This window comes from Micromonospora sp. SYSU B005 (assembly GCF_055362685.1).
On record NZ_JAXCFU010000003.1, the window covers coordinates 225,786 to 283,456 of the forward strand.

Sequence of the window (57,671 nt, forward strand, 5' to 3'; positions counted from 1 at the left end):
CACTTGGTGCCCCCGCGCCGAGGCTTTCGCACCTTTCGCCGGGGCCGAAAGTGCAAGATCAACGAGGCGGCGAGGCGGGGAGCGGGGGCGGGGGGCGGGGTTACAGGGGCTCTACGCCTGGGGGGAGGGCGGCGGTGGCGGTGGCGTCGTGGACGTACTCCAGGAGGATGCGGCGCAGCTCGCGCCCGGCGTGGGTGGGCACCACGTCGCGGCGGCGGGCCACCGCGATGGTCCGGCGGACGCCGGGCGGGACGAGCCGGGTGACCCGGATGCCGGCGCGGCGGGCCACCACGATGCCGGGCACCAGCGCGACGCCGAGCCCGGCCTCGACGAAGCTGAGCACGGCGTCCATCTCCCCGCCGTCGACGGACAGGGTCGGCTCGAACCCGGCCGCCCGGCACGCCTGCAGCGTGGCGTCGCGCAGGTCGTAGCCCTCGCGGAACATGACGAGCGGCTGGTCGCGCAGGTCGGTGATGCGCAGCTCCCCGGCTTCCGAGGCGCCGGGCAGCGGGTCGACCGAGGCGACCACCAGGCTCTCCCGCAGGATCGGGTCGGCGCGCAGCCCCGGGTCGGTGCCGGCCGACGGCATGATGATCAGGGCGAGGTCGAGGTCGCCGCGGAGCAGGTCGCGGACGAGGTCCTGCGAGCCGCCCTCCTCCACGCGCAGGTCGATCGTGGGGTGCGCGTCGCGGAACCGGCGCAGCACCGGCGGGGCGAGCGAGGTGGCCAGGCTGGGCGTGGCGCCGAGCCGGACCCGCCCCCGGCGCAGCCCCACCAGCTCCTGCACCTCGCGGGTGGCGGTCTCCACGTCGGCGAGGATCCGCTTGGCCAGCGGCAGCAGCACCTCACCTGCCGCGGTCAGGGTGATGTTGCCCCTTACCCGTTCGAACAGCGGGGCCCCCAGGTCGGTCTCCAGTGCGTGAATTTGCTTACTCAACGAGGGCTGGGTTATGCCGACAAGATCGGCTGCCTGGGTGAAATGTCGTACTTCGGCGACCGCCACGAAGTACCGAAGCTGATGGAGCTGCATCTACATAGCCTACGGCTATCAACGCTGCGATTTCGATGCATTGGACGCCTGATCGAAGTGCTCCTAGCGTCGACCGCGTGGTAATCACGAAAACTCGGTCGCCCATCCGCTCGAACGTCGGCCTCAAGGCCGTCATGGCGGTGACGGGCATCATCCTCGTGCTGTTCCTGATCGCGCACATGCTCGGCAACCTGAAGATCTTCACGGGCGAGACGTCGTTCGACCACTACGCGCACTGGCTGCGGGACATCGGCACGCCGCTGCTGCCGACGACGTGGTTCCTGTGGATCCAGCGCACCGTGCTCACCGTCGCCGTCCTCGGGCACATCGGCGCGGCCACCGTGCTCGCGATGCGCTCCCGGGCCGCCCGCCCGGTCCGGTACGCGCACCGTCGCAAGATCCACTTGAACTACGCGGCCCGCACGATGCGCTGGGGTGGTGTGATCATCCTGCTCTTCGTGATCTACCACATCCTCGACCTGACCACGGGTCACCTGAACCCGCAGGGCGACCCGTCGAACCCGTACGGCAACGTGGTCGCGGACTTCGCGCCGGAGCGCTGGTACGTCACGCTCTTCTACACCCTCGCGCTGGTGGCCCTCGGCTTCCACCTGCGCCACGGCGCCTTCAGCGCGTTCCGCAGTCTCGGCCAGCAGACGCCGAAGGGCGAGCGCCGGGCCCGGATCGCCGCGCTGGTCTTCGCCGTCGCGCTCGTCGGCGGCTACCTGCTGGTTCCGTTCGCCGTGATCACCGGATTGGTGTCCTGACATGGATCTGTACCGCGAAGGCGACCCGATCGCCGACACCCGGGCCCCGGACGGCCCGATCGAGACGCGGTGGGAGCGCCACCGCTTCGAGATGAAGCTGGTCAACCCGGCCAACCGCCGGAAGATGACGGTGATCGTGGTCGGCACCGGCCTGGCCGGCGGTTCCGCCGCCGCCACGCTGGCCGAGCAGGGCTACCAGGTGCGGTCCTACTGCTACCAGGACAGCCCGCGCCGGGCCCACTCGATCGCCGCGCAGGGCGGCATCAACGCCGCCAAGAACTACCGCAACGACGGCGACTCGGTGCACCGCCTCTTCTACGACACGGTCAAGGGCGGCGACTTCCGCTCCCGCGAGTCGAACGTGCACCGGCTGGCCGAGGTGTCGGTGAACATCATCGACCAGTGCGTGGCGCAGGGCGTGCCGTTCGCCCGCGAGTACGGCGGCCTGCTGGACACCCGCTCCTTCGGCGGCGCGCAGGTGCAGCGCACCTTCTACGCCCGGGGCCAGACGGGCCAGCAGCTGCTGCTCGGCGCGTACCAGGCGCTGGAGCGGCAGATCGGCCTGGGCAACGTGGAGATGAACGCCCGCCACGAGATGCTCGAGCTGGTGATCGTCGACGGCCGGGCGCGCGGCATCGTGGTCCGCGACATGGTCACCGGTGAGATCAGCACCGAGATGGCCGACGCGGTCGTGCTCGCCTCCGGCGGCTACGGCAACGTCTTCTACCTCTCCACGAACGCCAAGGGCTGCAACGTCACCGCCTCCTGGCGGGCGCACCGCAAGGGCGCGTACTTCGCGAACCCCTGCTACACGCAGATCCACCCGACCTGCATCCCGGTCTCCGGCGACCACCAGTCGAAGCTGACCCTGATGAGCGAGTCGCTGCGTAACGACGGCCGGGTGTGGGTGCCGAAGGCCAAGGGCGACCAGCGCAGCCCGCGGGAGATCCCCGAGGACGAGCGGGACTACTACCTGGAGCGGATCTACCCGTCCTTCGGCAACCTGGTCCCCCGGGACATCGCCTCCCGCGCCGCGAAGAACGTGTGCGACGAGGGACGCGGCGTCGGCCCGACCGGCCTCGGCGTCTACCTGGACTTCGCCGACGCGATCAACCGGCTGGGCCGCAAGGCCATCGAGGCCAAGTACGGCAACCTCTTCGAGATGTACGAGCGGATCACCGGCGAGGACCCGTACGAGGTGCCGATGCGGATCTACCCCGCCGTGCACTACACGATGGGCGGCCTCTGGGTCGACTACGACCTCCAGTCGACGATCCCCGGCCTGTTCGTGATCGGTGAGGCCAACTTCTCCGACCACGGCGCGAACCGGCTCGGCGCCTCGGCGCTGATGCAGGGCCTGGCCGACGGCTACTTCGTGCTGCCGAACACGCTCGCCAACTACCTGGCCTCCAGCTCGCTGGACAAGGTCGACGCCAGTCACCCCGAGGCGGTCGCGGCGCGGACCGAGGTCGAGGACCGGATCAAGCGGCTGCTGGCGATCAACGGCGACCGCACGGTGGACTCGTTCCACCGCGAGCTGGGCCAGATCATGTGGGAGCACTGCGGCATGGAGCGCTCCGAGGCCGGGCTGCGCAAGGCGATCGACGAGATCCGCGCGCTGCGCGAGCAGTTCTGGCAGCGGGTGCGCGTGCCGGGTGACGGCGAGGGCCTCAACCAGTCGCTGGAGAAGGCCGGCCGGGTGGCCGACTTCTTCGAGCTGGCCGAGCTGATGTGCATCGACGCCCTGCACCGCGAGGAGTCCTGCGGCGGCCACTTCCGGGCCGAGCACCAGACGCCCGACGGCGAGGCGCAGCGCGACGACGACCGGTTCGCCTACGTGGCGGCCTGGGAGTTCACCGGCACCGGTGAGCCCGTGCTGCACAAGGAAGACCTGACCTTCGAATACGTCCACCCCACGCAGCGGAGCTACAAGTGAACCTGACCCTGCGCATCTGGCGCCAGACCGGCCCCGAGGACAAGGGTCGGATGGTGACCTACCCGGTGCAGGACGTGTCCCCGGACATGTCCTTCCTGGAGATGCTCGACGTACTCAACGAGCGGCTCATCCTCGACGGCGAGGAGCCGGTGGCGTTCGACCACGACTGCCGCGAGGGCATCTGCGGCATGTGCAGCCTCATGATCAACGGCGAGGCGCACGGCCCGCAGCGCGGCACCACCGCCTGCCAGCTGCACATGCGGCAGTTCTCCGACGGCGACACGATCGACATCGAGCCGTGGCGGGCCCGGGCGTTCCCGGTCGTCAAGGATCTGGTGGTCAACCGCAACGCGTTCGACCAGATCATCGCCGCCGGCGGCTACGTCACCGCGCCGACCGGCAGCGCCCCGGAGGCGCACTCGGTGCCGGTGCCGAAGGCCGACGCGGACGCGGCGTTCGAGTCGGCTGCGTGCATCGGCTGCGGCGCCTGCGTGGCGGCCTGCCCGAACGGCTCCGGCATGCTGTTCACCGCCGCGAAGATCACCCAGCTCTCGCTGCTGCCGCAGGGCCAGCCGGAGCGCTACACCCGGGTGATCGGCATGGTGGACGCGCACGACGAGGCCGGCTTCGGCGGCTGCACCAACATCGGCGAGTGCGCGGCGGCCTGCCCGAAGGGCATCCCGCTGAACACCATCGGCCGCCTCAACCGGGACTACCTCAAGGCGACCGCCAAGCGCTCCGGTTCCTGACCGGACACCGCACCACAGACGCGACCGCCGCGTCCCGCATCCGGGACGCGGCGGTCGCGCTTGTCCAGGGGTACGCCCCGGCGATTGGTACGGTGAAGCGCCGGCCGCGTCACGGTCTCTCCGGGCCGGACGGGTTCATCCCGGCCCGGCCGGTGGGCGAGTCCCGCACCGGCCGGGCCACTTCGTCGTCTACTCGAACCGCTCGCCCCGCTCGGCCATGGCGACCAGCAGCGGCGGCGGGTCGAACCGCTCGCCGTAGCGCTCGGCCAGCACCCGGGTCCGGGCCACGAAGCCCGGCAGCCCGCCGTCGTACTGGTTGACGTACTGCAGGACGCCACCGGTCCAGCTCGGATAGCCGATGCCCAGGATCGAGCCGACGTTGGCGTCGGCCACCGAGGTCAGCACGCCGGAGTCCAGGCACCGCACCGACTCGATCGCTTCGATGAAGAGCATCCGCTCCTTGAGGTCCTCGAAGGGCGTGTCGAGGTTCGTGCCGCCGAACTGCTCCCGCAGCCCCGGCCAGAGCCCGGCCCGCTTCCCGTCGCGGTAGTCGTAGAAGCCGGCGCCGCCGGAGCGTCCGGTCCGGCCGCACTCGTCGATCATCCGGTCGATCACCGCGTCGGCGGCGTGCGGCTGCCAGGTGCCCCCGGCGGCCACCGTCGCGGCGGCCGTCTCCAGGCGGATTCTCCGGGGCAGGGTGAGGGTCAGCTCGTCCATCAGCGCGAGGACCGGCGCGGGATAGCCGGCCTGGCTGCTGGCCTGCTCGATGGTCGCCGCCGGGATGCCCTCGGCCAGCATCGCCACGCCCTCGTTGGTGAACGTGCCGATGACCCGGCTGGTGAAGAAGCCCCGGCTGTCGTTCACGACGATCGGCGTCTTGCGCAACTGGCGGACGACACCCAGCGCGCGGCCCAGCGTGGCCTCGTCGGTCCGCTCTCCGCGGATCACCTCGACCAGCGGCATCTTGTCCACCGGGGAGAAGAAGTGCAGCCCGACGAACTCCTCCGGCCGGCTGACGCCCTCGGCCAGCAGCGTGATGGGCAGCGTGGAGGTGTTGGAGGCGATGAGCGCGTCCGGCGCCACCTGCTCGATCTCCGCGTACACCTTGTGCTTGAGCGCCGGATCCTCGAAGACCGCCTCGATCGCGAGGTCGATGCCGGCCAGGTCGGCGAGGTCGCCGGTGGCGTGGATGCGGCCCAGGATCTCGTCCCGCCTCTCCGGCGTGGACCGGCCTCGGGCTACCGCCTTGTCGAGCAGGCCCGCCGAGTACGCCTTGCCGCGCGCCGCACCCTCGGCGGTGACGTCCTTGAGCACCACCCGCATCCCGGCGCGGGCGCAGACGTACGCGATGGCGGCGCCCATCATGCCCGCGCCGACGACCGCGACGCTGCGCACCGGCTCGTGGTCGCCTCCGGCGGTGCGGGACCGGGCGGTCTGGAGGTCGAAGAAGAGCGCCTTGATCATGTTCTTGGCGATCTGGCCGGTGGCCAGCTCGGTGAAGTACCGCCCCTCGATGACGAACGCGGTGTCCAGGTCGACCTGGGCGCCCTCGACGGCGGCGGCGAGGATGTTGCGCGGCGCCGGGTAGGGCGCGCCCTTGAGCTGCTTGCGCAGCAGCGCCGGCATGGCCGGCAACTGCATCGCTAGCCCAGGGCTGGACGGGGTGCCGCCGGGCATCCGGTAGCCCTTGCGGTCGTACGGCTGGGTCGCGTCCGGGTTCGCGGCGATCCACTCCCGGGCGGCGGCCATCAGGGCGTCCCGGTCGGCGGCGAGTTCGTCGACCAGCCCGTGCGCGAGCGCGTCCTGCGGCCGGCGGCGCTGGCCGCGCAGCAGCCAGTCGGTCAGCGCGGCGGTGACGCCGAGCAGCCGGACGGTACGCACCACGCCGCCGCAGCCGGGCAGCAGACCGAGCGTGACCTCCGGAAAGCCGATCTCGACGGCCGGGTCGTCGAGCACGATGCGGTGGTGGCAGCCCAGGGCCAGTTCCAGCCCGCCGCCGAGCGCCGAGCCGTTGATCGCGGCGACGACGGGCCGCCCGAGCGTCTCCAGCCGGCGTACGGTCTGTTTGAGCGCGGCCGCTTCGGCCGCCGACGCCTCGGCGTCGGCGGGCGTGAGCCGTACCAGGGTCTCCAGGTCGCCGCCGGCGAAGAACGTCTTCTTGGCCGAGGTGACGATGACGCCGGTGATCCGGTCACGCTCGGCTTCGAGCCGGTCCACGGTGGCCGCCAGGCTCTCGCCGAACTCCGCGTTCATCACGTTCGCCGAGCGGCCGGGGTGGTCGAGGGTGAGCAGCACGATGCCGTCGTCGCCGTGCTCCCACCGGATGGTGTTCGCCATTCGTGCTCCTCAGATTCGTTCGATCACGGTCGCGATGCCCATGCCGCCGCCCGCGCAGAGCGTGGCCAGGCCGTAGCGGCCGCCGCGTCGTTCCAGTTCGTCGACGAGCGTGCCGAGGATCATGGCGCCGGTCGCGCCGAGCGGGTGGCCCATCGCGATCGCCCCGCCGTTGGCGTTGACGATGTCCGGGTTCAGGCCGAGGTCGGCGACGAACCGCAGGACCACGGCGGCGAACGCCTCGTTGATCTCCACCAGGTCGAGGTCGTCGACGCCGAGACCGGCCTTCGCGAGCGCCTTGCGGGCGGCCGGCGCCGGACCGGTGAGCATGATGGTGGGGTCGGCGCCGCTGAGCGCGGTGGCCACGACGCGGGCGCGCGGCGTGAGACCGGCGGCGGCGCCTGCCGCCTCGCTGCCGATCGCGACGAGCGCGGCGCCGTCCACGATGCCGGAGGAGTTACCCGCCGTGTGGACGTGCTCGATGCGCTCGACCCAGTGGTACTTCTGCAACGCGACCGCGTCGAAGCCCGCCTGCTCGCCGATCTCGGCGAACGAGGGGCGCAGCGCGCCGAGGCTCTCCGCCGTCGAGTCGGCCCGGATGTGCTCGTCCCGGTCCAGCACGGTCAGCCCGTTGCGGTCGCGGACCGGCACCACGGACCGGGCGAAGTAGCCGTTCGCCCACGCCTTCGCGGCCCGCGCCTGCGACTGGAGCGCGTACGCGTCGACCGTCTCCCGGTCGAAGCCGGCGACGGTGGCGATGAGGTCGGCGCTGATGCCCTGCGGCACGAAGCCGGTGGTGTAGTTGGTCTCCGGGTCCAGCGCCCACGCTCCCCCGTCGGAGCCCATCGGCACCCGGGACATCGACTCGACGCCACCGGCCAGGACGAGGTCCTCCCAGCCGGAGCGCACCTTCTGCGCGGCGATGTTCACCGCCTCCAGGCCGGAGGCGCAGAAGCGGTTGAGCTGCACGCCCGCCACCGTGTCGGGCAGGCCGGCGGCGACGGCGGCGGTCCGGGCGATGTCGCCGCCCTGGTCGCCGACCGGGGAGACCACCCCGAGCACGATGTCGTCGATCAGCGCCGGGTCGAGGCCGGGCATCCGCCGCAGGGTCTCCTCGATCAGGCCGGTGATCAGCGAGACCGGCTTCACCCCGTACAGCGATCCGGTCGGCTTGCCCCGCCCGCGCGGCGTGCGCAACGCGTCGTAGATGAACGCATCGGTCGTCATGCCAAGCTCCTCATTGCTCACCCGCATGCGAATTTCGGCTAACTTTTCTGGAGCCCACAGCACCTTGTCAAGAAGCGGCGATGGCCGCAGAGCGCTGGCTGACGTCTGCCTGTCCCTCGCCCAGGGGCCGCGGCGACGCCGGGGTGACGCGGTTACACCGCGAGTTGGCGCTAACGTGTAGCGGTGCGACAAGCAGTGGGCGACACCGCCGGGGCACCTGCCAGACGGCCGAAGGACCGCAAGGCCCGTATCGCGCTGGCGGGTGCCGAGTTGTTCTGCGAGCGGGGCTACCACGGGGTCTCCGTCGACGAGATCGCCGCCGCCGTCGGCATCAGCGGGCCGGCCGTCTACCGGCACTTCCCGAACAAGTACGCGATCCTCGTGCACGCCACCCGGGAGGTCGTCGGCACGCTGCTCGCCGCGTCCGAGCAGCCGTCCGCCGACGACGCGCGGGGGCGGCTCGACGAACTGCTGCGCGCGCTCGTCAGGGTCGCCGTGAACAGGCGGCGGGTGGCCGGGCTGTACCAGTGGGAGGGCCGGTATCTCACCGCCGAGCACCGGCAGGAGTTCGCCGCGCGCATGGCCACGCTCGTCGGCCGCCTGGCCGGGCCGCTGCGCGACCTGCGCCCGGAGCTGACCGCCGGGCAGGCGGACCTGCTGACGAGGGCGGCCCTGAGCGCCTTCGCCAGCGTCACCACCTACCGGGCCGCCGCCACCGGCACCGACACCGAACGCCTGCTCATCCGCGTCGCCTGGACCCTGTTGCGGACCGACGCCCCCGCGGCGCCGCCCCGCCCGCACGCCACGGCGGACCCGGCGCCGGTCGCCGCGCCGGTCCGTCCGGCGTCGCGCCGCGAGCTGCTGCTCGTCGAGGCGATCCGCCTGTTCCACCGCCACGGCTACCACGCCGTCGCCGTCGAGGACATCGGGCGTGCGGCAGGCATGCAGGCGTCGAGCGTGTACCGGTACTTCCCCGGCAAGGCCGACCTGCTCGCGGCCGCCTACTACCGCGCCACCGACCGCCTGACCGGGGCCACGACCGCCGCGATCGCCGAGGCGAGCGACCCGGCCGACGCGCTGCGCCGGGTGGTACGGGCCTACGTCGCCTTCGCGTTCGCCCAGAGCGACCTCGTCGCGGTCTATCTGGCGGAGAACAACAACCTGCCCGACCGGGACCGGCACCAGTTGCGCGGCGCGCAGCGCCTGCACGTCGAGGAGTGGGTGCGCCTGCTCCGCGCCGTACGCCCGGAACTCACGGCCGGGGACGCCCGCGTCCTCGTGCACGCCGCGCTGAACGTCGTCACCGACGTCGGCCGGATCGGCCGCTTCGACCACACCGAGGGCTACGACGCCCGGATCGCCCGGCTGGTGCTCGCGGTCCTGCACGCCTGACCGGCGCCGCCGATTCAACGGCCCGCTGCCGGGTAGCAGTCCGATGGACGGCACCGGAGAGGGGACATACAGGCATGAAGGCACTGACCTGGCACGGCAAGCGGGACGTCCGCGTGGAGGACGTCCCGGACCCCCGGATCGAGGAGCCGACCGACGCGATCGTCCGGATCACCTCGACCGCCATCTGCGGTTCCGACCTGCACCTGTACGAGGTGCTCGGGCCGTACCTGAAGCCCGGCGACATCCTCGGGCACGAGCCGATGGGCGTCGTCGAGGAGGTCGGGCCCGGCGTGACCCGGCTCAAGAAGGGCGACCGGGTGGTCGTCCCGTTCAACATCTCCTGCGGCTCGTGCTGGATGTGCGAGCGGCAGCTCTACGCGCAGTGCGAGACCACGCAGGTGACCAGCCAGGGCAAGGGCGCGTCCCTGTTCGGCTACACCTCGCTGTACGGCTCGATCCCCGGCGGCCAGGCCGAGTACCTGCGCGTCCCGCAGGCCCAGTTCGGCCCGATCAAGATCCCGGACAGCGGCCCGGACGAGCGCTGGCTCTACCTCTCCGACATCCTGCCCACCGCCTGGCAGGCGGTGAAGTACGCGGACACCCCGCCCGGCGGCACGCTCGCCGTGTTCGGGCTCGGCCCGGTCGGGCAGTTCAGCGCCCGGATCGGCCGCCACCTCGGCGCTGGCCGGGTGATCGGGCTCGACCTGGTGCCGGAGCGGCTGGAGATGGCCCGCCGCCACGGCATCGAGGTGCTCGACGTCAGCCAGCTCGACGACGTACCCGGCACGCTCATCGACCTGGTCGACGGGCGCGGCCCGGACGCGGTGATCGACGCGGTCGGCATGGAGGCGCACGGCGCGCCGCTGGGCAAGATGGCCCAGACCGCCGCCGGGCTGCTGCCGGACAAGCTGGCCCAGGCCATGACCGACAAGGCCGGCGTGGACCGGCTCGTGGTGCTGCACGCCGCGCTCAAGGCCGTGCGGCGCGGCGGCACCGTGTCGATCTCCGGCGTGTACGGCGGCGAGCAGGACCCGATGCCGCTGATGGAGATGTTCGACAGGGGCATCCAGCTACGCATGGGCCAGTGCCACGTGCGGCGCTGGGTCGACGAGATCATCCCGCTGCTGGAGCGCGACGACGACCCGCTGGGCGTCGAGGACCTGCGGACCCACCGGCTGCCGCTGACCGACGCGCCGCGGGCGTACGAGATGTTCCAGAAGAAGGAGGACGGCTGCGTCAAGGTCGTGCTCGCGCCGTGACCCGGACGGTGGTCGTCACCGGCGCGACCAGCGGGATCGGCCGGGCGACCGCCAGGGAGCTGGCGGGCCGCGGGGACCGGCTGGTCCTCGCGGCCCGCTCCCCCGCCACGCTCGACGAGGTGCGCGACGAGTGCCGGGCGGCGGGCGCGCGGGCGATCGCCGTACCGATGGACGTGACCGAGCCCGGCGCGGTGGCCGCGCTCGCCGACGCGGCGCAGGCCGAGTACGGCCGCGTCGACGCCTGGGTGCACACCGCCGCGGTGATGTCCTACGGCCGCTTCGACGAGACCCCGGCCGAGGTGTTCGAGCAGGTGATCCGCACCGACCTGCTGGCCGCCGCGGCGGTGGCCCGGGAGGCGCTGCGCCGGTTCCGGGCCGCCGGTGGCGGCACGCTCGTGCTCACCGGCTCGGTGCTCGGGCACATCACCGCGCCCTACATGAGCGGCTACGTGGCCGCCAAGTGGGGCCTGCAGGGACTGGCGCGCACGCTCCAGCAGGAGGCGCGGGAGACGCCGGGCGTCGCGATCTGCCTGGTCAACCCGGGCAGCGTCGACACTCCCGTCTACCGGCAGGCGGCCAACTACCTGGGCCGGATCGGCCGGCCGCCACCCCCGATCGCCTCGCCCGAACGGGTGGCCCGGGCCATCGTCGGATGCCTCGACCGGCCGCGCCGGGAGGTGTCGGTGGGCCGCCTCAACGTGGTCATGCGCTTCGGGTTCACCGTCCTGCCCGGCGTGTACGACCTGCTGGTCGGGCCGCTGATGCGCCGGGCCGGGCTGACCCGGCAGCCGGTCGCCGCGCACCAGGGCATCGTGTTCACGCCCAACCCGGCCGGTGAGGCGGTCCGGGGTGGGTGGCTGCCCGACGTGTCCCAGGTGGTCCGGGCCGTGGGCGGGCGCGCGGCGGCGGTGGCGTCCGCGGTACGCCGCCGGGTGCCCTGACCCTCGCGGCGAGTCGTCGCGCGGTCCGACCGTCGCCGCGGGCGGGCTGTCGCGTGGGCGGGCCGGGACGACTGTGGTTACCGTGTACGGCGGGACACGGCGGAGGGATGAGCATGGGGCAGGCAACGGGGCGGGAACCGGACCGGACGCGCGGCGGGCGGGTGTGGAAGCTCGCCGGGCTGGCCGCCGTCGCCGGGCTGGCCTGGGCGGCGCGGGACGTACCGGCGCAGCTCGGCGGCCGGCTCACCGGCACTCGGGCGGAACGGGCGGCCCGGTCACCGCGCTTCCGCGACGGCACGTTCCACAACCCGGCCGGCGCCAGCGCCACGATGGTCGCCGACCCGGGCCGCAACCTGCTCCGGGAGCTGGTCTTCGGCAAGCAGAAGCGGCGGCCGGGCAGCCCGGTGCCGCTGCTGCGCCCCGGCGCCGCGCCGGCCACCGACCCGGCCCGCGAGCTGAACGTCGTCTGGTACGGCCACGCCTCCACGCTCGTCGAGATCGAGGGACACCGGGTGCTGCTCGACCCGGTGTGGAGCGACAGGTGCTCCCCGTCCGGGCTGGTCGGCCCCCGGCGCATCCACGAGCCGCCGGTCCGCCTGACCGACCTGCCCCCGCTCGACGCGGTGCTGATCTCGCACGACCACTACGACCACCTCGACATGGAGACCGTCCGCACGCTGGCCGACCTCCAGTCCGCGCCGTTCGTGGTGCCGCTGGGCGTCGGCGCCCACCTGGCCCGCTGGGGCGTACCCGAGCACCGCATCGTCGAGCTGGACTGGTCGGAGAGCCACCGGGCGGGCGGGCTGACGCTCACCGCGACCGCCGCGCAGCACTTCTCCGGGCGCGGCCTGCGCCGCGACGGCACGCTCTGGAGTTCCTGGACGATCACCGGGGCGCACCGGAAGGTCTTCTACACCGGCGACTCCGGCTACTTCGACGGCTACGCCGCGATCGGCGCCGAGCACGGCCCGTTCGACCTGACGCTCATGCAGATCGGCGCGTACGACAGGGCGTGGCCGCACATCCACATGTTCCCGGAGGAGGCGGTCGCCGCCCACCTCGACGTACGCGGCGGACTGCTGGTGCCGGTGCACTGGGGCACGTTCAACCTGGCCCTGCACGACTGGTCCGAGCCGGTGGACCGGCTCTGGGCCGAGGCGAAGGCGCGCGACGTCCGGCTCGCAGTGCCGCGTCCCGGCGAGCGGGTGGTAGTGGACGAGCCGCCGGCGGTGGACGGGTGGTGGCAGTCGGTCGCCTGAGACGCGCCGAAAAAACCGGACAAGGCATTCTTCTGCGCATATTTGCGTACTCTGTTCGCTGACGAGTCAGCGGCCGGAGGACAGCATGCAGGTTCGCCTCTCCCCAGGCGTGGAAGATCTCCGTACACCCACCCCGCCGGCGAGTGGCGCCGCGGCCGTCAAGCGGGGCGTCGACGTTGTCGTGTCGGCCACGGCCCTGCTGGTGGCGGCGCCGGTCCTCGCCGTGGTCGCGGTCGCGGTGCTGCTCGGGATGGGCCGTCCGATCATCTTCCGGCAGCGGCGGATCGGCCGGCACGGCCGGGAGTTCACCATCCTGAAGTTCCGGTCCATGGCGGGCGGGGGCGACGGCTTCTCCCCGGGCGACGACCAGGCGCGGCTGACGCCCCTGGGGCGGTGGCTGCGGGCCACGAGCCTGGACGAGCTGCCCAGCCTCTGGAACATCCTGCGCGGCGACATGAGCCTGGTGGGCCCGCGCCCGTTCCCGACCAGCTACCGCGACCTCTACACACCGGAGGAGTTCCGCCGGCACGACGTCCGGCCCGGCCTCACCGGACTCGCGCAGGTCAACGGGCGCAACGCCCTGGGCTGGGCGGAGCGCTTCGCCTACGACCTGCACTACGTGGAGCACTGGAGCCTCCGGCTGGACGCCCGCATCCTGGCGCGGACCGCGGTGGCCGTACTCCGCCGGCAGGGCATCAGCGCGCCCGGCGCCGCCACCGCCCACGAGTTCCGCGGTACCGCCTCGGAGGAGGCGGTGGCGGCGACCGTGGGAAGCGGGTCCCGATGACCCTCGACCTCGTCGTCGTCGGGTGCGGTGGCCACGGGCGGGAGATCGCCCAGATCGTGGCGGCGGTCAACGACTCCTCGGCCCGGCCACCCTGGCGGCTGGTCGGCTTCGTCGACGACAACCCGTCCGAGCCGAACCGCAAACGCGCCGAGTCGTGCGGCGCCCCGTACCTCGGTACCGTGGCGGCGCTCGGGCAACTGTCGCCGGGTACCCACGTCGTCCTCGGCCTGGGCGACCCGAGGGTCCGGCAGAAGGTGGCAGCGCGGGTCGACACGTACGGTAGGCCGACGGCGAGCGTCGTCCACCCGGACGCCACTGTCGGCCCGGACCTGGTGTCGGCCGAGGGCCTCGTGGTGTTCGCCGGTGGCCGGATCACCACGAACGTCACCGCCGGACGGCACCTGCACGTCAACCAGAACGCCACGCTCGCGCACGACTGCGTGGTCGGCGACTACGTCTCCCTGCATCCGCTCGCGGCCGTGTCGGGCGACTGCCGCCTCGACACCGCCGCGTTGATCGGAGCGGGCGCCGTGGTGCTCCCTGGCCTGCGGGTCGGTACCGGTGCGACGGTCGGCGCCGGCGCGTGCGTGGTGCGCGACGTACCACCGCAGATCGTGGTCAAGGGAGTGCCGGCCCGCTGAGTGGTCCTCAGAGCACGAAGGCGTCCGTCCACAGCGCGCCGGAGCGGCCCGACAACGCGTCCAGCATGGCCACCGCCTGACCGTCGGTGAGCTGCGCGACGAAGTCGATGATCGCCCGGCCCCGGGCCCGGCCGATCCGGTCCGGGGTGCGCGGGTGAAGCTCCGCCTCGGCCAGCTCCACCAGGTCGTGCAGGCGGCGCGGCAGCCGGGACTCCTCGTCCGGGTCCAGCAGCCACTCCCAGAGCGCCTCCACCAGCGTGCCCAGCAGCCGGGCCTGGCCGCGCTGGTGCAGGGCCAGGTCCGGACGGGCCAGCACGAACCGGTGGTGCACGAACTTGAGCACCTGCACCTCGTGCCACTGCGCCTTGTCCAGCAGCACGTACCCGGAGCGGACGTGCGGCTCCGGGGTGACGGTGATGGCGTCCACGAAGCGGGTGGTCCAGCGGGCGGAGAACCGGGCGACGTACTGCTCCGCCTCGATCGAGCCGTCGAACGGCAGCGCGAGCAGCCCTTCCACCAGTTCCTCGCGGACGTGCTCGACAGCGGCGGCGAACGCCTCGTCGTCGGCGATCCAGCCGTCCTTGCGGTGCAGTTGCCGTCGCAGCCGCTCGATCGCGGCTCCCGGCCGCCGGCCCGCCGCCTCCAACGCGGGCGCGGTGATCGACCGCAGGTGCCCGCACTCGCGCTGCCAGGCCATCAGCTCGGCCGCCACCGCGCCCTGCTGGAGCACTCCGACGCGGTAGAAGTCCTCCACGTCGTGGATCGCGTACGCGATGTCGTCGGCGGTGTCCATCACCGACGCCTCGGGGGTCTGCTGCCAGTCCGGGATCCGCCCGGCGAACGGCTCCCGCGCCTGGCGCAGGTCGTCCAGCTCGGTGCGGTACGCGCCGAACTTCACCGAACCGCTCTCCGGGTCCTCCGGCGGGGCCGCCGCGCCCCGGGGCGCCGGTTCGAGGTGGCGCGGGTGCGGGTCGGGATGGTCGAGCCGGGTCCACGGATACTTCAGCATGGCCGCCCGGACCGCGGCGGTCAGGTCCAGCCCGGTGGTCGCCGCGCCGCGAATCTCGGTGCTGGTGACGATCCGGTACGACTGGGCGTTGCCCTCGAATCCGTCGGCCAGCCCGAGCCGCTGCCGGGCCAGCCGGTCGAGCACCCGCTCCCCCAGGTGCCCGAACGGCGGGTGCCCGAGGTCGTGCGCGAGCGCGGCGGCCTCCACCACCTCCGGATCGCAGCCGCCGAGCTTGTCCAGCAGGGCCCGGTGCGCCGGATCGGCGGTCAGCCGCTCGGCGATCGCGCGGGCCACCTGGGCCACCTTCAGGCTGTGGGTGAGCCGATTGTGCACGAGCAGCCCGGACCCGCCCGGGCTGATCACCTGGGTCACCCCGCCCAGCCGGGTGAAGAACGGCGAGCCGACGATCCGGTCCCGGTCGGCCCGGAACGGGCCGGCCGCCAGGTCGCCGAGCGCCCGGGCGCTGCCCCCGAAGAGCCGCCGGGCCCGCGGATCCGCAGGTGCCTCCATGATCGCCACGCTAGCGCAGCCGGCCCGGCCGGCGGGGCGCGACCTGTGCCTAGGCCAGCGGGGGCGCGTCCCCCAGCACCAGACCGGGGGCCGCCGGCAGCCAGTAGCCGAGGTAGGTACCGGCGGTGACCTGGTAGCTCAGGCGCCCGTTCACCCAGGCGCTGGCGCTGAGGAACGCGCCCGAGGCGCGCGGGAAGGTGACGGTCTTGGAACCGACGACCTGCCACCTGCTGTCGTACGCGTAGCCGGTGTAGGTGCCGGGCTCGACGGTCAGCAGCCGGGTGGGCGCGTACGTGTGCTCGACGAACTTCCCGGCGAGCCACCGGTTCTGCGCGTCCTCCGCCACGAACATGCCGGCGAACACCCCGTTCGCCATGCGGTAGTGCACGCCCCGGCCGGTCACCCGGACGCGCTGGTCGGCGGTGGCGGTGGAGAACCGGATCAGGTTTATCGACTTCTGCGCGACGACCCGGCCGGCGGCGTCGAACTGGTAGGCGACGTGGGAGCCGGGACCGAACCACACGATGCCGTCGACAGGCGGGTACGGGTAGTCGGCGCGCAGCACGTCGGCGTACGCGGCGAACACGCCGGCGTGGGTGAGCTGGTGCAGCGCGAGCATCTGCTGGGTGTGCACCTGGTGGTAGCTCGGGTAGGACCGGGCGCAGCCCACCGAGTACCGGCTGGCCCACTGCGGGACGCGCAGCGTGGCCGGCACGTAGCGCCGCACCGTCGTGGCCGTCCCGTCCATCAGGCTCACCGCCCGGCTGTCCCGGGTGATCCGCCAGTAGTCGTACACGCCGTAGAACGCGTAGATCATGCCGTTGAGGACCCGTTCCCCGCGCACCCCCGGGCTGTCCGGATACTCCTCCAGCCACAGGTAGCCGTCCGCGTCGGTCCAGCTCACCCAGGGCACCCCGAGCTGCGGTCCGAGGGTGAGGCTGAGGAACGTACGGTCCGCCGCCGTACGCCAGGTGGCGTCGCCGGTCACCTCGTACAGCCGGACGAACAGGCTGAGCAGCTCCCCCTGGGCCATGGCGCTGTACCAGGGCGCCTGGAGCACCAGCCCGGTGACCGGGGCAGGTCGAAGGGGTACGAGTACCACCACGCGCCGCGGGACTCCACCTTGCGGTCCAGGTTCCGCCGCGCCTGCGCGATCGCCCGGTCGAGGAAGAACCGGTCGCCCGTGACCTGGTAGGCGTTGAGGTTGTCCAGTCCCCAGTCGGCCTGCACCACCGGGTGGTCGTACAGCGCACCCTGCCAGGTGAACAGCCGCACACCGGAGGCGTCGTGCGGCAACGGGTCGGTACGGGGAACGGTGGTCCGCCGCGAGGTCGGTGAGACGGAGCCGGGCAGCAGGCGCGGCAGGTAGCCGTCCCGGGCGTACGCGGTGAGCGTCGCGCTCCGCCCGGGGAGTGCGGTGGCGGCCGCCGCGCCGGTCACCGGCGTCCCCGTCAGGCCGACGGCGAGCACCGCAGCCACCCACGCGCGCCAGGACAGCCGGATCCTCATGGGACCTCCAAGGTCGGGAGTGTCCTCCCATCCCAGCAACCGCCTGTCGCTTTTGCCAGCCTCCTTTCATCATGCGTGGAATAGAGGCACATAACATGAGTATTCGTGACTGTTACCTACCGTCCGGCGAGGCGGGCGGGCGCGCACGCCGGTCGCGGGCCGGGACGGCAGAATGCACGGGAACCCACCCGAGAAGGCGGATCAGATCGTGACCCAGTCAGTGCACCAGCGCATCGCCGAGGAACTCGGCGTCGCCGAACGGCAGGTCCGGGCGGCAGTCGAGCTGCTCGACGGCGGCGCCACAGTGCCGTTCATCGCCCGCTACCGCAAGGAGGCCACCGGCCTGCTCGACGACGCGCAGCTGCGCACGCTGGAGGAGCGGCTGCGCTACCTGCGCGAGCTGGACGAGCGGCGCGCGGCGGTGCTGGAGTCGATCCGGAGCCAGGGCAAGCTCGACGAGGCGCTGGAGGCGCAGATCCTCGCCGCCGACTCCAAGTCCCGCCTGGAGGACATCTACCTGCCCTACAAGCCGAAGCGGCGCACCCGCGCGCAGATCGCCCGCGAGGCGGGGCTGGAGCCGCTCGCGGACACGCTCCTGGCCGACCCGGCGCAGGACCCGAAGACGGTCGCCGCCGGGTTCGCCGACCCGGACAAGGGCGTCGCGGACGCCGCTGCCGCCCTGGACGGGGCGCGGGCCATCCTGATCGAGCGCTTCGCCGAGGACGCCGACCTGATCGGCACGCTGCGCGAGCAGATGTGGTCGCGGGGCCGGCTGGTCTCCCGGGTACGCGACGGCCAGGAGACCGCCGGCGCGAAGTTCGCCGACTACTTCGACTTCGCCGAGCCGTACCCGAAGCTGCCCTCGCACCGCATCCTCGCCATGTTCCGGGGCGAGAAGGAGGGCGTGCTGGAGCTGACCATGGACCCGGAGGCCGAGGGCGACGCCGACGCGGCGACCGGACCGAGCCGCTACGAGGCCGCCGTGGCCGGACGCTTCGGCATCAGCGACCAGGGACGGCCCGCCGACAAGTGGCTGGCCGACACGGTGCGCTGGGCCTGGCGTACCCGGATCCTCATCCACCTCGGCGCGGACCTGCGGATGCGACTGTGGCAGGTGGCCGAGGAGGAGGCCGTGCGGGTCTTCGCCACCAACCTGCGTGACCTGCTGCTGGCCGCGCCGGCCGGGGCGCGGGCGACGATGGGCCTCGACCCGGGCCTGCGTACCGGTGTGAAGGTGGCGGTGGTCGACGCCACCGGCAAGGTGGTCGCCACCGACACGATCTACCCACACGAGCCGCGCCGGCAGTGGGACGCCTCGCTGCACACGCTCGCCACGCTCGCCGCCGCGCACGGCGTCGAGCTGGTCGCGATCGGCAACGGCACCGCCAGCCGGGAGACCGACAAGCTCGCCGGTGACCTGATCAAGCGGCACCCGGAACTGAAGCTGACGAAGGTGGTGGTCTCCGAGGCCGGCGCGTCGGTCTACTCCGCGTCCGCGTACGCCTCGCAGGAACTGCCCGGCCTGGACGTCTCGCTGCGCGGCGCGGTGTCGATCGCCCGCCGCCTCCAGGACCCGCTGGCCGAGCTGGTGAAGATCGACCCGCGGTCGATCGGCGTCGGGCAGTACCAGCACGACCTGTCCGAGGTGAAGCTGTCCCGCTCGCTCGACGCGGTGGTCGAGGACTGCGTCAACGCGGTCGGCGTCGACGTCAACACCGCCTCCGCGCCGCTGCTCACCCGGGTGTCCGGCATCGGCGCCGGGCTGGCCGAGAACATCGTGCTGCACCGCGACGCCAACGGGCCGTTCCGCACCCGGGCGGAGCTGAAGAAGGTGCCGCGGCTCGGGCCGAAGGCGTTCGAGCAGTGCGCCGGCTTCCTGCGCATCCCCGGCGGCGACGACCCGCTCGACTCCTCCAGCGTGCACCCCGAGGCGTACCCGGTGGTGCGCCGCATCCTCTCCTCCACCGGGCAGGACCTGCGCGCGCTGATCGGCAAGTCGGCCATCCTGCGCGGCCTGCGCGCGATCGACTTCGTCGACGAGACGTTCGGCCTGCCCACCGTCACCGACATCCTCGCCGAGCTGGAGAAGCCGGGTCGTGACCCGCGTCCGGAGTTCCGTACCGCGACGTTCGTCGAGGGCGTGGAGAAGATCAGCGACCTGACGCCCGGCATGGTGCTGGAGGGCGTGGTGACGAACGTGGCCGCGTTCGGCGCGTTCGTCGACGTGGGCGTGCACCAGGACGGCCTGGTGCACGTCTCGGCCATGTCGCACACCTTCGTCAAGGACCCGCGCGACGTGGTGAAGTCCGGCGACGTGGTGAAGGTCCGGGTGCTCGACGTGGACGTGCCGCGCAAGCGGATCTCGCTGACGCTGCGGCTGGACGACGAGGCGCCGGCCGGCGGGCGCCCGCCCGGCGGCGACGGCCGGCGCGACCGGGGCGGTCAGGGTGGCGCCGCTCCGCGGGCCGGCGGCCAGGGTCGAGGTGGCCAGGGCCGTGGCGGGCAGGGCGGCGGTGGCCAGCGGGGTGACCGGGGCGCGTCGCGCGGCGGCCAGCAGCAGCGGCCGGCGCGCGGTGGCGGCGGTTCCGCGCCGGTCAACGACGCCATGGCCGAGGCGCTGCGCCGCGCCGGGCTGGCCTGATCTCCTGGGGCGCGCTGTCGAGCTGACGTCACTGCGAACTCAGCTCGACAGCGCGCCGTGCGCGTACCCTCGCGGTCGTGGGTGGCGAGGACGACGAACGGTGGCGGGAACGACGACGCCACGCGGTGCGGGCGCACGCGGAGGCCGCTGCCCGGGAACGCGCCGCGGAGCAGGCGGAGGCCACGGAGCTGGTGGCCCGGTTCGCCGCCGAGGCGCTGCGGCGCGGGCTGCGCACCGACCGGCTGACCGCGACCGGCCACGACGGGCGCGGGCGTTACCGCACACGACTGACCGGGTGGTACGTGGACCGGGCGCACAGCCGCGCGGTGGACACCGACGGGCGCTTCTACCTGCTCACGGTGACGCCCGGCTTGCGCGCGTGGCTGTTCGGGGCCGACCCGCGGCCCAGCGCACCGCCGCTGGTGGTCGGCCGGGGCGGGCGCGACGGGGAATCGGTGCCGCTGGCGACGCTGCTCAGCCGACGTCTCGACGCGGGCGACGACTGGCGCTGAGGGCGGCCGGCCGCTGATCGGCCCGCTGCCGCGGCACCGGACGCGCGGCGCGCCGGGCGACGTGCCGCCACCAGCACAGCTGCACCACGAGCGTGAGCAGCCCGGCGAGCACGATCGCGGCCAGGTTGATCACCAGTTGGAGGGCCGAACCGGCCGCCTCGTGCCACACGCCGTACGCGGACGCGACCGCCACGTTCGCCGCCGCCGGCACCGTCGTCACCGAGATCAGCACGCCGACGAGCGACCCGGACTTCTTCGACGTCAGCGACAGCATGCCGGCGACTCCGGCGAGCAGGCCCACCACCCAGGACAACGCGTCCGGGCGCCAGATGAAGTCGGTCATGGGCCGCTCGGCCAGCAGCATGTCCCGGTCGACGAGACCGGCCGCGGTGAGCGCCCAGGTGCTCAGCACGGTGGCCACCATGGCGACGAGGAACCCGACCGTCAGCGCCTGCACCGAGCGGCCGACCACGCGGGGCTGCCGCCGCAGCAGCGCCACGCAGAGCGCGGCGAGCGGACCGAACTCGGGGCCGACCACCATCGCGCCGACGATCAGGATCGGCTGGTCGAGCAGCACGCCGATGCCGGCGATCATGGTGGCCACCACGATCAGGGCGAGGAACGTGCCGGTGAGCACCGTCTGCTCGCCGGTCTTCGCGGCGATCTCGTCCCAGACCACGGCGTCCTCGCCGTGCCCCGGCGCCTCCTCGGCGGCCCGGTCGGCCGCCTCGGACAGCGTCAGCTCCACGTCGTCGGCCGCGATCGCCCCGTGCGCCTCGACGCCCAGCTCTTGGAGCCGGCTCAGCACACCGTCGGCGCTCTCCCGGACGACGTCGCAGGTGACGTAGTCACCCGCGGGCTGGCGGGCGGCGCCGGGCAGCACCACGAGGTGCGTGACGCCGGGATCGGCGGCCAGCAGTTCCACGACCGCCGACGACTGGTCACTCGGCGCGATCACCCTCAGGTGCAGCACTCGGGGCTCCTGGCTCGTCGATTCCTGGCACGGCCGCCGAACTCTACTCGGTCGCGGCCCGATGGTGTGCTTTTCGGCACGAACCCGGCGTACGCCATCACCCCTCGGCAGGTCGTCCGTTTTACCGTCCGTGACCCTTCGATGCCACGACTGTGATCCCACCGCGGGGACGGAGGCTCGATGACCGGCCGGATCTACCTGTCCCCGCCCGATGTCGGGCCCCTGGAGGAGTCCTACGTGCTCCGCGCGATCCGCTCGGGCTGGGTCGCGCCGCTCGGCCCCGAGGTGGAGGCGTTCGAGCGGGAGGTCGCGCAGCGCGTCGGGACGGCTCACGCCCTGGCCCTGAACTCCGGTACGTCCGCGCTGCATCTGGCCCTGCTCGCCCTGGGGGCCGGGCCGGGAAGCGTGGTGGTGGCACCGACCATGACCTTCGCGGCGACCGCGAACGCCGCCGTCTACACGGGCGCCGAACCGGTCTTCGTCGACTGCGACCCGGCGACCGGCAACATGGACGTGACCGCGCTCGCCGAAATGCTCGACCGGCTGGGCCGGGCCGGCGAGAAGGTCGCCGCGGTGCTGATCGCGGACATGTTCGGCACCTGCGCCGACTACGACGAACTGCTACCGGTGTGCGAGGCGGCGGGTGTGCCGGTCGTCGAGGACGCCGCGCAGGCGCTGGGCGCGACCTACCGAGGGCGTCCGGCCGCCTCCTTCGGGCGGCTCAACGCGCTGTCGTTCAACGGAAACAAGATCATCACAACGTCCGGCGGAGGGATGCTGCTCTCCGACGACGACGCGTTGCTCGCCCGCTGCCGACACCTGGCGACCCAGGCACGCGAACCCGTGCCGCACTACGAACACGTCGACGTGGGTTACAACTACCGGCTCAGCAACCTGCTCGCCGCCCTGGGGCGGGCGCAGCTGCACCGGCTGGACGGAATGATGCGGCGCCGCCGGCTGCTCCGCGAGCGCTACGCCAAGCTGTTCTCCGGCGTTCCCGGCGTCCGGCTGCTCGGCGACGGGGACGAGGGCTCGAACTGCTGGCTGACCAGCATCGTGGTCGACCCCGAGCGGACCGGATGGCCGGCGGCGGACCTGGGGGCGCACCTGGCCGCGCGCGACATCGAGACCCGGCACGTGTGGAAGCCGATGCACCGGCAGCCGGTCTTCGCCGGGTGCCGGTCGGTCGTCACGGGCGCCGCGGACCGGCTGTTCGCCCAGGGTCTCACCCTGCCCAGCGGTTCCGCCCTGGACGACGACCGGGCGGCGCGGGTCATCGGTGCCGTCGAGCAGTTCCTGGACGCCCGGTGACGGCCGGCGCGGGCGCGCGTCCGCTGCGGATCGTCGTCCTGCTGAAGACGGACCAGGGCGGGCTCTGGATCCTCCCCCAGGTCGAGGAACTGCGCCGCCGCGGCCACCAGGTCGTAGCGGTCCTGCCGCGCGCCACCGGGCGCCTGACCGGGGAACTCCGGCAGCGAGGCGTCGAGGTGCACGACTCGCCGTTCGACTTCCGCTTCCGGCCGCGCCCGTCGACGCTGCGGGACCTGTGGCGGCTCCGCCGCCTGATCAGCCGGCTCCGCCCGGACGTCCTCAAGTACCACCTGTACGCGTCCGCGCTCGCCGCCCGCTTCGCGAGCCTGCGCCTGCCGCTGCGCCGCGTACACATGGTGGCCGGACCGCTCTACCTGGAGTCTCCGCTGATCAAGATCGTCGAGCGGGCGCTGTGGCGGCTCGACCACGTCACCATCTGCGGCACCGGCCACACCTCCGGCCTCTACGGCGCACTCGGGTGTCCCGCGCCCCGGCGCCCGGTCGTCACCTACGGCGCCAGGGCCGCGCACTTCGCCGAACTCGAGGGCTCGGCCGGCCGGCGGGAGGTGCGCGCCAAGGCGCGCGCCGAACTCGGCATCGAGGAGGACGCGTTCGTCGTCATCATGGTCGCCTACGTCTATCCGCCGCGCCGACTGGTCCACAAGGGCCGCGGCATCAAGGGCCACGACGTGCTGCTGGCGGCCTGGCGGGAGTTCCGCGCCGACCACCCGGACGCCCGGCTGCTCCTGGTGGGCGCCGGTTTCTCCCCGGCCGGAGAGACACACCGGCGCGAGCTGATCCGGCGCTTCGAGATCGACCGGGATCCGAGCGTGACGTGGTTGACGTCGGTGTCGGACGTGCGGGACTGCTACCGCGCCGCCGACCTGAGCGTCAGTCCCTCCCTCTCCGAGGGGCACGGCGCGGCCTGCGAGGCGGGAGCCTCCGGGGTGCCCAGCGTCGTCAGCGACGCCGGCGGCCTGCCCGAGACCGTCGACGAGACGACCGGGTGGGTGGTGCCGCGCAACGACGTGCCGGCGCTGGTCGCCGCGCTGCGGAACGCCCATCGGGAGTTCACCGACGGCCGGCTCCGTCTGCGCGGTGAGCGGGCCCAGCAGTTCGCCCTGCGGCACTTCGCCGACACGGTGGCGGCCGCCGCCGTCGCCGATGTCGTGGAGGCCACCTGCCGGACCGGCGGGAGACCCTGATGCGGGTCGTGGTGACGTCGGAGTCACGCTTCAGCCGGACCCCGGACGGTGCGGTGTGGGTCGAGGCCGGCCCGGACCACACGATCTGGCGGCGGTACCTGGTCGCCTTCGAACGCGTACGCGTCGCCGCCCGGGTCCGAGACGTCGCGCAGCGGCCGGCGGCCGCCTCCCGCGTCGACGGGGACGGCGTCGAGGTCTGGGCGCTGCCGTACTACGTGGGGCCACGGGGTTACCTGCTCGGGCGGCGGGCGCTCGCCGAAGCGGTGACCGCAGCTGCGGAGCCCCGGGACGCCGTGGTGCTCCGGGTGCCGTCGCCGATCGGCGCGCTTCTGGCCCGGGCGCGCAGCCGGGCCCGCCTTCCGTACGCGCTCGAGGTGATCGGCGACCCGTACGACGTGCTCGCCCCGGGGGTCGTGCGGCATCCGCTGCGGCCCCTGCTGCGGACGCTGTCCACGCGCACGCTGCGCAGGCAGTGCCGGGAGGCCGCCGCGGTGGCGTACGAGACGGAACGGCGCCTGCAGCTGCGGTACCCGACGCTGCCGACCACGCCGACGGCGGGCATCTCCAGCGTCGACCTGCCACCCGCGGCGTTCGTCCCGCACGCCCGGCCGCTCCGGCAACCGCCGGCGGAGCCGACGCTGGTGTCGGTCGGCTCGCTCGAGCAGCTCTACAAGGGCATCGACACGCTCATCTCCGCGCTGGCGCTGATGCCCGCCGACGGGCCGCGGGCCCGGCTCGTGCACGTCGGCGTGGGCGCCTACCGGCCCCACCTGGAGCAGTTGGCCGCCCGGTCGGGCGTGGCCGGCCGGGTGAGCTTCACCGGCGCTCTCCCCGACGCCGAGGCGGTCCGCCGGACGCTGGACTCGGCGGACCTGTTCGTGATGCCGTCGCGCACCGAAGGTCTGCCCCGCGCGCTCATCGAGGCGATGGCCAGGGCGCTCCCGGCCGTAGGTTCGACCGCCGGCGGCATCCCGGAGCTGCTCGAACCGGACTGCCTGGTGCCACCCGACGACCCGGCAGCTCTCGCCGCCACCGTCACCGCGATGCTCGCCGCCCCGGACCGGCTGGCGACGGCCTCGGCCCGCAACCTCGGCCGGGCCCGTGACTTCTCCGCCGAGACACTCGACGCCCGCCGGGCGTCGTTCTACCGGACCGTCGCCGAGGTCGCCGCCGGCCGGCCGGACCGGCGGTCACCGGTTCCACTGCGGTCCGGACGCTGACGTACGGCGCCGGCGCACCTTCGAGGTGCGCCGGCGCCCTGCGGCCGGGACCGCTCAGTGCACGTGGTGTCCCGGACGCACGTCCCCTCGGGTCACGCCTCGGAGGATGTCGAGGTAACGGCCGAGCTGGTCCTCACGGAACAGTCCGTCGAGCGCGGTCGCCGGCACCGCCGGCACCCGTCCGGTCCGATCCTTCGCGGCCAGCCACTCCCGCAGCCGGGCCGCGATCGCGGCCGGATCGTTCGCCACGACACCCGCGCCGCGATCACGCAGCAGGCGTGCGGCCACGCCGTCCGCGAAGCCGAGCAGGAGGACGGGACGGCGGGCCTGGAGGTAGTCGAAGATCTTGCCGGTCATCGTGCCGGCGTCCCGGGGGTCGTTCCACATGAGCAGCACGAGCGCGTCCGCGTCCGCCTGGATCCGCCACGACTTCTCCGGCGAGACCTGGCCGAGGAGGGTGACGGAGTCGGTCACGCCGGCTCGTTCGGCGGCGGCGCGGACGATGCCGTGGTCCTCCCCCGCGAAGATCACATGCACCTTCGCGGCGTCCGGCCCGAGCAGGGCGATCGCGTCGAGGAGAGGACCGGGGTCACGCTTGCCCGGATAGATGTAACCGGTGTGCGCGAGCGTGAGTGTGCCGGACGGCACCTCGACACCGGCCGGGGCCGCGGGTGCGGGCCGGCGGTCGATGCCGTTCATGACCACGTGCGTCCGGACCCCGAACGTGCGGCGGATCGTCTCGGCCAGCGGCTCCGAGATCGTCACGCACGCTGCCACGGTACGCAGCACCCGGCGTTCCAGCCGCTCGTCGACAGCTCGGCGCAGCGGCGTCCGTACCCAGTGGTCGTTGCCGACGGACCACAGATCCCGGTAGTCCGCGACCCAGGGCACCCGGAACCGCCGGGCGAGCGTCGCGGCCACGACGAACCCGGAGAAGGGCGGGCCGGACACGAGGATGACGTCCGGGCGCCAGCCCGCCGCGAACCTGTCGAACTCGCGCACCGGCGGCCGGATCCAGTTGAGCTGCGGGTCCGGCAGCAACAGCTCCGTGCCGGCCCGGACCAGCAGCCGTCGGGCGCCCGCGCGGGTCCGGCCGAGCCGGGAACTCACGGGTGCCGGGCCGCCCGCCGCCGAGCCGCGCCCGCTGCCGCCGGGCCGGGGAAGCCGCGGTGCCGGTGCGATCCGGATCAGCCGGTCCTCGGGCACCGGGACGGGAGCTGCGCCCTGGTCCGTGCCGACGGCGGTGAGTACCCGGACGTCCCACCCCTGTCGCGCCGCGTACGCCGCGAGGGCGGCGGGGCGGCGGGCGCCGACGGTCTCCGCCGGTGGGAAGTGGTACGAGACGATCAGCAGGCGCGGAGCCGGCTCCGGGTAAGGGTCGTTCGTCATAACGGGGTAAACCATTCCTTCCGGTACAAGGACATGACGACGAGGAGCGCGGCAGGGCAGCCTCAGCTCTGCGGGACGAGTCGCGGCGCGGGACGAGGACGGCCGTGGTCGCGTCCGGCCGCCGTCACGACGCGCAGCGACATCAGCCACCCGACCCCGTACGCCAGCGCGCCGGACACCCCGAACGCCCACACCGCGGTCAGCGGTGACCCGCCGGCCAGCGCCACCACCGAGACGGCACCGGCCACCACCACGACCCGGCCCGCGTCCCAGACGAGCTGGAGAGCCTGGCGTTCGTACACCACGAGCGTCTGCGACAGTGGCGAGACGACGAGCTGAGCCGCCATGAAGACGGCCAGGGCCTGGGCGTAGACACCGCTGTTGTGCCACTGCGCGCCGAAGACCAGGCTGAAGGCCGTCGGAGCGCCGATCACGACGAGGAGCGCGCCGGGACCCGCGATCACTGCCAGCTTCCGGCTGGCGCCCAGGAAGACGCGCCGGCCGCCCCGCGGCTGTTCCCGCGCGATCCGCGCGATCTCCCCCAGGTAGACCTGCGCCACCGCGGAGGCCACGAGCGCGGCGGGCATGGCGATCATCCGCTGGGTCAGTCCCAGCCAGCCGGCCACCGCCGAGCCGTACCAGTAGGCGATGAGCAGCACCGGCAACTGCGTGCCGAGGATGTTGAGCAGGCCGGACGGAGCCAGCAGGAAGGGAAACCGCCGGTAACGGCGCGCCACCGCCAGCAGGCGAGGCCGCCGCCGAGCCGTCCGGGCGGTCGCGTCGCGTCCCCCGACGCCCCGGAGCAGGACCGCGGCGGCCGCGACCTGACCGAACCCGAAGCCGAGCGCCAGGCCACCGGGACGAAGCCCCGCCACCCCCGTCCCGACCTGGGTGACCACGACCGCCAGGGCCTGCAGAAGATTGCGCCGGCCGATCACACCGTAACGACGATGCCGCACCGCGAACTGGTTGAGCACCAGGACGACGCCCATCGCCGCGGCGGAGGGCGGCACCACCCAGAGCCAGTGGACCAGCTCGGGCTGACCGAACCAGGCGGCCACCCGGTCGCCCACCAGCAGGACCAGGACCGATCCCAGGATCGCCGTACCCGCAGCCGCGGCGAGACCGAGCCGCACCAGAGCCCGTGCGTCCTCCTCCCGTTCCGGCAGCGGAACCGCCATCTCGAACCGGAGCGCGGCCACCGTGCCCACGATCACCACCAGTGCGGCGATCACCGCGAGGACGCCGAAATCGACAGGGCGGTAGAGCCTCGCCAGCAACGGCGCCGCGGCCAGCGCCAGGAGCTGACCGCCGGCCGATCCGGCGGCGATGCCCACCACTCCGCGCCGCCCGCTCGACATGGCGAGCCGCCTGGCACGCCACCTCACCCAGGGACACCCGGCCGGTCGGCCGGCCGCGTCCGCCCGGCGCGGACCGGCACACCGGTGCGCAGCGTCGCGCCGGCCATCACGAGCACACCGAGAGCCAGTGCGGCGAAGAGCGGACGGCCCGCGTTCACGTCACCGGACGTCGACACCGCCACCACGTTGAACGCCAGCACCGCCAGGACGAACCCGGCGACCGGGTCACGCCGGGTCGCGCGCCAGAGCCCCGCGGCCACGACGAGAGTGGCCAGGATGAAGGCCCCGCCCACGAGCCAGCCCGCTTCGGCCGGCAACTCCAGCCAGAGGTTGTGCGGGTAGTTGTGCACCAACATGCCGGAGTAGTCGGACCAGTTGCCGTAACCGACCCCGCCCGGATGCTCGGCGATCATCGGCACGCTGACGTCACGCATCTCCGCCCGGGCGGTGCCGAACATCTCCTCGCTCGGGTCGACCAGGAGCGCGTACACCCGGGGCGGCAGCAGCGACGGCATGGCGATGACGGCCAGCACCAGGGCACCCATCAGGCCCACGCCGACCCACTCGCGCCGGCCCCGCCGGAGCTTGAGGCGGAACCCGGCCAGCACCAGGACGAAGAGGGCGACCACGGTGGCCAGGAGCGGCCCCCGGGAGCCGGTCGCGAACAGAGCGAGGCCGAGCAGCACCGCCAGGCCCGCCGCCCACCAGGCCGCCACCCGCTTCTGCAGGTAGAGCCAGGTGAGAGCGACGAGCGCACCCCCGATGGCCCGGGCCAGCCAGATCGGGTTGGAGCCGAAGCCGTCGGCCCGGCCGTCCTGCGGATCGCCGGCGAGCGTGGCGATCGCGAGCACCACCCCGGACAGCACGAACACGGCGGCGAACATCTCCACGTCACGTCGTCCGCGCAGCACCGCCACCGCCAGCGTGGCGAACATCGTCAGCGTCAGGAGCAGCAGGAACTTCTGCCGGCCGTAGTCGGTCTCCGGGGGGTGCAGGAAGCCCGGCAACGCGAGGACACCGAAGACCACCAGAACCCAGAAGATCACCGTGCGGGCCCGGGAGGACGGACGGAGGAGCTCGTGCAGGACCAACGGCACCGCGAGCACGACCGCGGCGATGAGGAATCCGCGGCCGACCTCACGCGTGAACTGGTCGAAATTGAGCAGCAGCACCACGGCGGTGGCGCGCAGCACCCCCGAGACGAGACCACCTGTTCGCCGTACCGGTGTCTCCGGCCGGGCGGGCCCGGCGGCGCCGCGAACCGTACCGATCGCCGACGACCGCCGGTTGTCCTGCATCACCATCACGTTCGAGCCTCCTGCGGCACCGAGCTGGGAACCCGTCACACCGCTCGGTCGGAGCGGTAGCGCGCGAGGTTGGCCGGATCAAGGAACCACTCGACAGTCGCCTTGAGTCCCTCGTCGATGCTCGTGGCCGGCTGCCAGCCGGTCCGCGCCCGGAGCAGGCCGGCGTCGCCGAGCAGGCGCTCGACCTCGGACTCCGCGGGACGGAGCCGGGACTCGGAGACCACCACCTCCGGCTGGACGCCGAACATCGCGGCGATCTTGCGCACCAGGTCGCCGATCGAGGTCTCCCGGCCGGTCGCGGCCTGGAACACGCCACCCACGACCGCCTCGTCGGGCGCGGTGCCGACGGCTCGGAAGGCCGCCACGGTGTCCGTCACGTAGAGCAGGTCGCGGGTGGTACGCAGCGCGCCGAGCCGGACCACCCCGCCGTCCTTGGCCAGTTGGCTGATGATGGTGGGGATGACCGCCCTGGTGGACTGGCGCGGGCCGTACGTGTTGAACGGCCGGAGGGTGACCACCGGCAGGCCGAAGCTGAGGTGGTAGCTCTCGGCCAGCTTGTCCGCACCGATCTTCGAGGCCGAGTACGGCGACTGCCCGCGCAGCCGGTGCTGCTCGGTCATCGGGACCGTGGTGGCCGTCCCGTACACCTCGCTGGTGGAGGTGACGACGACCCGGCCCACGCCGGCCGTCCGCGCGCTCTCCAGCACGTTGAGCGTGCCGGTGATGTTGGTGTCCACGTAGGACTGCGGTGCGAGGTACGAGTACGGGATGCCGCCCAGCGCGGCCAGGTGGTAGACGGTGGAGGCGCCGTCGACCAGCCGCTGCACCATTCCCCGGTCACGGATGTCCCCCGCCACGACCTCGACGCCCGCCAACTGGTCCGGGTCGAAGGTGTCCAGCCAGCCGTGCGATCCGGCGCCGTTGTAGTGCACGAGGGCGCGTACCGGGTGGCCCGCGGCGACGAGGGCCTCGACCAGGTGGGACCCGATGAAGCCACCGGCTCCGGTCACCACCACCGGGCCCCCGGACGAGTGTGCCGTCATGGTTCGCTCCTCCTCTGCGCCGGTCCGGCGGTGACCGGTACCGGGTCGGTTCCACGAGCCGGTGCCGCCTGACTCCACAGCGCACCGACCGAGTCGTACAGGTCGTGTTCGGGGGCCCATCCCAGGACCGAGGCGGCCCGGCCGACGTCGGCGCGCATCCAGCCGACCTCGGCGGAACGGGGGGACGGTGGGCGGTCCTCCCGGACGCGGACCGGCCGGCCGGCGACCGAGACCAGCAGGTGGACGGCGTCGCGCACCGGCACCGCCCGGCCGCTGCCCACGTTGAGGACACGGGCCCCGGGGGCGGTGACGGTCACGGCTCGCCTGACCGCGGCGGCCACATCCCGGACGTCGACGAAGTCCCGGTACGCCCCGAGCGGACCGGTACGCAGGTCCTCGCCGGGCGCGAGGCGGGCCAGCAGCGCTGCCACCCGGCCGAGCAGTGTGGTGCCGGGCATGCCGGGACCGACGGGGTTGAACACCCGGAGCACGACCGCGTCCGCCCGGCCGGCGGCGGCCGCCAGCTCCATGAGCCGGGTCGCCGCCGCCTGGCTCACGCCGTAGGCGCTGACCGGTTCCGGGCGAAGGTCCTCGGTAGCCGCGGTGCCGAACGGCACCGGACCGTACTCGGCCGCGGAGCCGAGACGGACCAGCCGTGCGCCGGGCGCGGCGTCGGCGACCGCGTCCACCAGCTTGGCGGTCGCCGTCGTGTTCGCCCGGACGAGATCCTCGGCCGCGCCGCTCACCGCGCCCGCGCAGCTGACCACGGCGTCCGGCCCGACCCGGTCGAGCAGCGCCCGCAACGCCTCCGGCGTCGCGGTGACCAGGTCGCACTCGCCGCGCGACGGGCACACCACCTCGACTGCGGTCGCCAGTTCCCGTCGTACGTGAGCGCCGATGAAGCCGGAGGCGCCGAAGAGGAGGACGCGCATCATGCCCCGGCCGGCGCGCCGGCGGGCAGGAGCACGTCCCGCAGCTCGGCGAAGCAGCGGTTGGCCTCGTCGTAGTCCTCGGGGCGGCCGATGTCCAGCCAGTAGCCGTCGAACTCGTAGCCGGCCGGTGGTTCGCCCCGGCCCAGCAGGTCCAGCACCAGCTGATCGAACCCGAACGGCTGCCCCGCCGGGTAGTGGGCGATGGTGTTCCGGGAGAGCCCGTAGACACCCATGCTCACCCGGTAGTGCAGGACGGGCTTCTCGGAGAAAGAAGTGATCTTGTCGCCGGCCAGCTCCAGGACCCCGAAGTCGATCTTCACGGTACGCCGGTAGGTGGCGACGGTCAGCGGTGCGCCCGATCGCGCGTGGGTGGCCAGCAGGTCGGCGTAGTCGAGGTCGGTGAGCACGTCGCCGTTCATCACCAGGAAGTGCTCGGGCAGGCGGTGCCGGATGCCGAAGAGCGGGCCGATGGTGGACAGCGGCCGGTCCTCCTCGACGTAGTCGACGGCCAGGCCGAACCGGGAGCCGTCGCCGACGAAGGCCCGGATCAGCGCGCCCAGGTGGTTGATCGCCAGGGTGACGTGGGTGAAACCGCGAGCCGCGAGCTGGCGCAGCACGATCTCGAGGATCGCGTGGCTCTCCCCGATCGGCACGAGCGGTTTCGGCAGCGTGGAGGTGTAGGGACGCAGCCGGACCCCCGCGCCGCCCGCCATGATCACAACATGCATCGACTCTCCACTCGTTCCCCACGCCCTACCTCGCGTCCAACGAGCCGGACCGGCACCCGGGTACGGAAATCACCTGTTCGGGGCACCTCCCCCGCTTCACGCCTCCGGGTAAGCCCGGCGGGTGGCACGCCGCTGTGATGAGCTGTAGCGGTGGCGGGTGACGTGCTGGGTCTGGTGCTGCACCCCACCCGGGACGTCTCCGAGGTGGTGGGCATCGTCGCGGACTGGGCCGCCCGGCACCGGATCACCCTGGCGGTACGCGCCGAGGACCGCGCCCGCGTACCGGCGGCGGTGGAGGCGATCGCGGCGGACGAGCTGGCCGACCGCGCCGACGCGCTGATCAGCATCGGCGGCGACGGCACCATGCTGGGAGCGCTGCGGATGGCCGTCCGCGACCCGAAGCCGGTGCTCGGCGTACACCTGGGCCGGGTCGGCTTCCTGGTCGAGGTGGAGCCGCCGGATCTGCCCCGGGCGCTGGAGCGGCTGGTGGAGCACGACTTCACCGTCGAGTCGCACGCCTGCCTGGCCTGCGACGTCTGCGGCGACGACGTGGTGGCGTTCAACGACATCGCCCTGGTCCGGCAGCCCGGCGCCGGGTTCGTCACGGCCACCCTGGCGGTGGACGGCCAGCGGTACGGCTACTACCGGTGCGACGCGCTGGTGGTGAGCACACCGAGCGGCTCGACCGCGTACAGCTACGCCGCCGGCGGGCCGCTGATCTCACCGGCCACGGAGGCGATGGTGGTGACGCCGTCCGCGCCGATGGCCGGGATCTCCCGCTCGGTGCTGCTCTCCGCGCACGAGACGGTGCACCTGGAGTTGCGGGCGGACTCGGCGCCGGTGGCGGTGGAGATGGACGGCCTGCTGATCCGGCAGGCGGCGACCGAGGGTTCGGTGCACATCCGGTACGTCAAGGACGCCGGCCGGGTGGTCCGTCTCGACCCGCGCCGCTACCAGGAGCGCAACCAGCTCAAACTGAGCCTGCTGGACCTGCCGCTGCTGCCGGACCAGTTGCGGGAGCTGTTGCCGGACGGGTTGCGGGAGCAGCTCAACCGCCGGGAGCTGCCCCCGCCCCGCTGAGCCGGGTCAGGCGGTGGCGAGCACGCCGTCGACCAGCGCCTTGGCCTCGTCCTGGATCCGGGCCAGGTGCTCCGGACCCTGGAACGACTCGGCGTAGATCTTGTAGACGTCCTCGGTGCCGGACGGGCGGGCGGCGAACCAGCCCGACTCGGTGGTCACCTTGAGCCCGCCGATCGCGGCGCCGTTGCCGGGCGCGGTGGTGAGGATCGCGGTGATCGGCTCACCGGCCAGCTCGGTGGCGGTGACCTGCTCCGGCGACAGCTTCGCCAGGACCGCCTTCTCCTCGCGCCCGGCCGGCGCGTCGATCCGGGCGTACGCGGGCGCGCCGAAGCGGTCGGCCAGCTCGGCCCAGTGCTCGCTGGGCGTACGGCCGGTGGTGGCGATGATCTCGGCGGCGAGCAGGCAGAGCAGGATGCCGTCCTTGTCGGTGGTCCAGGTGCCGCCGTCGCGGCGCAGGAACGACGCGCCGGCGCTCTCCTCGCCGCCGAAGCCGACGGTGCCGTCGAGCAGGCCGGGCACGAACCACTTGAACCCGACCGGCACCTCCAGCAGCGGCCGGCCGAGGTCGGCCGCGACCCGGTCGATCATCGAGGAGGAGACGAGCGTCTTGCCCACCGCCGCGGCCGGGCCCCACTGCTCCCGGGTACGGAACAGGTGGCCGATCGCCACGGCCAGGTAGTGGTTGGGGTTCATCAGGCCGCCGTCGGGCGTGACGATGCCGTGCCGGTCGGCGTCGGCGTCGTTGCCGGTGGAGACCGCGTAGTCGTCCCGGGCGGCGATCAGCGAGGCCATCGCGTTCGGCGAGGAGCAGTCCATCCGGATCTTGCCGTCGCCGTCGAGCGTCATGAACCGCCAGGTCGGGTCCACGAGCGGGTTGATCACGGTGAGGTCGAGGCGGTGCCGTTCGGCGATCTCACCCCAGTACGCCACGCTCGCCCCGCCCATCGGGTCCGCGCCGATGCGCACCCCGGCGTCGCGGATCGCGTCGATGTCCAGCGCGGCGGGCAGGTCGTCGACGTACCGGGCGAGGAAGTCGTACTCCCCGGTGGTCTCGGCGGCGCGCGCCCGCGCGTACGGGATGCGTTTCACCTCCTTGAGCCCGGCGGCGAGGATGGCGTTCGCGCGGTCCTGGATCCACTTCGTGGCGTCGGTGTCGGCGGGCCCGCCGTGGGTGGGGTTGTACTTGAACCCGCCGTCGGACGGCGGGTTGTGCGACGGGGTGATGACGATGCCGTCGGCGAGGCCGCTGGTGCGCCCCCGGTTGTGGGTGAGGATGGCGTGCGAGACGGCGGGCGTCGGGGTGTAGCCGTCGCGGCTGTCGCGCAGCACTGTGACGTCGTTGGCGGCGAGTACCTCCAGCGCGTCGGCCTCGGCGGGCGCGGAGAGCGCGTGGGTGTCCCGGCCGAGGAACAGCGGCCCGGAGAGGCCCTGTTCGCGGCGGTAGTCGCAGAGCGCCTGGGTGACCGCGAGGATGTGGTCGGAGTTGAAGGCGTTGCGCAGGCTGGATCCGCGGTGCCCGGAGGTGCCGAAGGAGACCTGCTGCGCCGGGTCGTCCGGGTCCGGGTGCTCGGCGTAGTAGGCGGTGACCAGCCGGGGCACGTCGACCAGGTCGTCGGGCTGGGCGGGCCGGCCGGCACGGGGGTGGGCCACTGCGGGATCCTCCTCGGGGAGACGGTGGGACTGCTCAGGGCTCGACGCGCTGGCCCTTGCCGATGACGACGATGCCGTTGTCGGACACGGTGTAGCGCTGGCGGTCCTTCTCCAGGTCGACGCCGATCTCGGCGCCCTCCGGGACGTGGACGTTCTTGTCCAGGATCGCGCGCCGGACGACCGCGTGGCGGCCGATCTGGACACCCTCCATCAGCACGGCGCCGTCGACGTGCGCCCAGGAGTGGACCTTCACCTTCGGCGCCACGATCGAGTTCTCCACCAGCGAGCCGGAGATCACCGAGCCGGGCGAGACCATCGAGCTGACCGCGCGGCCTACGCGCTCGCCCCAGGCGTGCACGAACTTGGCCGGCGGGTACGGCGGCTGCTCGGTGTAGATGGGCCACTCGAAGTTGTAGAGGTTGAACACCGGGTGCACGTTGATCAGGTCCATGTGCGCGTCGTAGAACGAGTCGAGCGTTCCCACGTCCCGCCAGTAGCCGCGGTCGCGGTCGGTGCTGCCGGGCACCTCGTTGTCCTTGAAGTCGTAGACGTTGGCCTCGCCGCGCTCGACCAGCATCGGGATGATGCTGCCGCCCATGTCGTGCTTGCTCGTCTTGTCCGCCGCGTCGCGCTCGACCGCCTCGCACAGCGCCCGGGTGGTGAACACGTAGTTGCCCATCGAGGCGTAGATCTCGTCCGGCGCGTCCGGCAGCCCCACCGCGTCGGTGGGCTTCTCCCGGAACGCGCGGATGCGCTTGCCGTCCTCGCCGACCTCGATCACGCCGAACTGGTCGGCCGTCGACAGCGGCTGCCGGATGCCGGCCACCGTCACACCGGCGCCGGAGGCGATGTGGTCGTCGACCATCTGCCGGGGGTCCATCCGGTAGATGTGGTCCGCGCCGAAGACGATCACGTAGTCGGGCTGCTCGTCGTTGATGAGGTTGAAGCTCTGGTAGATCGCGTCGGCCGAGCCGGCGAACCACCACGGGCCGCGGCGCTGCTGCGCGGGCACCGGCGTGACGTAGTTGCCGAGCAGCGTCGACATCCGCCACGTCTTGGTGATGTGGCGGTCCAGCGAGTGCGACTTGTACTGGGTCAGCACGACGATCTTGAGGAAGCCGGCGTTCGCCAGGTTGGACAGGACGAAGTCGACCATGCGGTACATCCCGCCGAAGGGGACGGCGGGCTTCGCCCGGTCGGTCGTCAGGGGCATCAGGCGCTTGCCCTCCCCGCCGGCCAGGACGATCGCGAGCACCTTGGCAGCCATGCTCAGACGCTAACGACCCGGACCCGACTTCACCACTCGGACGCCCACACTTGCCACCGCGTGCGACGTGGCGCTCTGCACTAGGGTGCGGGCATGGCACCGATGCGCGTCGACATGCTCACCCGCGAGTACCCGCCGGAGGTGTACGGCGGCGCCGGTGTGCACGTGGAATACCTCGCCCGTGAGCTGCGCCACCTCGCCGACGTGCGGGTGCACTGCTTCGGCGCGCCGCGCGACGAGAAGGGCGTCACCGCGTACGCCGAGCCGGCCGCGCTCGCCGGCGCCAACGCCGCGCTGCGCGTCATGGGCGTCGACCTGGAGATGGCCGCCGGGACCGCCGGCACCGACGTGGTGCACAGCCACACCTGGTACGCCAACCTGGCCGGGCACACCGCGAAGCTGCTGCACGGGGTGCCGCACGTGGTGACCGCGCACAGCCTGGAGCCGCTGCGGCCGTGGAAGGCCGAGCAGCTCGGCGGCGGGTACGCGCTCTCCTCCTGGTGCGAGCGGACCGCGTTCGAGGCGGCCGACGCGATCATCGCGGTGAGCGCGGGCATGCGGCGCGACGTGCTCACCGCGTACCCGGCGGTGAACCCCGACCGGGTACGCGTGGTCTACAACGGCATCGACACCGCGCAGTACGCCCCGGACCCGGGCACCGACGTGCTCGACCGGCTCGGCATCGACCCGGCGCGGCCCAGCGTGGTCTACGTCGGGCGGATCACCCGGCAGAAGGGCCTGCCGTACCTGCTGCGGGCGGCCCGGGAACTGCCCGCAGACACCCAGCTGGTGCTGCTCGCCGGCGCGCCGGACACCCCGGAGATCGCAGCCGAGGTGGAGGGTCTCGTGGCGGAGCTGCGGGCCACCCGGTCCGGGGTGATCTGGGTGGCGGCGATGCTGCCCAAGCACGAGGTGATCCAGGTGCTCACCCACGCCACGGTCTTCGCCTGCCCGTCCGTCTACGAGCCGATGGGCATCGTCAACCTGGAGGCGATGGCCTGCGAGACCGCAGTGGTGGCGACTGCCACGGGCGGCATCCCGGAGGTGGTGGCCGACGGCGAGACCGGGCTGCTGGTGCCGATCGAGCAGGCCGGCGACGGCTCCGGCACGCCGCTGGACCCGGAGCGTTTCGTGGCCGACCTGGCCGCGCGCATGAACGAGCTGCTGGCCGACCCGGACCGGATCGCGGCGTTCGGGGCGGCTGGGCGGCGGCGGGCGGTGGAGCACTTCTCCTGGGACGCGATCGCCCGTCAGACGCTCGAGGTGTACCGCTCGGTGGGGGTGCAAGGAGGTCAGTCGTCGGGTGCGATCAAGGTCAGTCCGGGAAAGTAGCTGCGGTAGCGGCTGCTGTCGCGGGTCAGCAGACGGTAGTGGCAGACCGCTGCGTGAGCGCCGATGTAGAAGTCGGCGATCGGCGAACGCTTGGCACCCCCACGCGACCGGTACCGCACGTACGCCTTGCCGGCCAGGAAACCGGCCGGGTAGGGCAGTTCCTCGCGAAGGAAGTCGGCGGCCGGCAGCGCGTCGTCGAGGTCCTCCACGCGCGCGAAGCGCACGGACACCTCCGCGTAGACGATCGGGTTGATCACCAGAAGGCCGGCATCACGAGAAGCGGCCAGGGCGTCGCCGGACCAGTCCGCCCACTTCGGGTCGTCGGTGAAGATGTCCAACAGGACATTCGTGTCGACGAGGGTCGCGACCGTGTCGGTGGCTCGGCCTGCCACGGCCCGGACCCGCTCACTCGCCACGGAGCAGTTCCATCAGCTCGTCCGTCGACATGCCCTCGACTTCTCGAGCAGCGCCGCGCCCACGCATGTGTCGGACCAGGCGTCGCCCACGGGTTTCCGCGTCATCGACGCGCACGATGCGTAGGGCACCGCCCTCCTCGATCACGTCCACCTCGTCGCCCTCGTGCAGATTGAGCCGAGCGCGCAGCTCAGCCGGGATGGTCACCTGCCCCTTGCTGTTCAACCTCATCGCGGTCCTCCGGTCACGTAATACAGATGATACGTGTCACAAGCCTGGGTAGGGTCGCCGGATGCCCGATGCGATCTTCGCCCATCCGCGTCTCGCGCCGGTCTACGACGCCTTCGACCCCGACCGGGACGACCTGGCCGCCTACGTGACGCTCGCCAGTGAGCTGGGCGCGCGCACGGTGCTCGACGTGGGCTGCGGGACCGGGTCGCTGGCGGTCCTGCTGGCCCGGCACGGGTACGCGGTCGTCGGCGTCGACCCGGCCGGGGCGTCCCTCGACGTCGCGCGGGCCAAGGACGCGGCCGGCGCGGTCCACTGGATCCACGGCGACGCCACGGCGCTGCCCGCGCTCAGCGCCGACCTGGCCACGATGACCGGGAACGTGGCGCAGGTCTTCCTGACCGACGCCGACTGGGGACGGACGCTCCAGGGCATCCACGCCGCGCTCCGACCGGAGGGGCATCTGGTCTTCGAGACCCGGCGTCCCGACCATCGTGTCTGGGAGGAGTGGGCGACGGATACCAGCGCGATCGTCCGATCCGTACCGGGCGTCGGGCGGGTGGAACGGCGTTTCCGGGTCACCGCGATCGACCTGCCGTTCGTCTCCTTCCGCTTCACCTACCGGTTCCTGCCCGACGGGACGGTGGTCACGTCGGACTCGACGCTGCGGTTCCGCGACCGCGACGAGGTCGAGTCGAGCCTGACCGCCGCCGGATACCGGGTGCTCGACGTGCGGCAGGCGCCTGATCGCCCCGATCGGGAGTTCGTGTTCGTCGCGCAGCGGGCCGAGGGCCGCCGGACGGCGGAATAGGCACGGTTTCGCCGCACCCGGGTCCGCCCGGCGTGCCAGCATCCGGCAGGACGCACGGGGCCGACCCGGACCGACAGTCGGCGAAGCGGAGAGGAACCGACATGGGTACGTACGCGGTGACCGGCGCGGCCTCCGGCATGGGCCGGGCGTCCGCCGAGCGGCTGCGGCGCGACGGGCACACAGTCGTCGGCGTCGACCTGCGGGACGTGGAGGTCGTCGCCGACCTCTCCACGCCGACCGGGCGCGCGGCGGCGGCCACCGAGGTGCTGGAGCGCGCCGGAGGGCGGCTCGACGGGGCGGTCTGCGCCGCCGGGCTCGGCGGCATCCCCGGCCGGGACCGGCTCGTGCAGCAGGTCAACTTCTTTGGCGTGGTGGAGCTGCTCGAGGCGTGGCGACCGGCGCTGGCCGCCGCCGGCAACAGCAAGGTCGTGGTGTTCGGCTCGAACTCCGTCACGCTCACCCCGATGGTGCCGGAGCGCGCCGTGCGGGCCCTGCTCGACCGCGACGCCGACCGGGCGCTGCGCGTGGTGGGGCGCTTCGGCAAGCGCTCGGCGCCGTTCGCGTACGCGAGCTCGAAGCTGGCGGTGACGCGGTGGGCACGCCGCGCCGCGATCTCGCCGGAGTGGGCCGGCGCCGGCATCCGGGTGAACGTCCTGGCCCCCGGCATCATCGCCACCCCGCTGTTGGAGGAGCAGATCGCCCGGGGCGAGAAGGAGGCGGTCGAGGGGCTGCCGGTGCCGATCGGCGGGCGCGGCAAGCCGGCGGACGTCGGCGAGTGGGTGGCGTTCATGCTGTCGCCGGCCGCCGACTTCCTCTGCGGTTCGGTGATCTTCCTGGACGGCGGCTCGGACGCCTACTTCCGCACCGACGACTGGCCCGTCTCCACCGGGCCGGCCGGGGTGCTGCGCTACATGCGGCGTGCCAAGGCGTGGCGGGCCCGGCGCTGACCCGGCAGGCCCGCCCACCCGGGCGGGCGCGTCGCCGTGGAAGCAGCGCGCAACCGAGCGCGAGAGGATCTCGCGCAGTAGGTTGAGCGGGTGACTGGACGGTTCCCGATCGAAGACGTCTCCCCCGTCGTCTCCTGCGGTCGCTACCCGGCCAAGGCGGTGGTCGGCGAGGTCGTGCCGGTGTCGGCACGGGCCTATCGCGAGGGCCACGACGCGCTCGGGTGCAACGTGGTCTGGCTCGGCCCGGACGGCGCGGCCCGCCCGTTCACCCGGATGCGTCCGGGCGAGCCCGGGCAGGACCGCTGGCACGCCACCATCCGCCCGGACGCGGTGGGCCTGTGGCGCTTCGCCGTGGAGGCGTTCGGAGATCCGTACCTCACCTGGCAGAACGCGGTCACCAAGAAGCTCGCCGTCGGCCAGGGCGCGGCCGAGCTGGCGAACGACCTGGCCGAGGGCGTACGCGTGCTGACCGCCGCGCTCGACCTGGTGCCGAAGGCCGACCGGGATCGCGTACGCGAAGCCGTGCGGGCCCTGGCCGACGACGACCTGGACCTGCCGCGGCGGGTGAGCGCGGCGCTGGATCTGGCCGACCTGCTCTGGGCGCACCCGGTGCGTGAGCTGGTCACCACCGGCGAGGAGCGCACGCTGTGGGTGGACCGGCCGCGGGCGCTCTTCTCCGCCTGGTACGAGTTCTTCCCCCGCTCCGAGGGCGCGATTCCCGCCACAGTCGACGCGCCCGCGCGTTCCGGCACGTTCGCCACCGCGATCGAGCGGCTGCCGGGTGTCGCGGCGATGGGTTTCGACGTGCTCTACCTGCCGCCGATCCACCCGATCGGCCGGGTCAACCGCAAGGGCCGCAACAACGCGCTCACCGCCGGTCCGGACGACGTGGGCTCGCCGTGGGCGATCGGCGCGGCCGAGGGCGGCCACGACGCCATCCACCCCGACCTGGGTACGCCGGAGGACTTCCGGGACTTCGTCGCCGCCGCCGCCGAGCAGGGGCTGGAGGTGGCGATGGACCTGGCGTTGCAGTGCGCGCCGGATCATCCGTGGGTCACCGAGCACCCGGAGTGGTTCACCACTCGGGCCGACGGCAGCATCGCGTACGCGGAGAACCCGCCGAAGAAATACCAGGACATCTACCCGCTGAACTTCGACAACGACCCCGAGGGCATCCGGGCCGAGGTGCTGCGGGTGGTGCTGCACTGGGTCGGCGAGGGCATCCGGATCTTCCGGGTGGACAACCCGCACACGAAGCCGTTCGACTTCTGGCACTGGCTGATCGCCGAGGTCAAGAAGGTCGACCCGGACGTGCTGTTCCTGGCCGAGGCGTTCACCCGGCCGGCGATCATGCACGGCCTCGGCAAGGTCGGCTTCACCCAGTCGTACACCTATTTCACCTGGCGTACGACGGCGGCCGAGATGCGGGAGTACTGCGAGGAACTGGTCGCCTCGGTCGACTGGATGCGGCCGAACTTCTGGCCGAACACGCCGGACATCCTGCACTCGTCGTTGCAGCACGGCGGCCCGCCGATGTTCAAGATCCGCGCGGTGCTGGCGGCGCTGCTGTCCCCCTCCTGGGGCATGTACGCCGGGTTCGAGCTGTTCGAGCACGTCGCGCGGCCGGGCGCCGAGGAGTACCTGGACAACGAGAAGTACGAGCTGCGGCCCCGGGACTGGGACGCCGCGCTGGCGCAGGGCCGGTCGCTCGCGCCGTTCATCACCACGCTGAACCGGGTACGCCGGGACAACCCCGCCCTGCACCGGCTGCGCAACCTGCGGTTCCACGACATCGACAACCCGGCGCTGCTGTGCTGGTCGAAGCACGACCCGGAGACCGGCAACACGGTGATCGTGGTCTGCTCGTTCGACTCCCGCGAGGTGCAGTGGGGCAACACCACGCTCGACATGCCGGCGCTCGGCCTGGACTGGCACGAGCGGTTCACCGTGCGCGACGAGCTGACCGGCGCCGAGTACGGCTGGGGACAGCGCAACGCGGTACGCCTCGACCCGTACCTGCAACCGGCGCACGTGCTCACCGTGCGCCGCCCGGCCGCACCGGCCCCCACCGCGCCGGAGCACCCGGCCGCGCCCGACCTCACAGTGGAAGACGTACCCGCCGACCTCTCCGGCGGCACCGCCCCGACCGCACCGGCCGACAAGGACGACGCCCGATGGACCAGCTGATCACCGGCGAGGTACACGACCCGCACGCCGTGCTCGGCGCACATCCGGCCGACGGGAGCACCACGATCCGGACGCTGCGCCGGGGCGCGGGCGAGGTGGCGGTGCTCGCCGGCGGCGAACGGCACCCGATGAAGCGGGTCCACGACGCGGGTGTCTTCGAGGCGGTGCTCCCCGGCGAGGTGCTCGACTACCGGGTCGAGGTGGACGGCACGACGCACGACGACCCGTACCGTTATCCGCCCACGCTCGGCGACCTCGACCTGCACCTGATCGGCGAGGGCCGGCACGAGCGGCTCTGGGCGGCGCTCGGCGCCCGTGTGTTCGACGAGGGCGTCGCGTTCACCGTCTGGGCGCCGAACGCCCGCGCGGTGCGGCTGATCGGCGACGTCACCGGCTGGGCGCCGGACGACGGGTGGCCGATGCGGTCGCTCGGGTCCAGTGGCGTGTGGGAGATCTTCGTGCCTGGCATGCCGGTGGGCAGCCGCTACAAGTACCGCATCCTCGGCGCCGACGGCCGGTGGCGGGACAAGGCCGACCCGATGGCCGCGCGCACCGAGGTGCCGCCGACCACCGCGTCGGTGGTGCACGAGTCACGGTACGAGTGGGGCGACGCGGACTGGCTCGCGCGCCGGTCCCGGCAGGCGCCGCACCAGGAGCCGATGAGCGTGTACGAGGTGCACCTGGGCTCCTGGCGCCCCGGCCTCGGCTACCGGGAACTGGCCGATCAGCTCACCGCGTACGTGCTGGAGATGGGCTTCACCCACGTGGAGTTCCTGCCGGTGATGGAGCACCCGTTCGGCGGCTCGTGGGGCTACCAGGTCACCGGCTACTACGCGCCGACCGCCCGGTTCGGCGACCCGGACGACTTCCGCCACCTCGTCGACCGGCTGCACGCCGCCGGCATCGGCGTGCTCCTGGACTGGGTGCCGGCGCACTTCCCGAAGGACGAGTGGGCGCTCGCGCGCTTCGACGGCACCCCGCTGTACGAGCACCCCGACCCGCGTCGCGGCGAGCACCCCGACTGGGGCACGTACGTCTTCGACTTCGGCCGCAACGAGGTCCGCAACTTCCTCGTCGCCAACGCGCTCTACTGGCTGGACGAGTTCCACATCGACGGGCTGCGCGTGGACGCGGTGGCCTCGATGCTCTACCTGGACTACTCCCGCTCCGACGGGCAGTGGGCGCCGAACGTGCACGGCGGCCGGGAGAACCTGGAGGCCATCGCGTTCCTCCAGGAGGTGAACGCCACCGTCTACCGGCACCACCCGGGCGTACTGATGATCGCCGAGGAGTCCACCGCCTGGCCCGGCGTCACCAAGCCGACCTCGGAGGGCGGGCTCGGGTTCGGGTTCAAGTGGAACATGGGCTGGATGCACGACACCCTGCTCTACACCTCGAAGGACCCGATCTACCGCCAGCACCACCACCATCAGCTCACGTTCTCGCTGGCGTACGCGTGGAGCGAGAACTACGTGCTGCCGATCAGCCACGACGAGGTGGTGCACGGCAAGGGGTCACTGGCCGGCAAGATGCCCGGCGACACCTGGCAGCGGCTGGCCACCGTGCGGGCGTTGCTGGCGTACATGTGGGCGCACCCGGGCAAGCAGTTGCTGTTCATGGGCTGCGAACTGGCCGACGACAGGGAGTGGAGCGAGGAGCGGGGCCTCGACTGGTACCTCACCCACGACCCGGCCCGCGCCGGCGTGCAGCGGCTGGTGGCCGACCTGAACCGGGTCTACCGGGCCAGCCCGGCGCTCTGGGCGCAGGACACCGACCCGGCCGGCTTCCGCTGGATCGCCGGGGACGACGTCGCCAACAACGCGGTGTCGTTCATCCGGATCGCCCCGGACGGGCAGACGCTGGTGTGCGTGGCGAACTTCTCCGCGCTGCCGCTGGAGGACTACCGGATCGGCCTGCCGGCAGCAGGTACGTGGGCCGAGGCGCTGAACACCGACGCCCACCACTACGGCGGTTCCGGCGTGGGCAACCTGGGCGAGGTGCACGCGGAGAACGTGCCGTGGCACGGCCTGCCCGCGTCGGTGGCGCTGCACGTGCCGCCACTGGGCGTCCTCTGGCTCCGCCCGGCCTGAGGCGGCGCCCGGTGGTCAGCCGACCCGATCGGCGACCGCTCCGCACCGCACCCTGCTCCCGGTCGGCAGATCACCCTCGCCGGTACTACCCGGGCCGGCGGGAGGTTCTCGGTTTGAGCGTTATGACTCAGAGGCATATTCATGCCTCTGAGTCATCACCGTCGCGGGAAGTAGTTTCCTGGGGCGTGACTACGCACCGTGTTGAGCGACCGCCCGTCGCCGCGGGCGCGACCGCAGGAGTCAGACCAGGTCGGCTTCTCGGAGGAGCTTCCAGAGGCCGGCGCCGTCGGGGGCGCTCAGCCACTTCTGGCCGATCGGCCCCGATGACGACCGGCCGGCCGGCGCGGGCAGGCTGCCTGCGAGCACCGACTGGGTCGGGGACAGCCGCCGGATCGCCACCCCGGCCACGTTGTCCGGGTGCGCGGCGGCGAACTCCCGGTAGATCTCCGGGTCGTGCTGCCCGTCGTCGCCGATCAGCAGCCACCGCACCTCGGGGAACTCCCGGGACAGCCGGGCCAGCGTGGCCCGCTTGTGTTCCCGGCCGCTGCGGAACCACCTGTCGGCGGTCGGCCCCCAGTCGGTGAGCAGCAGCGGCCCGGCCGGGTAGAGGTGCCGGGACAGGAACCGGGTGAGTGTCGGCGCGACGTTCCAGGCGCCGGTGGACAGGTAGAACACCGGCGCGCCCGGGTGGGCGGTGGCCAGCCGCTCGTACAGCACTGCCATGCCGGGCACGGCGGTGCGGGCGTGCTCGTCCAGCACGAACGTGTTCCACGCGGCCAGCAGCGGCCGGGGCAGCGCGGTCACCATGACCGTGTCGTCGATGTCGGAGAGGATGCCGAAGCGCACCGCCGGGTCGAGGACGCGGACCAGCGCCTCCACCGGCTCGGCATCGGCGACGCTGAGGCGTACGCAGCCCCAGCCGGGGGCGAAGTCGGCCTCGATCACGGTGTCGACGAAGCCGCTGCGGTCGGCGGTCACCTCCTGGCGCACGCCGTCGGCCTCGATCGTCACCTTCACGTGCTTGGCGGGCAGCGTGGCGAAGCTGCGCCAGCCCCGCACCTTGTCCAGCCGGCCCCGGCGCCGGGTGTCCGGACGCCCGAGCAGCACGCGGCAGAGCACGCGCGCCCAGCCGGGGGCGCCGTAGCCCGCGTACGCGATGATGTTGGGCTGCCACCCGGTGCGCCGCAACCGGCGCTCCACCAGGCCGTGCACGGCGTCCTCGAAGCGCGCGGCGCGGTGCAGTTGCGGAACGGCAAGCTGGTCCGGTGGTGTGGGCGGCACACGGCAACAGTGCCACAACCGGACCGGCCGGGCCACGCGAGTGATCCACGCCGATCCGACCCGGCGGCGGGCGCCGCCGTGACAGACTGCGGTCGGGACGACGACGGGGGCGTTTGTCGTGTCGACGACGAAGCGGGACCGGGTACTGCCACGTCCGGACGCGCCGGCGCTGGTGGCGCTGCTGCTCGGCGCCGCGGCTGTCGGCTACCGGCTGGTGCTGACACTGCTCACGGTGCCCGCGTCGAACAGCGACGAGGCCACGTTCGGCCTGGCCGCGCTGCACATCGCCGGCGGTGGTGAGCGGCCGGTCTTCCTCTACGGCCAGCGCTACATGGGCGTGCTGGAGTCGTACCTGGCCGCGCCGCTGGTCGGCTGGGCCGGGCCGAGCTGGCCGCTGCTGCGGCTGCCGCTGCTCGCGCTCTTCGCGGTCTTCCTGTGGCTGGCGTACCGGCTGACCCGCCGCCTGTTCTCCCCCTGGCTCGCGGTGGTCGTGGTGGGCCTGCTCGCGCTCGGCTCGGAACGGGTGGTCCGCGACCAGCTCACCGCCGTCGGCGGCCGTCCGGAGGTGAAGCCGGCGGTGCTGGCGATGCTGCTGCTCGCGGTGGCCCTGGGCGACCGGCGGGTCCGGCACCACTGGCTGGCCACCGGCGCGTTCGGGCTGCTCGCCGGGCTGGCGCTGTGGTCGGACTGGCTGATCGCCCCGTACCTGCTGGTGGCCGCCGTGGTGCTCGCGGTGGCGGTGCCCCGGGACCTGATCGGCTGGCCGGGCGTGCTGCTGGTCGTGGGCTTCCTGGCCGGGATCGCCCCGGTGGTCAAGGACAACCTCGTCGCGCCACCCGGGCAGGACTCGCTGTCGGTGTTCCGCGAGATCAGCACCAAGGAGGGGGTCGCGCCTTCGCTCGCCGAGCGGCTGCGCGGCGGGCTGCTGGAGGGGGTGCCGCTGGCGTCGGGCATGTGCCCGATGGACGGCTGCGCGCGCTGGGCGCAGTGGTTCGGCGTGCTCTACCCGGTGCTGCTGGTGGCCGCCGCCGCGCTCGGGCTGCGCGCGTACCGCCGGGCCGCCGACCACGCCGCGCGGGTCCGGGCCGTGGCGATCCTCGCGCTGGTCGTGGGCGCGGCGCTGACACTTCTGGCGTACGTGCGCAGCCCGCTCGCCGCGACCGACCCGCTCGGCAACGCCCGCTACCTGTCGGTGCTCCAGATCTCGCTGCCGGCCGTGCTGTGGCCGCTCTGGCTGGCCGCCGCGCACGCGGTGCGGGGCACCGCCGGACGGGCGGCCCGGCTGGGCGGCGCCACGGCGGCGGTGGTGCTGGCCGCGCTGACCGCCGCCACTGTCGCCGGGACCGTGGCGTTCCTGCCCGGCGTGCCGGGCGTACGGGACGAGGAGCGCACCGCCCGCCGCCTGGCCGACACGGTGCGGCAGGCCGGTCTGCACGAGGTGTACGGGGACTACTGGACCTGCAACCGGCTGATCTTCAACACCGGGGAGACCGTCGCCTGCGGTGTGCTCGACGGCGCGCTCACGCCCGGGCAGAACCGCTATCCGGCGTACTGGCAGCGGGTGGCGCGCGCGGACCGGCCCGGGTACGTGCTGGCCGTCGGCTCCCCCGCCGAACGCACCCTGCGACGGCTGCTGGGCGACAGTGCCGACGCGGCGGTGGTGGCCGAGGTGGGCGGCAGTCGCGTGTACCACCCCGACCGTGCCGTGCGACCGTGGCGCTGACCCCGGCCCGTACGCTGTGCCGGTGCTCATCCTGCTGCCCCCGTCGGAGGGGAAGGCCGAGGCCGGCACCGGCCGCCGGCTGGACCTGTCCCGGCTGTCCCTGACCGAGCTGAACCCGGCCCGGGAGGCGGTCCTGACCGCGCTCGTCGACCTGTGCTCCGGGCCGGACGAGACGGCGGCCCGGACCGCGCTGGGCCTCACCGAGGGGCAGCGCGGCGAGCTGCGGCGCAACGCCCGGCTGCGGGAGGCGGCCACCGCACCGGCCGGGCGGCTCTACACCGGGGTGCTCTACGAGGCGCTCGGCCTGGACACGCTGCCGCCCGACGCGCAGCGGGCGGCCCGCCGCCAGGTGCTGATCAGCTCCGGCCTGTGGGGCGCGGTACGCCTCGCCGACCGGATCCCGCCGTACCGCTGCCCGATCGGGGCGCGGCTGCCGGGGCTCGGGGCACTGTCGGCGTACTGGCGGGAGGCGCTCAGCCCGGTGCTGGAGCCGGCCGCCGGACGCGGCCCGGTGCTGGACCTGCGGTCCGGCGCGTACGCAGCCACCTGGACGCCGCGCGGCGTGCTCGCCGAACGCACGGTGACGGTACGGGTGCTGCACGAACGGATCGTGGACGGCACACCGACCCGGTCGGTGGTGAGCCACTTCAACAAGGCCACGAAGGGCCGGCTGGTGCGGGATCTGCTGCTCGCCGACGCCCGGCCGCGTACCGCCGACGCGCTGGTGGGGGCGCTGCGGGAGCTGAAGTACACGGTCGAGGAGGCGCCCCGGGCGGCTGGGCGGCCCCGGCAGGTCGACCTGGTGGTCACCGAACTCTGAGCCGCGGGCTTCCCGCAAATTTTGCTCAAGGCTGGGGCGCATCGGTTCCCGGTCCGGCGCTCGGCAGCGACGGTAGAGGTACCCCGACTCTGACCGAGGAGCGCGCCATGCTCACCACGCTGCTCGACCGCCCGCGCCCGTCGCCGCCGCCGCCGCTGGACTGGCTGACCCTGACCGACGCCTTCGAGGTCGCCTGCATGGTGCGCTGCACGCCGCCACCGGCCGCCGACGTCCGCCGTCTCGACTCCGGACCGCACCGGGGCGGGATCGCCGAGTTCAACCGCGAGGACGCGGCGCAGCGGATGCGGCAGCTGCTGGGCCGCCTCGACGTGCCTGTGGAGCACGAGCTGACCACCGGTGGCCTGCGCCGCCGCTACGAACTGCACCGGCTGTCGGTGCCGCCGCAGCACCGGGCGGCGTACGCGAATCTGCTGACCGCGGGCTGGCGGCAGGGCCGCCGGGAGCTGCTCGGCGGACCGTTCCCGGGCGCCTCGGCGGCACGCCGGCTGTGGCGGCCCCGGCTGGCCGCGGCGGCCTGGCGGGCCGCGCTGCTCGCCGGTGGCCGGCACGTCCGCCGGCACTGCCTCGGCATCCGGCTCGCCGACCGGGACCTGGCGGCGGTGCTGGTACGCGGCGCGGCGCTGCTGGACGTGCCGGCGGCGCTGCGGCCCGGCTCGGGCTGCTTCCTGGTGGTGGTGCCCAACGGCGAGCACCGGGAGCGGATCACCGAGAGCGCGGAGCTGGCCCCGGCGAGCTGACCGCCCGGCCCGGCCTGCTGCGGTACGCGCACCGCGTGGGCTTGCGCCCCGGCGGGTGCACGGCGCAGAGTGCAGCCCGTGAGCCGACACTGGCCTGTGCGCGCCGCCGCCCCGCTCGTGCTGGTGCTGCTGCTCGTCGCCGGGCTGACCGGATGCCGGGACGAGCCGTCCGAGCCGACCCGGATCCGCATCGCCACCGGCAGCCCGACCGCCGTCTACCACGCCTTCGGCCAGTCGCTCGCCGCGCTGCTCAACCGGGAGGTGCCCGGCGTGCGGGCCGAGGTGGTGGTCACCGCCGCGTCGGCGCAGAACGTGCGGCTGGTCGGCGCCGGGGAGGCGGAGCTGGGCTTCACCCAGGCCGACGTGCTGCCACCGCGCGAGCCCGAACATCCGTCGGTGCTCGCGGTGGCCCGGGTCTACGACGACCTGCTGCACCTGGTCACCCGCGCCGGCGGGCCGATCCGCACGCTCGACGACCTGCGCGGGCGGCGGGTGTCGGTGGGCGCCGACGGCTCCGGCACCGAGATCACCGCCAGCCGCCTGCTGGCGGTGGCGCAGCTCGGCGGCGACCGGGTACGCCAGGAGCACCTGGGGCTGGACGACTCGGTGGCGGCGCTGCGGGAGGGGCGGATCGACGCGTTCTTCTTCTCCGGCGGGCTGCCGGTGCGCGGCGTCGCCGAGCTGGCCCAGCGGACCTCGCTGCGGATCGTGGACCTGGGCGACTGGACCGAGCCGCTGCGCCGGGCGTACGGGCAGGTCTACGTGACCCGGGACGTGCCGCGCTCGGTGTACCGGGCCGACCCGGTCAGCACGGTGGCGAACCCGAACTACCTGATCGTCCGCGCCGACCTGCCCGCCGCGCTGGTGCGGGAGGTGACCCGGCTGCTGATGGACCGCCGGGCGGAACTGGCCGCCGCCCACCCGGCGGCGGGACGGATGAGTCCCCGGTCGGCGATCGTCACCACCCCGCTGCCGCTGCATCCGGGCGCGGCGCAGTGGTACCGCGCCGCGAAGCCCTGACGCCCGATCAGCACCGGACCGGCACGTCGGCGGGCGCCGGGAACCACAGCTCTGCGACCAGGCCCCGGGGATCGCCCTGGCGCATGGTGAGCCGGCCGTCGGAGGCGTCCACGAGCACTGCCGCGATGGTCAGCCCCAGACCGGCGCCGTCGACGTTCTGCGCGTCCGGCGCCCGCCAGAACCGCTCGGTGGCCTGGTCGAGCTGACTCGCCGTCATGCCCGGACCGGTGTCGCTGACGGTCAGCACCGTCCCGCCGCCGGCGGCGCGTACGGTCACCGTCACCTCTCCCCCGGTGCCGCTGAACTTCACCGCGTTGTCGATCAGGGCGTCCAGCGCCTGGTCGATGGCGGTCGGCACGGTCCAGGCGTACACCGGCGCGTCCTCGGCGTCGAGGCGGAGCGTGACCTCGCGGTGCCGGGCCAGCGGCAGCCAGGCCGTCACCCGGGAGGCGGCGGTGGCGGTGGCGTCCACAGTCACCCGCTGGTTCTCCTCCCGCTCGGCGCGGGCCAGGGTGAGCAGCGCGTCGAGCACCGTGGCGAGCCGGTCGGTCTCCTCCAGCGCCAGCCGGTGCTCGGCGCGCCAGTCCGGGTCGGTCAGGCTGGGGCCCAGCTCCTCGACCCGCAGGCGCAGCGCGGTGAGCGGATTGCGCAGCTGGTGGCTGGCGTGCGCGACGAAGGCGCGTTGCCGGTCCATCACGTCGGACACCGCGTCGGCCATGTCGTTGAAGCTGGTCGCCAGCCGGCGCAGTTCGGGCGGCCCGAGTCCGGCGCGGACCCGCGCGGCGCGGCGGCCCTCGGCGATCTCGTGGGTCACCGCGTCCAGCTCGGTGACCGGGCGCAGCACCCAGCCGGCCAGCCCGAACGCGGTCGAGACGCAGGCCAGCACCGCCAGCAGGCCGATGCCCGCCAGCAGCAGCCACCACACGGTGACCGTGCGACGCAAGCCGTCCGCCGGGCTGGTCGTGACCACGGCGCCGAGCACCTCGCCGCCGTCGTTGATCGGCACCGCCGTCACCACCGGCCCGCCGACCCAGGGCCAGACCGACTCCGGGCCGCTGAACTGCTGCCCGGACAGCGCGGTGTCGAGCGCCGGGCCGGTGCCCGCGTCCGGCTCCCACCCGGACGAGGCCACCACGGTACGGCGGTCCCGGTCCACCACCGCCGCGCCGATGCCGTAGAGCGCGTCGTAGGCGGCCAGTTCCCCGTCCAGCGGGCCGGGACTGCCGCCCCGCAACGCCGGCCCGGCCAGCGAGGCGAAGCGGGTGGCGTCGGCGAGGCGGTCGGCGCGTACCCGGTCGGTCTCCCGGGTCGCGAGGGTGGCCGCCAGCGGGGTCTCCAGGGCGATCAGGACCAGCACCATCAGCAGCAGGTAGCTGATCACCAGCCGGCGGCGCACGGACCCCTCCTCACGCGTCGCGGAGCCGGTAGCCGACCCCGCGCACGGTCTCCACCAGCGTCGGGTCGCCGAGCTTGCCGCGCAGCGACCCGACGTGCACCTCCACGGTGTGCCGGTCGGCCCAGGTGGTGCCCCACACGTCGAGCAGGATCCGCTCGCGCGGCACCGCCACCCCGGGCTGGCGGGCCAGGGACAGCAGGATGTCGAACTCCTTGCGGGTGAGCGTGACGTCCCGGCCGGCCACCGTCACCGTCCGGCCGCCCACGTCGATGCGGACCGCGCCGGCCTCGATCAGGCTGCGCTGCGGCGCGGTGTGCGCGGCCCGGCGCAGCACCGCCTCGATCCGCGCCTGCAGCTCCACCATCGAGAACGGCTTCACCACGTAGTCGTCGGCGCCCAGCCGTAGCCCCAGCACCCGGTCGCGTTCCTCGCCGCGCGCGGTCACCGCGATGATGCCGAGCCGGCTGCTGCGCCGCCGCAGCTCGCGGCACAGGTCGGTGCCGTCGCCGTCGGGCAGCCCCAGGTCGAGCAGCACCAGGTCGCAGGGGGCGGCGGAGAGCGCGGCGGCCACCGTCGCGGCGTGTTCCACCTGGTAGCCGCGCCGGGTCAGCGCGGACGACAACGCCGCGGCGACCCGGCGGTCGTCCTCGACCAGGAGGATCCGCACCCGTTCCCCCCTCGACTCGACGTGTTGCCCTGCGAATGGTGGCAGACGCGCCGCCGGGACGCGAGGCCGCTCTAGGCTGCTGCCGTGATCTACAAGATTCTCACCGACGACGAGTGGGCGCGGGCACGGGCGGACGGGCGGTTCGCCGGCACCGCGATGGACCGGCAGGACGGCTACGTCCACCTGTCCGCCGCCGACCAGGTGGTGGAGACCGCGCGGAGGTTCTTCGCCGGGGTCACCGGCCTGACGGTGCTCGCGGTCGACGAGTCCCGGCTCGGCGACGCGCTGCGCTGGGAGGAGTCCCGCGGCGGCGCGCTGTTCCCGCACCTGTACGCGGCGCTGCCGGTGGACGCGGTGGTCGCCGCGCACCCCCTGCCGGCCGACCGGCCCGCCGCCGACGCGGTGGCCGAACTGCTCGGGTGAGCGCTCGTTATGCTGCGTCGAGCCCGCCCGACGGCGCGACGCGCCCTGGCATGTGATGCGAGTTGAGATGACTGACAGCAACGACCGGTCCGCCTCCGTCTTCGTCCACCCGACGGCCGACGTGGAGTCCGGCGCCCAGGTCGGTGACGGCACCAAGGTCTGGCACCTGGCGCACATCCGGTCCAGCGCCCAGGTCGGCGCCGGCTGCGTGATCGGCCGCAACGTCTACGTCGACGCGGGCGTCACCGTCGGCGACCTGGTGAAGATCCAGAACAACGTCTCGGTCTACCAGGGCGTGACCATCGAGGACGAGGTGTTCGTGGGCCCGTGCGCGGTGTTCACGAACGACTTCCGCCCGCGCGCCCAGAATCCGGACTGGACGATCACCCCGACGCTGGTGCGCCGGGGCGCGTCGATCGGCGCGAACGCGACGCTCGTGTGCGGCATCGAGGTCGGCGAGTACGCGATGATCGCGGCCGGCTCGGTGGTGACCCGCGACGTCAAGCCGTACCAGCTGGTGGCCGGCAACCCGGCCCGCCCGAAGGGCTGGGTCGACGCCAAGGGCGAGGTCGTCTCCCGCGACGTCGACAACCCGCCGCAGCAGGGCTGACCGGACGAACAGGGGCGACGACCGCGCCGGTCGTCGCCCCTGTCGTCGGTACGCCTCAGCCGCAGAGCCGGCCGATCTCGTCCCGGAACCGGTCCATCGGGTTCGACCCGGCCGGTCCGAGCAGGTACTCCTTCAGCTCCCGCCGCGCCCCGGTCATCGGGTCGTCGCCGGCCCGGGTCACGTCGAGGATCTTCGCCAGCTCACCGCAGTCCGCCGAGAGCAGGTACGCGGCCCGCGCGGTCGGGAACTGCCGCCGGAACTCGTCCTCGGGCAGGCCGGCCGGGTTGGCCACCACGTACGGACGCTCGCTCTGCACGAAGTCGGAGACCACGCTGGACACGTCGCTGACCAGCAGGTCGGTGACGTTGAAGCAGTCGAACAGCCCGGGCGTGCGGCCGGTGACCACGAGGTGCGCGGCGCCGTCCAGCGACGACGGATCGGTCTCGCCGCCGGCGGCCTTGATCCGGGCCACGATCCGCTCGTGCACGGCGCGGGCCTTGGGCGAGCGCGTGCCGGTCAGCGGGTGCGGCTTGTAGATCACCCGGACGTCCCCGGCGGCGAGCAGGCCGGACACGATCCGCTCGCCCATCAGCACCAGCGAGGTGTGGTACGGGTCGTCGTCGAGCCAGCCCTCCCAGGTCGGCGCGTACAGCACCGTGAACCGGTGGTCGGCGGCGCCGGAGCCGAACGTGTGCACCCCGGCGAGCTGCGGGCGGCCGACCTCCACGATGTCGCGGTCCAGCACGCCGACGTCGGCCCGGGCGTACCGTTCCCGCCCGGCCGGCCCGGCCACCCACACCTCGTCGTACACCTTGCTGTACGGGTTCACGCTCGCCTGCTTGTCGCTGTCGCCGTGACCCACGAAGACGTGCTTGACGCCCGGCTCCCGCAGCAGGTGGATGTTGGCGCCGACGTTCGCCGCGTACAGCGCCACGCGCAGCGAGCTGAGGTCCAGGTTCATGAAGTCCACGCCGGCCGGCACGCAGATGACCGGCAGCCGGGTGTCGGCGAGCTGCTCGAACGCGTCCGCGGCGCGCAGCAGCACGACGGCGCGGCGGCCGGTCGCCTCCACCGGCGCGAGCCACATGTTGGCCTGGTAGACGTCCTTGGCCGGGCCGGCGAAGTAGAGCGCCACCTCGGGCCGCTCCCGGGCCATCCAGTCGTGCACGGCGGGCAGCACACCCGGGGCCCCACCCCGGCCGCGCAGCGCGGTGAGCGCCAGCACCGCGGCGGTGGCCAGGCCCACGGCGAGCGTGGCCAGGCCGGTGACCACCACCGGAGCGACCCGGTCGAGCGCGGCGGCCACCACTGCCGCGGGCACCAGCAGCACGTTCAGCAGCGGCATGCGCAGCCCGGCCAGCCGCCGCGCCCAGGCCGGCGGCACCGGGACCCGCCGCAGCGCGCCGAGGTCGATGTTGCGGGTGTACGCCGGCGGGTCGACCCGGCCGTCGATCACCTTGGTCACCGCGTTCGTGGCGACGGCCACAGTCCACAGCGCGGCGGGCAGCAGCAGGACGGCGACGGTGCCGGCCACACCGGGGCGCACCGCGGCGATCACCAGCAGGGCCACCGACAGGTCCCGCACCAGCCGACGGAAGATCTCGCCCAGACCGGCCTTGTCCAGCAGCTCGGCGGTCCCGGTGTGCCGCCCGGTCAGGGCCAGCTCACCGGCGACGGCGACCACAGCGGCCACCGCGTACGGGACCACCAGGCCGAGGACTCCGGCGAGGACCATGACCGCGTAGCCGAGAAGCGTCGCGCCGACCGCGGCGAGACCCTGCTGGCTGCGTACTCTGCTCAACAACGAACGCTCCCTGTCTGCCCCGCCGATGTCGGTCCGAGTCGATCTCCGACGGCTGCGACCCTAAACGGATCACATGACACAAGTATTGCCGGGGTGTCCGGCAGGTGAACCCCGGACGGCGTCATGACGATGACGGCATGCGACGGGCCCCGGCCGTCCGAGAACGGCCGGGGCCCGAGAAACCGCTGGGGTCAGCCCCCGATGACCACCCGGCGCACGCCGGTCCAGCGCGCCGGATCGGTGACCCGGCGGCCGTCGACAAGCACCGTCACGCCCGGCAGGTCGGCCGGGGCGAGGGTGCGGTACTCCGCGTGGTCGGCCTGGATGACGGCGGCGCCGACCGGCTCGCCGTCGTACCCGGGCAGGCCGTGCGCGACCAGCTCCTCGTTCGTGTACATCGGGTCCGACACGTACGGCACCGCGCCCCGGCGGCGCAGCGCCTCCACGGTCGGGAAGACGCCGGAGAACGCGGTCTCCTTCACGCCACCCCGGTAGGCGGCGCCCAGCACCAGCACGCCCACCCCGGTCAGGTCGCCGTACGCGGCGGCGAGCAGGTCGACCGCGTACTCCGGCATGGCCGCGTTGGCCTCACGCGCCGAGCGGACCACGGTGGCCGCCGGGTCGTTCCACAGGTACATCCGCGGGTAGATCGGGATGCAGTGGCCGCCGACGGCGATACCCGGCGAGTGGATGTGGCTGTACGGCTGCGTGTTGCACGCTTCGATGACCTTGGTGACGTCCACGCCGACGGTGTCGGCGAAGCGGGCGAACTGGTTCGCCAGGCCGATGTTCACGTCCCGGTAGGTCGTCTCGGCGAGCTTGGCCAGCTCGGACGCCTCGGCCGAGCCGAGGTCCCACACGCCGTTGGGGCGGTCCAGGTCGGGGCGCTCGTCGAAGTCGAGCACCGCCTCGTAGAACCGGACGCCGTGCGCGGCCGACGCCTCGTCGATGCCGCCGACCAGCTTCGGGTAGCGGCGCAGGTCGGCGAAGACCCGGCCGGTGAGCACCCGCTCCGGGCTGAACACCAGGTGGAAGTCGGTGCCGGCGGTCAGGCCGGAACCCTCGGCGAGCATCGACGCCCACCGGTTACGGGTGGTGCCGACCGGCAGCGTGGTCTCGTAGCTGACCAGCGTGCCCGGCTTCAGCCCACGGGCGATGGCCCGGGTGGCGTCGTCCATCCAGCCGAAGTCCGGCACGCCCTCGGCGTCCACGAACAGCGGCACGACCACGACGACCGCCTCCGACTCGGCGACCGCGGTGGCGGTGTCGGTGGTGGCCGACAGCAGGCCGGCGGCCACCGCCTCCTTGAGCTTGACGTCCAGGTCGGCCTCACCCGGGAAGGGCACGGCACCGTCGTTGACCAGCTGGACGACCCGCTCGGAGACGTCGGCGCCGATCACCCGGTGCCCCTTGGACGCGAACTGCACGGCCAGCGGCAGACCGATCTTGCCGAGCGCGACGACGCAGATGTTCATGAACTACTTTCCTCCAGAGGGCCAGATTCGGCGCAGGCGGGCAAGGAACCGACCGGGGGTCACCGGCGTGATCGCGACGATCACCTGGCCCTTGTGGTTCGTGGTGGGCGTGACGAGGTGCCAGCGGACACCGCGCCGGGCCACCAGCCGGGGTGCGGCGACAGGGCGGTCGGTGCGCAACGGCGCCGAGCCCGTCCCGCCCAGGGCGGAGACCTCGGCGCGTACGATACGACGCTCCCCTGTCCCCGCGACGACCGCCAGCAACCGGTCCACCGCGAAGTCCGTCCGTACGACGGTACCGGTGCCGGACGCCTCGACCGACGTGACACCCGTCAGATCGCCCACGCTGACCCGCAGCGCCTCCGCGTTCAGCTCGGCCAGCTCGGCCCAGCGGCTGCGCGCGGTGACCACCAGGGCCCGGGCCCCGGCGGCGTCGCGTCCCCAGGCCAGCCCGGTCGCGGTCAGCTTGGCCAGTATCGCGGCGGCGCGGTCGGTGACGTCGTACCAGTCGTCCGGGTAGCCGAACGCCGGGTCGCGGAAGCCGACCTGGCCGGCGTACCAGCGGTCACCCTCGATGATCACCTCGGGCAGCGACCGGTCGGCGTGCTGGCCGACGATCGTGCGCAGCGCGTCGAGGTCGCCGTCACGCGCCACCGCGACCCGCAGCCGCTCCTCGGGTGCCATCCGGGCGGTCACCCCGTCGGTCAGGTACGCCTCGGCGAGCTTACGGATCCGGTCGTGGACCTGCCGCTGCACGTCCGGGGAGAGGGCGAGGAACTCCGTGCGGAGCAGCTTCGCCACCTCCCAGGTGAAGTGACGCACCAGCACGGCGTCCCGCCGCGGGCCGGGCTCGATCAGCCCGGCGACGAAACCGACGAGTTCCTCGGCGCAGCGCAGCCGCTCGGAGAACCGGCTGGCGTACGTGATGTTCTGGGCGTTGTCCCGCTTGACCGCGTAGTAGTACTCGTAGTCGCCGAGAACCGACACCTTCTTGGCCCGGAAGCACGCCTCCAGCGTGAACGGCTGGTCGCTGCCCATCGGCATGTCCGTGCGGTACCGCAGGCCGTACCGCTCGATCAGGTCCCGCCGGAACAGCTTGGTGTTCGACAACGACCAGGGCAGGTCGCTGCCGAACAGGTCGAGCCGCTCCTGGGTGGTGGCGTAGACGGCCTGGTGCACGTAACGCTTGTTGGTGCCGACCATCCGGCCCAGCACCACGTCGGAGTCCCACCGGTCGGCGGCGTCGACCAGGCGCTCCAGCGCCTCCGGGCCGAGGTGGTCGTCCGAGCCGATGAAGAAGACGTACCGGCCGCGGGCGTGGTCGAGCGCCACGTTGCTCGGCGCCGCCGGACCGCCGGAGTTGGCCTGGTGCAGCACCCGGACCGTGCCCGGGTACCGCTTGGCGTAGCGGTCCAGTTCGGCGCCGCTGCCGTCGGTGGAGCCGTCGTCGACGGCGACGACCTCCAGCCGGTCCAGCCCGATGGTCTGCCCGACGAGCGAGTCCAGGCAGGCGGTCAGGTACGGCATGGTGTTGTAGACGGCGACCACCACTGTCACGTCCGGCCCGCTCACGCCCCCACCTCCACCTGCGCCGGCTGCACCGGTGCGTGCGCCGCCGGCGCCGGCCGGGGCGGTGCGTCCGGCAGCAGCCGCGAGTAGACCTCGTCGAGCACCCGCGCCTGCGCCTCCCACGTCCAGCCGGCCAGCAGGCCCGGC

General features: G+C 73.2%; 50 protein-coding genes (1 of these 50 only partly in view). 26 read left to right on the top strand and 24 right to left on the bottom strand.

Annotated features, from left to right (window positions below; all coding sequences use genetic code 11):
• Window positions 1-100 precede the first annotated feature (100 nt).
• The gene (locus tag SM452_RS10270; protein ID WP_463839787.1) at window positions 101-1,030 is read right to left on the bottom strand and encodes a LysR family transcriptional regulator; all 930 of its coding nucleotides are present in this window, start codon (window positions 1,028-1,030) and stop codon (window positions 101-103) included.
• A gap of 35 nt (window positions 1,031-1,065) precedes the next feature.
• Here SM452_RS10270 and SM452_RS10275 point away from each other — a divergent pair, with 35 nt between their 5' ends.
• Genes SM452_RS10275 through SM452_RS10285 form a run of 3 tightly spaced genes read left to right on the top strand, consistent with a single transcriptional unit; the run spans window position 1,066 to window position 4,482 of the window.
• Window positions 1,066-1,797 (top strand): succinate dehydrogenase cytochrome b subunit, encoded by a 732-nt coding sequence (locus tag SM452_RS10275; protein WP_463839788.1) that lies wholly within the window; start codon window positions 1,066-1,068, stop codon window positions 1,795-1,797.
• A 1-nt stretch (window position 1,798) separates the two neighbouring features.
• Window positions 1,799-3,733, top strand: coding sequence for a fumarate reductase/succinate dehydrogenase flavoprotein subunit (locus tag SM452_RS10280; RefSeq protein ID WP_463839789.1), 1,935 nt, complete (start codon window positions 1,799-1,801; stop codon window positions 3,731-3,733).
• Complete coding sequence (locus SM452_RS10285) at window positions 3,730-4,482, top strand: succinate dehydrogenase/fumarate reductase iron-sulfur subunit (protein ID WP_013285329.1); 753 nt, start codon at window positions 3,730-3,732, stop codon at window positions 4,480-4,482. The genes SM452_RS10280 and SM452_RS10285 overlap by 4 nt, the downstream gene beginning before the upstream one ends.
• Window positions 4,483-4,671: 189 nt before the next feature.
• On the opposite strand, the gene SM452_RS10290 is transcribed toward SM452_RS10285, so the two are convergent.
• On the bottom strand, window positions 4,672-6,819 hold the full coding sequence (locus SM452_RS10290) for a 3-hydroxyacyl-CoA dehydrogenase NAD-binding domain-containing protein (RefSeq protein WP_423480027.1): 2,148 nt from the start codon (window positions 6,817-6,819) through the stop codon (window positions 4,672-4,674).
• Between the two features lie 9 nt (window positions 6,820-6,828).
• Entirely contained in the window at window positions 6,829-8,043 is a 1,215-nt protein-coding gene (locus tag SM452_RS10295; RefSeq protein ID WP_463839790.1) for an acetyl-CoA C-acetyltransferase, read from the bottom strand.
• A gap of 183 nt (window positions 8,044-8,226) precedes the next feature.
• Here SM452_RS10295 and SM452_RS10300 point away from each other — a divergent pair, with 183 nt between their 5' ends.
• From SM452_RS10300 to SM452_RS10325, 6 genes are all read left to right on the top strand, one after another.
• Window positions 8,227-9,435: a TetR/AcrR family transcriptional regulator gene (locus SM452_RS10300; RefSeq protein ID WP_396880593.1), complete on the top strand. Its 1,209-nt coding sequence runs from the start codon at window positions 8,227-8,229 to the stop codon at window positions 9,433-9,435.
• Between the two features lie 74 nt (window positions 9,436-9,509).
• A complete protein-coding gene (locus SM452_RS10305; RefSeq protein ID WP_262012252.1) occupies window positions 9,510-10,694 on the top strand; it encodes a zinc-dependent alcohol dehydrogenase in 1,185 nt (394 codons plus the stop codon).
• Window positions 10,691-11,635, top strand: coding sequence for an SDR family NAD(P)-dependent oxidoreductase (locus SM452_RS10310; protein ID WP_463839791.1), 945 nt, complete (start codon window positions 10,691-10,693; stop codon window positions 11,633-11,635). Before SM452_RS10305 ends, SM452_RS10310 begins: the two co-directional genes overlap by 4 nt.
• Before the next feature lie 113 nt (window positions 11,636-11,748).
• The gene (locus SM452_RS10315; protein WP_355507610.1) at window positions 11,749-12,894 is read left to right on the top strand and encodes an MBL fold metallo-hydrolase; all 1,146 of its coding nucleotides are present in this window, start codon (window positions 11,749-11,751) and stop codon (window positions 12,892-12,894) included.
• Window positions 12,895-13,075: 181 nt separating this feature from the next.
• Window positions 13,076-13,681, top strand: coding sequence for a sugar transferase (locus SM452_RS10320; protein WP_410054885.1), 606 nt, complete (start codon window positions 13,076-13,078; stop codon window positions 13,679-13,681).
• Window positions 13,678-14,322 carry an acetyltransferase gene (locus SM452_RS10325; protein ID WP_262012248.1) on the top strand — a complete coding sequence of 215 codons (645 nt, stop codon included), beginning with the start codon at window positions 13,678-13,680 and terminating at the stop codon, window positions 14,320-14,322. Before SM452_RS10320 ends, SM452_RS10325 begins: the two co-directional genes overlap by 4 nt.
• Before the next feature lie 7 nt (window positions 14,323-14,329).
• Here SM452_RS10325 and SM452_RS10330 read toward each other — a convergent pair whose 3' ends face one another.
• From SM452_RS10330 to SM452_RS10340, 3 genes are read right to left on the bottom strand one after another with little or no spacing between them, the layout of a single operon-like run.
• Window positions 14,330-15,841 (bottom strand): deoxyguanosinetriphosphate triphosphohydrolase family protein, encoded by a 1,512-nt coding sequence (locus SM452_RS10330; RefSeq protein ID WP_262012247.1) that lies wholly within the window; start codon window positions 15,839-15,841, stop codon window positions 14,330-14,332.
• Between the two features lie 49 nt (window positions 15,842-15,890).
• Entirely contained in the window at window positions 15,891-16,874 is a 984-nt protein-coding gene (locus tag SM452_RS10335) for a D-glucuronyl C5-epimerase family protein (RefSeq protein ID WP_463839792.1), read from the bottom strand.
• Window positions 16,826-17,350, bottom strand: a complete 525-nt coding sequence (locus tag SM452_RS10340; RefSeq protein WP_463839793.1) for a hypothetical protein — start codon at window positions 17,348-17,350, stop codon at window positions 16,826-16,828. Before SM452_RS10340 ends, SM452_RS10335 begins: the two co-directional genes overlap by 49 nt.
• Before the next feature lie 208 nt (window positions 17,351-17,558).
• Between SM452_RS10340 and SM452_RS10345 the strand changes: the two genes are divergently transcribed.
• Window positions 17,559-19,991, top strand: a complete 2,433-nt coding sequence (locus SM452_RS10345; protein ID WP_463839794.1) for a Tex family protein — start codon at window positions 17,559-17,561, stop codon at window positions 19,989-19,991.
• A gap of 77 nt (window positions 19,992-20,068) precedes the next feature.
• Complete coding sequence (locus tag SM452_RS10350) at window positions 20,069-20,503, top strand: hypothetical protein (RefSeq protein ID WP_262012244.1); 435 nt, start codon at window positions 20,069-20,071, stop codon at window positions 20,501-20,503.
• Here the strand turns inward: SM452_RS10350 and SM452_RS10355 are convergent.
• Window positions 20,466-21,476 carry a DUF389 domain-containing protein gene (locus SM452_RS10355; protein WP_262012243.1) on the bottom strand — a complete coding sequence of 337 codons (1,011 nt, stop codon included), beginning with the start codon at window positions 21,474-21,476 and terminating at the stop codon, window positions 20,466-20,468. The genes SM452_RS10350 and SM452_RS10355 overlap by 38 nt on opposite strands.
• Window positions 21,477-21,656: 180 nt before the next feature.
• On the opposite strand from SM452_RS10355, the gene SM452_RS10360 reads away from it, so the two are divergent.
• From SM452_RS10360 to SM452_RS10370, 3 genes are read left to right on the top strand one after another with little or no spacing between them, the layout of a single operon-like run.
• Window positions 21,657-22,787: a DegT/DnrJ/EryC1/StrS family aminotransferase gene (locus SM452_RS10360; RefSeq protein ID WP_262012242.1), complete on the top strand. Its 1,131-nt coding sequence runs from the start codon at window positions 21,657-21,659 to the stop codon at window positions 22,785-22,787.
• Window positions 22,784-23,992, top strand: coding sequence for a glycosyltransferase family 4 protein (locus SM452_RS10365; protein WP_262012241.1), 1,209 nt, complete (start codon window positions 22,784-22,786; stop codon window positions 23,990-23,992). The genes SM452_RS10360 and SM452_RS10365 overlap by 4 nt, the downstream gene beginning before the upstream one ends.
• Complete coding sequence (locus SM452_RS10370; protein ID WP_262012240.1) at window positions 23,992-25,212, top strand: glycosyltransferase; 1,221 nt, start codon at window positions 23,992-23,994, stop codon at window positions 25,210-25,212. The genes SM452_RS10365 and SM452_RS10370 overlap by 1 nt, the downstream gene beginning before the upstream one ends.
• 54 nt (window positions 25,213-25,266) lie before the next feature.
• Here the strand turns inward: SM452_RS10370 and SM452_RS10375 are convergent, their stop codons facing one another.
• The 6 genes from SM452_RS10375 to SM452_RS10400 form a co-directional block, all read right to left on the bottom strand.
• Complete coding sequence (locus SM452_RS10375; protein WP_355507596.1) at window positions 25,267-26,601, bottom strand: glycosyltransferase; 1,335 nt, start codon at window positions 26,599-26,601, stop codon at window positions 25,267-25,269.
• 62 nt (window positions 26,602-26,663) lie between these two features.
• Entirely contained in the window at window positions 26,664-27,962 is a 1,299-nt protein-coding gene (locus tag SM452_RS10380; protein WP_262012238.1) for a lipopolysaccharide biosynthesis protein, read from the bottom strand.
• Window positions 27,963-27,985: 23 nt separating this feature from the next.
• On the bottom strand, window positions 27,986-29,266 hold the full coding sequence (locus SM452_RS10385) for an O-antigen ligase family protein (RefSeq protein ID WP_262012412.1): 1,281 nt from the start codon (window positions 29,264-29,266) through the stop codon (window positions 27,986-27,988).
• Window positions 29,267-29,304: 38 nt separating this feature from the next.
• Window positions 29,305-30,312: an SDR family NAD(P)-dependent oxidoreductase gene (locus SM452_RS10390; RefSeq protein ID WP_262012237.1), complete on the bottom strand. Its 1,008-nt coding sequence runs from the start codon at window positions 30,310-30,312 to the stop codon at window positions 29,305-29,307.
• Entirely contained in the window at window positions 30,309-31,247 is a 939-nt protein-coding gene (locus SM452_RS10395; RefSeq protein WP_463839795.1) for an NAD-dependent epimerase/dehydratase family protein, read from the bottom strand. Before SM452_RS10395 ends, SM452_RS10390 begins: the two co-directional genes overlap by 4 nt.
• Window positions 31,244-31,972: a sugar phosphate nucleotidyltransferase gene (locus SM452_RS10400; RefSeq protein WP_262012235.1), complete on the bottom strand. Its 729-nt coding sequence runs from the start codon at window positions 31,970-31,972 to the stop codon at window positions 31,244-31,246. The genes SM452_RS10395 and SM452_RS10400 overlap by 4 nt, the downstream gene beginning before the upstream one ends.
• A 150-nt stretch (window positions 31,973-32,122) precedes the next feature.
• On the opposite strand from SM452_RS10400, the gene SM452_RS10405 reads away from it, so the two are divergent.
• Window positions 32,123-33,052 carry an NAD(+)/NADH kinase gene (locus tag SM452_RS10405; protein ID WP_355507587.1) on the top strand — a complete coding sequence of 310 codons (930 nt, stop codon included), beginning with the start codon at window positions 32,123-32,125 and terminating at the stop codon, window positions 33,050-33,052.
• Between the two features lie 6 nt (window positions 33,053-33,058).
• Here SM452_RS10405 and pgm read toward each other — a convergent pair whose 3' ends face one another.
• A complete protein-coding gene (pgm, locus tag SM452_RS10410) occupies window positions 33,059-34,702 on the bottom strand; it encodes a phosphoglucomutase (alpha-D-glucose-1,6-bisphosphate-dependent) (protein ID WP_463839796.1) in 1,644 nt (547 codons plus the stop codon).
• 34 nt (window positions 34,703-34,736) lie between these two features.
• A complete protein-coding gene (glgC, locus tag SM452_RS10415; protein WP_463839797.1) occupies window positions 34,737-35,969 on the bottom strand; it encodes a glucose-1-phosphate adenylyltransferase in 1,233 nt (410 codons plus the stop codon).
• A 93-nt stretch (window positions 35,970-36,062) separates the two neighbouring features.
• Between glgC and glgA the strand changes: the two genes are divergently transcribed.
• A complete protein-coding gene (gene glgA / locus SM452_RS10420) occupies window positions 36,063-37,301 on the top strand; it encodes a glycogen synthase (protein WP_463839798.1) in 1,239 nt (412 codons plus the stop codon).
• On the opposite strand, the gene SM452_RS10425 is transcribed toward glgA, so the two are convergent.
• The gene (locus SM452_RS10425; protein ID WP_262012230.1) at window positions 37,262-37,717 is read right to left on the bottom strand and encodes a type II toxin-antitoxin system VapC family toxin; all 456 of its coding nucleotides are present in this window, start codon (window positions 37,715-37,717) and stop codon (window positions 37,262-37,264) included. The two genes, glgA and SM452_RS10425, sit on opposite strands and share 40 nt — an antisense overlap.
• Entirely contained in the window at window positions 37,707-37,946 is a 240-nt protein-coding gene (locus SM452_RS10430) for an AbrB/MazE/SpoVT family DNA-binding domain-containing protein (protein ID WP_262012229.1), read from the bottom strand. The genes SM452_RS10425 and SM452_RS10430 overlap by 11 nt, the downstream gene beginning before the upstream one ends.
• A 61-nt stretch (window positions 37,947-38,007) precedes the next feature.
• Here SM452_RS10430 and SM452_RS10435 point away from each other — a divergent pair, with 61 nt between their 5' ends.
• The 4 genes from SM452_RS10435 (at window position 38,008) to glgB (ending at window position 43,978) form a co-directional block, all read left to right on the top strand.
• Window positions 38,008-38,754, top strand: a complete 747-nt coding sequence (locus tag SM452_RS10435; protein WP_355507579.1) for a class I SAM-dependent methyltransferase — start codon at window positions 38,008-38,010, stop codon at window positions 38,752-38,754.
• A 101-nt stretch (window positions 38,755-38,855) separates the two neighbouring features.
• On the top strand, window positions 38,856-39,701 hold the full coding sequence (locus tag SM452_RS10440) for an SDR family oxidoreductase (RefSeq protein ID WP_262012224.1): 846 nt from the start codon (window positions 38,856-38,858) through the stop codon (window positions 39,699-39,701).
• A 90-nt stretch (window positions 39,702-39,791) separates the two neighbouring features.
• Window positions 39,792-41,888, top strand: a complete 2,097-nt coding sequence (locus SM452_RS10445) for an alpha-1,4-glucan--maltose-1-phosphate maltosyltransferase (RefSeq protein WP_463839799.1) — start codon at window positions 39,792-39,794, stop codon at window positions 41,886-41,888.
• Window positions 41,876-43,978: a 1,4-alpha-glucan branching protein GlgB gene (gene glgB, locus SM452_RS10450; RefSeq protein ID WP_463839800.1), complete on the top strand. Its 2,103-nt coding sequence runs from the start codon at window positions 41,876-41,878 to the stop codon at window positions 43,976-43,978. The genes SM452_RS10445 and glgB overlap by 13 nt, the downstream gene beginning before the upstream one ends.
• Before the next feature lie 240 nt (window positions 43,979-44,218).
• Here the strand turns inward: glgB and SM452_RS10455 are convergent, their stop codons facing one another.
• Entirely contained in the window at window positions 44,219-45,295 is a 1,077-nt protein-coding gene (locus SM452_RS10455) for an App1 family protein (protein ID WP_402808103.1), read from the bottom strand.
• Between the two features lie 82 nt (window positions 45,296-45,377).
• Between SM452_RS10455 and SM452_RS10460 the strand changes: the two genes are divergently transcribed.
• From SM452_RS10460 to SM452_RS10475, 4 genes are all read left to right on the top strand, one after another.
• Window positions 45,378-46,982 (top strand): hypothetical protein, encoded by a 1,605-nt coding sequence (locus SM452_RS10460; protein WP_463839801.1) that lies wholly within the window; start codon window positions 45,378-45,380, stop codon window positions 46,980-46,982.
• Between the two features lie 16 nt (window positions 46,983-46,998).
• The gene (yaaA, locus tag SM452_RS10465; protein ID WP_463839895.1) at window positions 46,999-47,802 is read left to right on the top strand and encodes a peroxide stress protein YaaA; all 804 of its coding nucleotides are present in this window, start codon (window positions 46,999-47,001) and stop codon (window positions 47,800-47,802) included.
• 107 nt (window positions 47,803-47,909) lie between these two features.
• Entirely contained in the window at window positions 47,910-48,560 is a 651-nt protein-coding gene (locus SM452_RS10470) for a hypothetical protein (RefSeq protein WP_463839802.1), read from the top strand.
• 96 nt (window positions 48,561-48,656) lie between these two features.
• Window positions 48,657-49,580 carry a TAXI family TRAP transporter solute-binding subunit gene (locus SM452_RS10475; protein WP_436798874.1) on the top strand — a complete coding sequence of 308 codons (924 nt, stop codon included), beginning with the start codon at window positions 48,657-48,659 and terminating at the stop codon, window positions 49,578-49,580.
• Between the two features lie 7 nt (window positions 49,581-49,587).
• On the opposite strand, the gene SM452_RS10480 is transcribed toward SM452_RS10475, so the two are convergent.
• Window positions 49,588-50,976, bottom strand: coding sequence for a sensor histidine kinase (locus SM452_RS10480; protein ID WP_463839803.1), 1,389 nt, complete (start codon window positions 50,974-50,976; stop codon window positions 49,588-49,590).
• 10 nt (window positions 50,977-50,986) lie between these two features.
• Window positions 50,987-51,643, bottom strand: coding sequence for a response regulator transcription factor (locus SM452_RS10485; protein ID WP_262012216.1), 657 nt, complete (start codon window positions 51,641-51,643; stop codon window positions 50,987-50,989).
• 84 nt (window positions 51,644-51,727) lie between these two features.
• Here SM452_RS10485 and SM452_RS10490 point away from each other — a divergent pair, with 84 nt between their 5' ends.
• On the top strand, window positions 51,728-52,066 hold the full coding sequence (locus SM452_RS10490; RefSeq protein WP_262012215.1) for a DUF952 domain-containing protein: 339 nt from the start codon (window positions 51,728-51,730) through the stop codon (window positions 52,064-52,066).
• A 67-nt stretch (window positions 52,067-52,133) separates the two neighbouring features.
• Window positions 52,134-52,676, top strand: a complete 543-nt coding sequence (locus SM452_RS10495; RefSeq protein ID WP_262012214.1) for an acyltransferase — start codon at window positions 52,134-52,136, stop codon at window positions 52,674-52,676.
• Window positions 52,677-52,731: 55 nt separating this feature from the next.
• On the opposite strand, the gene SM452_RS10500 is transcribed toward SM452_RS10495, so the two are convergent.
• From SM452_RS10500 to SM452_RS10515, 4 genes are all read right to left on the bottom strand, one after another.
• Window positions 52,732-54,480, bottom strand: a complete 1,749-nt coding sequence (locus tag SM452_RS10500) for a CDP-glycerol glycerophosphotransferase family protein (RefSeq protein ID WP_463839804.1) — start codon at window positions 54,478-54,480, stop codon at window positions 52,732-52,734.
• A 191-nt stretch (window positions 54,481-54,671) separates the two neighbouring features.
• Window positions 54,672-55,955, bottom strand: coding sequence for a nucleotide sugar dehydrogenase (locus tag SM452_RS10505; protein ID WP_135239225.1), 1,284 nt, complete (start codon window positions 55,953-55,955; stop codon window positions 54,672-54,674).
• Window positions 55,956-55,958: 3 nt separating this feature from the next.
• Window positions 55,959-57,527 carry a glycosyltransferase family 2 protein gene (locus tag SM452_RS10510; protein WP_262012212.1) on the bottom strand — a complete coding sequence of 523 codons (1,569 nt, stop codon included), beginning with the start codon at window positions 57,525-57,527 and terminating at the stop codon, window positions 55,959-55,961.
• On the bottom strand, window positions 57,524-57,671 hold the end of the coding sequence (locus SM452_RS10515) for a glycosyltransferase family 4 protein (RefSeq protein WP_262012410.1). It continues 1,421 nt past the right edge of the window; the window shows 148 of its 1,569 coding nt (coding positions 1,422-1,569); its start codon lies beyond the right edge, outside the window; the stop codon is at window positions 57,524-57,526. Before SM452_RS10515 ends, SM452_RS10510 begins: the two co-directional genes overlap by 4 nt.

Excerpts from the sequence above, each read along its gene's own strand:
- SM452_RS10270 (WP_463839787.1), bottom strand. The coding sequence starts at position 1,030 with ATGCAGCTCCATCAGCTTCGGTACTTCGTGGCGGTCGCCGAAGTACGA.
- SM452_RS10275 (WP_463839788.1), top strand. The coding sequence starts at position 1,066 with ATGCATTGGACGCCTGATCGAAGTGCTCCTAGCGTCGACCGCGTGGTA.
- SM452_RS10280 (WP_463839789.1), top strand. The coding sequence starts at position 1,799 with ATGGATCTGTACCGCGAAGGCGACCCGATCGCCGACACCCGGGCCCCG.
- SM452_RS10290 (WP_423480027.1), bottom strand. The coding sequence starts at position 6,819 with ATGGCGAACACCATCCGGTGGGAGCACGGCGACGACGGCATCGTGCTG.
- SM452_RS10295 (WP_463839790.1), bottom strand. The coding sequence starts at position 8,043 with ATGACGACCGATGCGTTCATCTACGACGCGTTGCGCACGCCGCGCGGG.
- SM452_RS10305 (WP_262012252.1), top strand. The coding sequence starts at position 9,510 with ATGAAGGCACTGACCTGGCACGGCAAGCGGGACGTCCGCGTGGAGGAC.
- SM452_RS10315 (WP_355507610.1), top strand. The coding sequence starts at position 11,749 with ATGGGGCAGGCAACGGGGCGGGAACCGGACCGGACGCGCGGCGGGCGG.
- SM452_RS10325 (WP_262012248.1), top strand. The coding sequence starts at position 13,678 with ATGACCCTCGACCTCGTCGTCGTCGGGTGCGGTGGCCACGGGCGGGAG.
- SM452_RS10330 (WP_262012247.1), bottom strand. The coding sequence starts at position 15,841 with ATGGAGGCACCTGCGGATCCGCGGGCCCGGCGGCTCTTCGGGGGCAGC.
- SM452_RS10335 (WP_463839792.1), bottom strand. The coding sequence starts at position 16,874 with ATGGCCCAGGGGGAGCTGCTCAGCCTGTTCGTCCGGCTGTACGAGGTG.
- SM452_RS10340 (WP_463839793.1), bottom strand. The coding sequence starts at position 17,350 with ATGAGGATCCGGCTGTCCTGGCGCGCGTGGGTGGCTGCGGTGCTCGCC.
- SM452_RS10360 (WP_262012242.1), top strand. The coding sequence starts at position 21,657 with ATGACCGGCCGGATCTACCTGTCCCCGCCCGATGTCGGGCCCCTGGAG.
- SM452_RS10370 (WP_262012240.1), top strand. The coding sequence starts at position 23,992 with ATGCGGGTCGTGGTGACGTCGGAGTCACGCTTCAGCCGGACCCCGGAC.
- SM452_RS10375 (WP_355507596.1), bottom strand. The coding sequence starts at position 26,601 with ATGACGAACGACCCTTACCCGGAGCCGGCTCCGCGCCTGCTGATCGTC.
- SM452_RS10380 (WP_262012238.1), bottom strand. The coding sequence starts at position 27,962 with ATGTCGAGCGGGCGGCGCGGAGTGGTGGGCATCGCCGCCGGATCGGCC.
- SM452_RS10385 (WP_262012412.1), bottom strand. The coding sequence starts at position 29,266 with ATGGTGATGCAGGACAACCGGCGGTCGTCGGCGATCGGTACGGTTCGC.
- SM452_RS10390 (WP_262012237.1), bottom strand. The coding sequence starts at position 30,312 with ATGACGGCACACTCGTCCGGGGGCCCGGTGGTGGTGACCGGAGCCGGT.
- SM452_RS10395 (WP_463839795.1), bottom strand. The coding sequence starts at position 31,247 with ATGATGCGCGTCCTCCTCTTCGGCGCCTCCGGCTTCATCGGCGCTCAC.
- SM452_RS10400 (WP_262012235.1), bottom strand. The coding sequence starts at position 31,972 with ATGCATGTTGTGATCATGGCGGGCGGCGCGGGGGTCCGGCTGCGTCCC.
- glgC (WP_463839797.1), bottom strand. The coding sequence starts at position 35,969 with ATGGCTGCCAAGGTGCTCGCGATCGTCCTGGCCGGCGGGGAGGGCAAG.
- glgA (WP_463839798.1), top strand. The coding sequence starts at position 36,063 with ATGGCACCGATGCGCGTCGACATGCTCACCCGCGAGTACCCGCCGGAG.
- SM452_RS10430 (WP_262012229.1), bottom strand. The coding sequence starts at position 37,946 with ATGAGGTTGAACAGCAAGGGGCAGGTGACCATCCCGGCTGAGCTGCGC.
- SM452_RS10435 (WP_355507579.1), top strand. The coding sequence starts at position 38,008 with ATGCCCGATGCGATCTTCGCCCATCCGCGTCTCGCGCCGGTCTACGAC.
- SM452_RS10440 (WP_262012224.1), top strand. The coding sequence starts at position 38,856 with ATGGGTACGTACGCGGTGACCGGCGCGGCCTCCGGCATGGGCCGGGCG.
- glgB (WP_463839800.1), top strand. The coding sequence starts at position 41,876 with ATGGACCAGCTGATCACCGGCGAGGTACACGACCCGCACGCCGTGCTC.
- SM452_RS10470 (WP_463839802.1), top strand. The coding sequence starts at position 47,910 with ATGCTCACCACGCTGCTCGACCGCCCGCGCCCGTCGCCGCCGCCGCCG.
- SM452_RS10495 (WP_262012214.1), top strand. The coding sequence starts at position 52,134 with ATGACTGACAGCAACGACCGGTCCGCCTCCGTCTTCGTCCACCCGACG.
- SM452_RS10505 (WP_135239225.1), bottom strand. The coding sequence starts at position 55,955 with ATGAACATCTGCGTCGTCGCGCTCGGCAAGATCGGTCTGCCGCTGGCC.